Origin of the sequence: Nostoc sp. LEGE 12447, assembly GCF_015206985.1 — a bacterium.
Classification (GTDB): Bacteria; Cyanobacteriota; Cyanobacteriia; order Cyanobacteriales; family Nostocaceae; genus Nostoc.
Genome location: NZ_JADEXT010000003.1, coordinates 173,014 through 230,684 on the forward strand (window position 1 = coordinate 173,014; position 57,671 = coordinate 230,684).

Here is a 57,671-nt window from a genome sequence, read left to right on the forward strand (position 1 = left end):
TGGTAAGGGTTTTGTTTATAGATATTTAGATATCCGTAGAGTAAGGCATTTTTTCGGAGTCAGGGTTAGAGCTAACTTTAAAAGATATTACTAATCATGCTGTAGTTTGCATGACTAGGCTTATAAGAGTATAAAAACTGCCAGAAGTATTGTGAAAAAATTGGTTCTACCCTTGAAGGAGCTATGAAGTGGAGGACAATAAATCATTTTTTGGTGTGCAAAAAATATTAATAGCTTTGCTTGTCTTGAGTACCACCACGATGATGTTTATCAAGTCAAGATCATCTGAGGCCAAAAGTACAGAAAATATAAATGTAAACAAGCTACCAGCCAAAGTTGGGGCCCAACAGCAGATTGAAGAATTAAAAGCAACGATGCTTAAAATTTGGCAGCAACAAGCACAAATAAAGGGTCTTTCCTATGGTGTGCCACCAAGCTTTCAAGGAGCAATAGTTAGTGCGGCGAAACTTAGTCCCCAACAGAAAGTAATTGCTCTCACCTTTGATGATGGGCCATGGCCTGAAAGCACTGCCCAGGTACTAGATATTCTCAAACAAAATCAAATCAAAGGGACATTTTTTGTCATTGGGCAGAATGTGAAAAATTATCCAGGCTTACTGAAGCGAGAAATTGCTGAAGGTCACGTAATTGGTAATCATACTTGGCATCACTGGTATCAGTTTTTGAATCCACAAGCAGCCGCTTATGAAATTGACCATACAGCAGACCAGATTTATCAAGTGACAGGAATTAAAACAAATCTATTTCGACCACCAGGGGGAATCATGCACAATGGAGTGGCTGATTACGCTAGAAATAGCAAATATGCCATCATCCTCTGGTCATCTGACTCTATTGACTACTCACGTCCTGCTGTACCAAAGTTAATTAATAATGTGTTCAGAAGAGCCAAGCCAGGTGGAATTGTGCTGATGCATGATGGTGGTGGTAATCGCTCTAAAACTGTACAAGCTTTACCAGAAATTATTGCCAACTTTCGGAAACAGGGCTATAGCTTTGTTACTATCCCTGAACTTTTAGAAATGCAAGATAGGAGCAAAAGCTGATTACAGAACAAAAGCAAAACCATTAGGTAGGGTTGCCAATTTAGCTCACCGTTATTACAATACAAAAAAACCGTCCAAAATCAACATTGAACGGAATTTTTATGTATTAATACTTTATTTCTACCTAATTCTGTTACTGATTGTACTAATACCTACAAGCTACAAGTCAGGAGGCAAAATTACCTGATCAATTGCGTGGATTACACCGTTGCTGCCGGTGATATCTGCTTGTGTAACCTTAGCATCATTGACAGTTACACCAGTAGAAGGATCAACCTTAACGTTGATTGCGCCACCTTCAAGGCTTTTAACTTCACCAGATTTTAAATCAGTGGACAATACCTTACCAGGTACTACATGGTAAGTTAAAATCTTGAGCAATACTTCCTTGTTAGCTGGGTTTAACAATTCTTGCAAAGCATCTGCTGGCAACTTAGCAAAAGCGGCATCAGTGGGTGCAAAAATAGTTAAGTTATCTTTGCCTTGCAAAGCTCCAGTCAACCCTGCTGCTTTCAAAGCCTTGGTTAAGGTTGTAAAAGAAGCGTTTGACTCTGCCAACGCTAACAGGTTTTTGCCTCGATTGTCACTTGCCCCTGGGCCTGGTGGAGTTGTAGTAGGTTTCTCACCAGGTTGAGTTTGTGGGGTAGTACCTGGTGTGGGGGGTTTTGGTTCAATAGGTGTAGCGCTACCACCACGGTTATAAGGAGGCTCGTTGAAAATACTGGGTCTGGGATTTGTTACACTACCTTTCTGCGCTACTTGTTTGCGCTTGGTATTGCCCTTTTGTGTTTCGGAAGCAGCCTCGGTAGGTGTGTATTGAGCGTTTACTTGAAGGCGTTGACCCTTATTATAGGGAGCTTCGCTGAAAATACTGGGGTTAGGATTTAGTACCTCTTTGGCTTCAGATGGTAAAGTAATGAGAAGGCTTAAACTAGTGAATCCTGCTATGCCTGCCAACGTGGTCAGCAGTTTGCTGTTATTTGTCTTCATAAATTTTGTTTGTCTTTTTGTCCATACATTACATAAAGATTTATAACATTTTGCTATGCACAAAATCTAACCAAAGAGGGAAGTAAAATTTTTCCTCAGAAGAGTTTTTGCTAGCGAGGTAAAATATATAACCTCGGATCAATCTGATCGGTATGAAATATATCTACCACATATTTTATGTAATGAGTATATTTTCTCAGTCACACTGATAAAGAGTTAAAAAGCCTCACTTGGTGTAGCCTCAACTCTAAAAGAGTATGAAGAGCAACTAATGTAAAGAAAAATTACTTTAACTAAAGATACAATTGTAAAGTTTAAGAAGTTGACCAGTTATCAGGTATACGACATGCTGGAATTATACCAATGGGAACTATCTCAATACTCAGAGAAAGTGCGCCTAATTCTAGATTTTAAAGGACTAGATTACCGCAAAATAGAAGTTACGCCTGGGATTGGACAAGTAGAACTGTTCCGGCTGACTGGTCAGAAACAAGTCCCAGTATTAAAGGATCGTAATAAATATATTGCGGATTCTACGGAAATAGCTAAGTATTTAGACTTAGAGTATCCCGATCGCCCCATAATACCCCAAGATCCCAAAAAACGGGGTTTAACTTTATTGATAGAAGAATGGGCGGATGAATCTATAGGCATCAAAGGTAGGAAAGCGCTATTTGCAGCTGTAAGTCAAGATCAAAATTTCCGCAAGTCTTTATTACCCACCTCAACACCAGATATATTTAAAAGTCTGGTTGGAGGAGTACCTACTGACTTACTGACAGTGTTGGGTTTTGGAGTAGGTTATAGTCCAGATGTGATTCAGTCAGCGATCGCATCTTTAAAACAAGACTTGGAAGCGCTAACGTTATTATTGGCAGATAGTCCTTATTTAACTGGAGATGAGCCGACTTTAGCTGACTTAGCAGTGGCTGGCTTATCGATATTACTCAAGTTTCCCCCTGGTCCCTATTTGGATTTACCAGCTTCTATTAGAGGAAAAGGATTGCCAATCTTTTCAGAGAATATAGATTATGAACCATTCTTTACCTGGCGCGATCGCATTTACGCCCAATTCCGTAAACCATTAATTAGTACCACTTCAGCAGGGGGTGCGCCAACTTCGATTCAGATTGATTAGGGAATGGGTATTGGGCATTGGGAATGGGGCATTGGGAATTGGGTATGGGACATGGAGATTAGGGAGATTAGGGAGAATAATTAATAACTAGTGACAAATGACCAATGACTAATGACCAATGACAAATGACAAATGACTAATCAGATGAATTCGGGACAGCCATTAGGTTCGGTTATTCAAGGTTCTCTAACTGAAGGTTTAGAAGTGCGATTGCATCCTGACATTTCTGTGGAAGATATGCGGGTTGGTAAGTTTCTTGTTGTGCAAGGGATGCGATCGCGCTTTTTTTGTATGCTGACAGATGTAGCATTGGGAGCTGCTAATGCCCGAATTATTGCTAATCCCCCCAGTTGGGAAGACACTTTTTTACGGGATGTTTTAGCCGGAAGTGGTACTTATGGTACTATCAACCTCGCACCGATGTTGATGTTCACTCCCGAAGCGGAAGAATCTTTCTCCCCAACAAACGGCAAATCGGCAAATCCCTTTATCCCATCAGTAACGGGTTTAGCTTCCTTTGTGCCACAAACCAGCACGACGATGGAATTGTTGCCTGTTAAAACTATTCCTAGCCACTTTAGTCAAGTTTACGAAGCCAGTGTTGACGACTTTCGCCGCGTGTTTGGTTGGGAAGATGACCCCCAAAGGCGAAATTTTTCCATTGGGAAACCTTTGGATATGGATGTGCCCGTTTGTATCGATTTAAACCGCTTCGTGGAACGGAGTAATGGGGTTTTCGGGAAATCTGGTACTGGTAAATCCTTTCTAACTCGGCTACTTTTAGCTGGCGTTATCCGTAAAAATGCGGCAGTAAATTTGATTTTTGATATGCACTCTGAGTATGGCTGGGAAGCTGTCGCAGAAGGAAAGAACGTCAATACAGTTAAGGGATTAAAGCAACTTTTTCCAAGTAAGGTAGAAGTTTATACCCTTGACCCCGAATCGACAAAACGCCGGGGTGTGCGTGATGCTCAAGAGCTTTATTTGAGTTACGAGCAAATAGAAGTTGAAGATATTAAGTTATGTAGTCGAGATTTAGGACTATCTGACGCAGCCCTAGATAACGCCAATATTCTATATAGTGAGTTTGGCAAGTCTTGGATTGTCCAATTGCTGAACATGACTAACGAAGAAATCGAGATGTTCTGCGACGAGAAGCGGGGACACAAAGGCTCGATTATGGCATTGCAGCGCAAACTCTTGCGGATGGACAGCTTGAAGTATATGCGAGCAGTTTGCCCCCAGAATTACATTAGTAAAATTGTGCAATGTCTGGAATCTGGGAAGAATGTTGTGATAGAATTTGGTTCCCAGTCTAATATGCTCTCTTATATGTTGGTGACGAACATGATCACCCGACGTATCCACGAGCATTACGTCAAAAAAGCAGATAAATTCCTGCAAAGCAAAAACCCTTGCGATCGCCCCACTCCGTTGATGATTACCATTGAAGAGGCACACCGTTTTCTTGACCCGGCTATCGTACAAAGTACTATCTTTGGGACTATTGCCCGTGAGTTGCGGAAGTATTTTGTCACACTTTTGGTAGTTGATCAACGTCCATCAGGCATAGATAATGAAGTTATGTCCCAGATTGGAACTCGCATTACCGCTTTGCTTAATGACGAAAAAGACATTGACGCGATTTTTACGGGTGTATCTGGTGGTAGCGGACTGCGATCGGTACTGGCAAAGTTAGACTCTAAACAACAAGCTTTAATTTTGGGTCATGCCGTACCCATGCCCGTAGTAGTACGTACCCGTCCTTACGACGCAACTTTTTACGAAGAAATTGGTGAGCCAGCGTGGGAAGAAAAACCTGACGCGGAAGTATTCGCAGCTGCTGAACTCGCCAAAGCTGACCTGGGATTTTAAATAGTTATTTGTCATTGGTCATTGGTCATTGGTCATTTGTCCTACCCTACGGGAAGTCACTGATTTAATCTACATCAAGATTAATCCCTTAGCGACCAACTCCCAATTTCCAATTCGTAACATCCCTCCATTCTCACAAGAAATTAAGTTCGGTTATCCGGCTACTTTTTGGCAACAGAAGAGGGGTTTTTGGGGTCACTATAGATATAGTCAGTAATTTCAAGGAAGCCTAAATTTTTTTCCAAACGACCAATTTTGGATTATAATTGAAAGTTTTATCTTAAGATACTTTACTATCTGCCTGATTTATCGTACTATAAAACTAAGTGGAACTCATACCGACTTCGGATTTGCTAGTTACTTTCAGTAACTACCTAAAGTAAGAATTCTCAAAAATAACCAGTGTGCTAATAAGAGATTGAAAATTTAGGGAAGGTAGGGGAACCTATCTTAGGGGCTTAACGTCTTAAAAACGTCTATATCAATTGATAATTGTTTTTAGTAGCTCCTGATATTTCGTGATAGATTTACTACTTTTATCCATCCATTTTAGTAAGAAAACATACATTTTATTTACGGAGTAGAGGACAACGCACCAATGCCTACTGTCAATACCCAAACGGAAAATCTCAACACCAGATTCACGGCTGATATGGTGCGAACCTATCTGCGAGAAATTGGCCGTGTACCACTGCTAACCCGTGAACAAGAGATTGTATATGGGAAGCAGGTTCAACAAATGATGACGCTCATCGATGCCAAAGAGGTTTTGGCAAAGAAACTGCACCGCGAACCGGAGATGTCAGAGTGGGCTGACGTGGTTCAACAATCGGAAACTGAAGTACAACAAACGGTAGCGCAAGGTAAGCGAGCAAAGCAAAAAATGATCGAAGCGAATTTACGCTTAGTCGTTGCTATTGCGAAAAAATATCAAAAGCGAAATATGGAATTTCTGGATTTAATTCAGGAAGGAACACTAGGATTAGAGCGGGGTGTGGAGAAATTTGACCCAATGAGGGGTTATAAGTTCTCGACTTACGCTTACTGGTGGATTCGCCAAGCTATTACCCGTGCGATCGCTCAACAAGGACGTACTATCCGGTTGCCGATCCACATTACCGAAAAACTGAACAAAATCAAGAAAGTACAGCGTGAGTTGGCTCAAAGCTTGGGGCGATCGCCCACTCCAGCTGAAATTGCCAAAGAACTGGAACTAGAACCTGCTCAGATCCGCGAGTACCTGAACATGGCGCGTCAACCAGTTTCTTTGGATGTTAAAGTTGGCGATAACCAGGATACTGAGTTGCAAGAAATGCTCGAAGATGGCGGGCCATCACCAGAGTATTACACCAACCAGGAATTCTTACGCCAAGATTTGAACAACCTACTAGCAGAACTAACCCCGCAACAGCGAGAAGTTTTAGCTCTACGCTTTGGTTTAGAAGATGGTAACGAAATGTCATTGGCGAAAGTGGGTGAGAGATTGAATCTCAGCCGCGAACGTGTCCGCCAGTTAGAGCATCAAGCTTTGGCTCATCTGCGTCGCCGTCGCGCCAATGTCCAAGAATACGTTGCTAGTTAAAGATGGAGACGCGAAATCCCGCGTCTCTAGAGCATGATGAGCCTCCTGAATTCAGGGGGCTATTTTTTTATACTGATAGCCAGGAAAAATATTTGGATCTGAGGCTGTGTTTCTACGGCGACAAATCCGAGAAAATACTATCAGTATTTTTATTTATTAAAAAGTAAAAAACAAGGTACTACGAAATCCATATTGATTGAAAGGATTTAATTTCTGATTAACTTCACCCAACGAGATGAATCTATTGGATGAAAAATAACTCAAACTAATGTTAATTAATGTAAAGTTAATTAACATTAGTTTGTAGTAAAAGGTTTAGTCCTATTTGACGGGCTCAAGCCCTCTCTTCTCTTCTCTTCGAGAGGCTACGCCAACGAGAGGCTACGCCAACGAGACGCTGCGCGAACACTACAAACCTTTAATTGTTTACGCCGCTCTACTTCCCTTAACTGGTGGTAATCTAAGATTGTTGGGCTAGATTAAATAAAAACTTTGGTTTTTGACAGTTTTCTTTTTTGGACAATAGTAATATAAGTCGTTAACAAAGTCTTTGGCAATTAAGACTTGGTTATAGTTTAAGTAAGTTCTAAAGAACTTAGTTGATTTTTTAACAGGAGAAGTAGGGTGCTTAACAACCTTTATCAGTTCTTATCTCCCCGCCAGTGGGGAATTTCCCTAGCGGGCTTAGGCTTACTTCTCGGTTTGGGCTTTATAGGCAAGCAGACTCAAGTCGTATCGGTTACAGATTCTCCATTATCATCGGCTCAGATTCAACAAAAAACCACAACCTCCGAAAACTCCCTTTTGTCGCAGCTCAGAAAAGTTAGAGAGCAGAGAAGTCAGCTGAGAGCATCTGCTGGAGAGAGAGGGATTTTTGTACATCAGAGCGGAAAAACACTCCCTAAAACCACAGCGCTGGTTCCAGATTCTCAGGGAGCTACAAAAGGTGCAGAAGGTTTACCAAAAGTGAATTTTCCTGTCAAGGATGGGGTTTATCTCTATGGTCAATCGCCAAAATCAAACCAGCTTGGTCAAGGTTACATCATATTTCAAAAGCAGCAGGATAAGATAACTGGTGCATTGTATATGCCCCAATCAGAATTTAATTGTTTTCAAGGTACGCTCAACAAGTCAGGAGAGTTGGCGATGACGGTTAATAGTTCGTCAAATGAAGCCAGTACTCCTCGATCAAATCAGGTAGCTGCAAACAGCAAACTACCTAAAGTCAGTGAAGATGAGTTCAGCAGTTATCCTTACTCAGTGGCTCTGCAAGACTTTTATCAATTAAATTCCATCACAGCTAGCGATCGCCGCACGTTGCAAATGTGCAAATAATCGTTAAGTTAATACTCAATTCCTGGTTGCGCTTTCACGCCTTGATCGCGGAAAGGGTGCTTAATTAAGGTCATTTCGGTTACGAGGTCAGCACGCTCAATTAAACCTGCTGGTGCGCCTCTACCTGTGAGAATAACGTGCTTGTTAGCTGGTTTTTGCGCCAAACCCGCCAAAACGTCCTCTAATGGTAAGTAAGCCATTTTGAGAGCGATGTTAATTTCGTCCAACAACACCAGATGAAAGTCTGGGTTGCGAATATATTCTAATGATTTTTCCCAGGCGGCACTAGCTTTGTCAAGATCGCGATCGCGGTCTTGAGTTTCCCAAGTGAAGCCTTCACCCATTGCATGAAATTCTATTTGGTCTTCCCAATAGCTGAAAACCCTTTTTTCTGAAGGTTCCCAGCTTCCCTTGATAAATTGGACGATCGCTACTTTATAGCCGTGACCTAGCGATCGTAACACCATCCCCAAAGCCGCAGTGGTTTTACCTTTACCATTACCAGTATTTACAATAATTAACCCTTTTTCTGGTACAGCTTCTGCTATGCGCTTGTCTTGCACTTCTTTGCGTCGCTGCATTTTTTTGCGGTACTGTTCATCAGTTAGAGATGAAGACATTACCTCATCAATCAAGCGCCCAATTTCTTGATCTTGGTTTAATTCTTGTGGTGTATCGTTTTTCATTAAGCTTGTCTAGAAATAACTGTTAAAAGTGTTGGGAATGAACCAAAATCTTCTTACTTATCCAATTTCACTTAAATCACTTGATTGGAAATGTCTAGTAAGTTTTCATGTGAAATATTAATAGTATGTTAGCTTTATTAATGATTTGCAGACAAGTGGAAATATCTATGATACACAAACTGAACTTATAATTTGAGTTTACTAATACTGATTTAAATAATTTAATATGTTCATTAAAGCATTTTAACAATAAAAATTTATTATTATCTCCTTTGGTAAAATCATGAGTTAGATGCTTTAAGTGTCAGGGGTTATGATGTCTAATATCAGGAGCATTTATGGATGTTGTTGTTTCCATTTTTCCCATAAAGGCTGCGTATCCTCTGGTTGCCCATCATAGTTGAGCAATTGATCTGAAATTATCACCCATGACTGGGCGCTGCGTGTCCAAATGTTACCTACTGGGCGTAACCAACTTGTATCATCTAAGGTTCCAGCTTTGACATTAATAGTATCGGTTTTATAAGTTCGTTCATGGAACAATCGCGTTCCGCAGTCGCCACAGAATAGGTTATTTACTTCACGTCCGCTATCATTTTTCCGAGTCCAAGCTTTCGGTTTTCCCTGAACAATTACAACAGCATCTCGTAGTACTGTAAGAGACATACCAAAGGCACTAGACGATTGTTTTTGACATTCCTTGCAGTGGCATAGATAAAGGGTTAAAGGTTGGGCATGAATTTCATAACGAATCTGTCCACATTGACAACCTCCAGTATATAGAATCACAAGTTTTATCTCCTGACAATTTGTGTTGCTTTATTGTAACTAAAACTATCTCAATCTTAGAGTGGGTTTTAGTAGACACAAACAGAAGACTTGTGAACACAATTCTCTGTGATTCCTTAAATTCTCTTTATCCTTCATCTTCATCTGATTCATCATCCTCACTCCAATACTGTTGAGGGGCATTTCCGTGAACTTCTAAAATTTTTGGTTTTTTGATTTTGTTATCAGGTGGATTAATTGCTTCTAACTGCACATCAAATTTCCAGTTATCACCAAAATCATAAAGATAGGTCATTTTATCACCCGGTTCTAGAGACACATCACCAATCTGCACTTGGTCGGCAAATGGGGGTGTTTCCATATAGGCATGACCGATTTTTATGATGCGACCAAAATGGTCTTTATAACTAAACTCGTACAGGTGATCGTAATCAAAGTCAAAAGCATCAAGAATTGTCTCTGCTAACCAGCTTAATGGTTTTTTGGCTGGTATGGCAATGCGCCGCCAAGCCTTAAAAAGGGACACTTTAAAAATATAAATCCCGTCAGTAAAACCTTGCTTGGGAACAAGTAAATTATGCTCCCATTCTGGAAAAAATGGTTGAAAATGTGACTGCAACTTTCCAAAAGTTACATTGACCTCATCCTGTAATTCTGCTCGTATACCTAGTGGAAATAGTAGTTGCAACATAGCATCACCAAATGGCAAGCGTTGTAAACTAGTAATACGCCATCCTTTGCCATCTGTTGGCTTGCCATGTTTAATAGACAACAATCCAAATAACTCTAATAGGGCAATATTATGCAGACCAGGGTAATAACTAATATCGTGTTGGTGTTCATATTTAGGGAATTTTAAACCTTTATCTGGGACGCGGGGCCATAGTTGAATACATCTAAATACATTCCCAAATGAATCTTGATGTTCACCTAAAATTTCGTTATTTCCCCAAATCAACCAGGCTTCTAATAAATTGAAATAGCGTTCTGTTGGATTGAGGTTTGACCATGATTGCAAAGTTGCTGCGTCTAAAACTAAAATCTGCTTTTTCCCTTGGGATCTAATTTGGGCTATCCCAGAACTGCGTAATAACAGATATAGTCCATTAATGTAAGGGTATGATTTCTGTACGGGGCGTTTGAGTTTAGTTTCTATTGGGTGACTTAACAGAGAATTCAATTCTGATAGTACTTTCAGTGGTAGAAGATTATTAACACTACTAACTTCCACTCCATTCGGTTGTAATAAATCTATCAGAGTTTGAAAATCACGCAAAATTGTACCGGGTTGATTTTCATCAATACTGAGTTCTTGCAGGAGTTGTTGTTGTGACTCTGTTAAGGAAGGTAGTTCAGGATTGAGTGTGCGTTCTAGCCGCGCAAATAAATCTTCCATAAATCAAAATTCTCAATTCACAATTTAACCTTCTGTGTAACCTTGTGTTCTTTATACGATGACTACCGAAATTATTCTAATAAAGCTTGATCCTATAAGTGTCATAGTAGGTCTATCAAGACCGTAAGCTTAATGAGATGTGAATGATAATATTCTCATCTTCTAGTTGACAATCCCAGGAGTTTGATATGAATAGTAACACTCGTCTACAGATGATTTTAGCTGATACACCTATTGATACAGTATTACCTGCGATCGCTCAACTAAATCTACCTAACTGGTGGTTAGCCGGTGGTGCAGTCCGAAACACTGTTTGGTCTTCGATTTTTGGCAATGACTGTGGGTTAGGTATTAAAGATTTTGATATTGCATTCTTTGATATAGAGGGAAATCGTTCTCAAGAACTAGCAGCAAAGGCGACTCTCACAGAACAATTTCCTCATGACGAGTTCGATGTCAAAAATCAAGCCAGTTTTGCTCGTTGGCGGTCTGGTAGCAGACCCTATACTAGTACAGAAGATGCGATCGCAGAGTGGCTGCATACTGCTACTGCTGTCGGAGTTCGACTAAATGCACAAGGTCAATGGCAATTTTTCACTCCCTACGGATTAGATGACCTGTTTGATGGAATTATTAGACCTACACCAGCACATACTCATAATATAGATGCCCACAATAAGGCATCTGGATTCTTGCAGAAGTGTCCTAATCTGCGTTTGGCGTAAAACTTAGAGTAGCTTTTCCGTTACAAGGGAATAATCACGTTTCAATTTATAACCCTTGAATACGGAATCACAATGTTAATAATTTTCTACCACTGGGAATAATTAGAGTAGAACCCCTTTTATGACAAGACGGGGGGTAGTACTAATTTTGTAAGTTTATAGGCAAAAATCAATGCCAAATCGTACTGGATACACAATAAACTCAACTCTCCACGAAGGAATCCAAACAATTATTTATCAAACACAAATGCCAAAGACGCAACAGCGAGTTATCCTCAAGTTGCTTAAAAATCAATATCCTACTCTTGAAGCCTTTACTCGCCTGAAAAATGAGTATCAAATTCAGCAAGGTTTAGACCATCCCAACATAGTGAAATCTATTAGTCTAGAAACCTTTGATAATCGTGTTGGACTGTTGTTAGAAGACTTTGGTGGTCAATCTTTAGCGCAAATTCTTCAGACAGAAAAACTTGACTTAATTAACCATTTAAATATTGCTATTCAACTGACTAAAGCTCTAGATTATTTACATAAACATCAGATTATTCATAAAGATATCAAGCCTAGCAACATAATTGTTAACTCCCAGACAGGTATTGTTAAACTCACTGATTTTGGTATAGCCTCTCGCCTCAATAAGGAAAATCCCCAATTTAATAACCCTAACTGCGTTGAAGGCACACTTGCCTACATGTCGCCTGAACAAACGGGGAGAATGAATCGTATTCTTGATTATCGCACTGACTTTTATTCTCTCGGCGTGACTTTATATGAAATGCTCACCGAGAAAACACCATTTTTTAGTCAAGACCCCTTAGAACTAGTTTATAGCCATATTGCTGTTCAACCGATAAATCCCCAGTTATTAAATCCAACAATTCCTAACGCCATCTCAGAAATTGTGCTGAAGCTGATGGCGAAAAATGCTGAAGACAGATATCAAAGTGCTACAGGATTATTAGCAGACTTAGAGTTATGTCTTAACCAGTTAAAATTTCAGGGTATAATTACTGATTTTGTTCCAGGTCGTTTAGATGTTTTAAGCCAGTTATTAATTCCTCAAAAATTATATGGTCGTGAAAGCCAAGTTAATGAACTGTTAGCTGCATTTGAACGCGTTACATCTGGAACTAGTGAGATGATGCTAGTTTCTGGTTATTCAGGTATTGGTAAATCAGTTTTAGTTAACGAAGTTAATAAACCCATTACTCGCAGACAAGGTTACTTTATTTCTGGTAAATTTGACCAATTAAAACGAAATATACCTTATGCTTCTTTAATTCAAGCTTTTGCTTATTTAATGCGGTATTTACTGACAGAGAATAATGAAAAAATAGAAACCTGGCGTGAAAAAATATTATCAGCTTTAGGAACAAATGGTAAAGTCATTACTGACGTAATTCCAGAAGTAGAATTAATTATTGGTACACAGCCAGACGTTGCCAAAATTGGTGCAACAGAATCACAAAACCGCTTCAATCGAGTTTTTAAAGAATTTATCCAAGTTTTTACCCAAAAAGAACATCCCTTAGTCATATTTTTAGATGATTTGCAATGGGCAGACTCAGCCACATTGAATTTAATCCAACTACTTGTAACTGATAGCGACAGCAAACATCTATTGTTCATTGGTGCATATAGGGATAATGAAGTTAATGCAGCACATCCTTTAATTCAAAAAATAGAAGAAATTAAGGAGATTGGCACAGTTGTTAATAATATTGTGTTGCAACCTTTAAATTTAGATAATGTGACTCAACTAGTTGCAGAAACTTTACAAGAAGCAGATATTAACCCTGATTCTGAATACAGCACTTTTAGCGATAGAATTATCCAACTAGCTGAATTAATTTCTAATAAAACAGGTGGAAATCCATTTTTTCTCACACAACTTATTCAGGCACTTCATCAAGAAAAACTTTTGAAGTTTGACTTTATTAAGGCTCAATGGCAATGGAGTTTAAAAGATATTCAAGCAATTGGAATTACCGACAAAAATGTAGTTGAGCTAGTTGCAAGTCGAGTTGAGAAGCTACCAAAATCTACCCAAGATGTTTTAAAATTAGCAGCTTGTGTAGGTGACAGATTTAGTCTTGATGTTTTATCGATAGTTAATGAAAAATCAGCTTCTTTGACAGCTAATGATTTACACTCAGCTTTGCAAGCGGGATTAATTCTACCTTTAAGTGAAGCTTACCGTATTCCTTTAGTTTTTAATCAAGAAGAAGCGGTTAATTTAAATTTCGACACTTCACGAGTGGGTTACAAGTTCTTGCATGATAGAGTACAACAAGCAGCATATTCGCTGATTCCAGAAGAACTCAAGAAATCTACTCACTCAAAAATTGGACAATTGCTTCTACAAAATATCCCAAAGGAGGAAATAGAAGCTAATATTTTTGATATAGTTAATCAGTTGAATGTAGGTATTCTTAACCTAATAGAACAATCTGATAAAACCGAATTGGCACGATTAAACTTAATTGCAGGGCGAAAAGCTAAAGCTTCTACAGCTTATGACGCTGCACTTAAGTACTTCACAAATGGGATAGAACTTTTAAGTAGAGACTCTTGGCAAACTGAATATACCTTAACTTTATGTTTATATGAAGGAGCCTCAGAAGCAGCCTATCTGGGCGGTAATTTTGAGCAGATGCAGCAATGGGCTGAGGTGGTTCAGCAAGAAGCCAAAATCCTTCTAGATAAAGTGAAAGTCTATGAAGTACAGATTATCGCTTCTATCATTCAAAGCAAACAACTGGAAGCCATTCAGATAGCAGTATCAATTCTAAAATTGTTAGGAATAAGTTTTCCAGATGAACCGACATCAACTGATATTCAGCAGGGGATGGATGATATTGCTGTTTCTTTGAAAGGTAAAGCCATTGCAGATTTAATTAACTTACCATTAATGTCTGATCCGAACAAGATTGCAGCCATGAAAATCTTAATGGGAGTTCTCCCTGCGGCTTTTCAAACTGCTCCTGTAATGATGCCAATTATTGTCTGTAAAATGGTCAATTTGTCCTTAAACTATGGGAATACGGCTGTATCTGGGTATGGTTATAGTCTTTATGGCTTACTTCTTTGTGGAGTTCAAGGAGAAATTAATTCTGGCTATGAATTTGGTAAATTAGCTTCTAGTTTGGTGGCACAATTTAATGCTGAAGAACTCAAAGCTAAGATTCTAACAGTTGTTAGCGCTCATGTTATGCACTGGAAAGAGCATGTTAGGGAGACATTAACATCATCAATGTCTGGATATGCTAGTGGTCTAGAAACCGGAGATTTAGAATATGCTGGTTATTGTGGTTACATTTATCCTTATCATTCCTTTTGGTTGGGTAAGGAACTTTGGGTTTTAGAAAAGGAATTAATAGCTTACTGTGAATCGCTGAAAAAAATCAATCAGCAAGTAGCTTTAACTTGGAATTTAGTATATCTACAAACAGTTTTGAATTTGAAAGGAAATTACGAAAATGTAGATTGTTTAATTGGAGAAGCCTACGATGAGCAAAGTATGCTGCCAATTCATCAGCAAGTAAATGATCTTTACACAATTAATCATTTATTTGTCAATAAACTAATGCTCGCTTACATATTTGGAGAGTATTTTAAAGCTGTAGAAAATGCTGCGATCGCAGAAAAATCTTTAGGTGGTGTTACAGGATTGTTTGTTGTTCCACTGTTCTATTTCTACGATTCTTTAGCACACTTGGCTATATACCATACTGCTAAAGAGTCGGAGAGGCAAGCTATTCTAGAAAAAGTCCAAGCTAATCAGCAAAAAATGGAACTCTGGGCTACTCATGCTCCGACGAATCACTTACATAGATTTTATCTCGTGGAGGCAGAACGGTGTCGGATTTTAGGCCAAAAGCTGGAAGCAATGGACTACTATGAAAATTCTATTGCCAAATCTCAAGAGAATGGTTTTCTTCAAGAAGAAGCTTTAGCTTATGAGTTAGCAGGAAAATTTTATCAATCTCTAGGTAAAGAGTTAATTCATCAAACCTATATAACTAAAGCTTATTATGCTTGTATTCGTTGGGGTGCGATCGCTAAAGTTAAATACTTGGAATCAAAATATACTTTTCTAGTAGGACAAACTACTACTGTAGAAACTACTACTTCCAAAATAGATACAATTCACCTCACCACTACCACAACTACTAATAGTAGTAGCTTAAGCGATTTTTTAGACTTTAATACATTCATCAAGTTTTCGCAAGCGATTACCAATGAAATTGTTTTAGAGAATTTGTTGAGCAAGCTCATCAAAATTTTATTAGAAAATGCTGCCGCACAAAAAGCAGTACTACTCCTACTTAAAGATAATCAACTATATATCGAAGCTTCTGGAAATGCTACCGTCAATGTAGTGACAGTTTTACCCTCTATTACTGTTGAAAACTATCAGGATTTACCGCTCTCTGTGATTAATTACGTTTTTCGCACTCAGCAATATCTTGTGTTGAATGATGCAATAACTACAGAACCGTTTAACCTTGATATTTATATTCAGAAATATAAAATAAAATCAATTTTTTGCTTGCCAATAATTTACCAATCACAGCTTACAGGGATTATTTATTTAGAAAATCACTTGTCATCAGGTGCTTTTGTTCCAGAAAGAATAGAAATATTAAAAGTCTTGGTTTCTCAAATGGCTATTGCCATACAAAATGCCCGTTTGTACACAAGAGAACAAGACAAATCTAGAGAATTAGAACAGTCAATCAAAGATTTACAAGAGGCACAACTACAACTTATTCAAAGTGAAAAAATGTCTTCTTTGGGAAATTTGGTTGCAGGTGTAGCACATGAAATCAACAATCCAGTTGGGTTTATTACAGGTAGTATTGCCCAAGCAAAAGATACTGTTAATGATTTAATAGGCTATCTGCAACTATACCGAGAAAAGTTCCCGAATCCTGGTGCTGAGATTGAAGAAAAAGCCGAAGAAATAGATATAAATTTTCTACTAGAAGATTTACCCAAAATGATTGATGGTATGACGGTAGGAACACAGCGCATTCGCAATATTAGTACTTCTCTCCGTACTTTTTCACGCGCTGATACTACCTCTAAAGTATTAGCTAATATCCACGAAGGTATTGATAGTACTTTGTTGATTTTACAGCATCGTTTGAAAGCCGATCATAACCGTCCAGCGATTCAAGTCATTAAGGAGTATGGAAATATTCCATTAGTGAAATGTTATTTAGGACAATTGAATCAGGTATTTATGAATATTATTGCAAATGCAATTGATGCTTTAGAAGAAGCAAATATCGGCCGTAGTTTTATGGAAGTTCAAGAAAGCTATCCAAATATTATTACTATTTTAACTAAGATAGAAGAGAATAATAATCTGATAATTAAGATTCAAGATAACGCTAAAGGAATGTCAGAAGAAGTTAAAGCTTGTATCTTTGAAAATCTATTTACAACCAAATGCGTAGGAAAAGGTACAGGATTAGGATTATCTATTAGTCGCCAAATTATAATAGAAAATCATGGTGGAAGTTTGATTTGTGAATCAGTTTTGGGACAAGGAACAAAATTTATAATTTCTATTCCCGTTCTGGGATAATAATCTCTCATGATAGAGATAGATTAGCAAAGCTATAGCAACTGATACTCGAATTATTTGATAATTCGGGTATTTTGTTTGTCAGGAATAATTCATTACATCCTATTTTTAAAGCTTGCTAAAGTAAAGATTATTTTGCTGTTAAAAACTATGCGGATGGTAACATTATTACTTAACCAAATCAATATAAAATTGGTCTAATTTGGCACTTAAAACTTTACGTAATGCCTGCTATCATAATAACTAATTGTATACATCAAATCTTGTACTATCTTTCTCATTTACTAACTGATATAAAAATAAACTCTAACTAAATATACAAGAACTTTAGTCTAGTTTTTATCAGCTAAAATATCAGTCGTAAATTGAGTTGAGAAGAAGTTATAAGATGCGAAAATTGTAAAAATTAAGGTGGTTATCCTGTGGAAAGAAGAAGAGAAGGTGGGCGAATAGTTCCAAAGGCCATCTCGTTTTTGTTCAATCAGATTACATTGATTGTCCTTGCAGTTATTCTTGTGCTGTTTATTGGAGGTAGGTTTGAATTAGCAAGTGCAACTCAACCTAACGCAGAATTAGAAATTCAAAAACTAACATCCTGTTACGCACTGGGAACTGATGCCATTGGTAGAGGAAATCTCCTTGAGGGAAAAAATATTTATCGGGATTGTTTTACTCAAGATTCAGTCCTGACTGCCATTTTTCCTGATGGGACAACTCAAACAAATTATGGGACAGATGCTTGGGCAGATTTTGTCTATTCAGTATTCCAAGGAAATGGTTATACAGCTACCCAACATTTGATGGGTACGATCAATATTTCAATTGAGAATAATAAAGCAATGATGACCTCTTATCTCCATGCGACTCACAAGCGTTCGGAAACTAGCATTGATGTTGCCAATGGCACCTATGAAGATCAAGTTGTCAACATAAATGGGCGCTGGAAAATTCGTAAACGTACTCTCAAACTCATCGATTTCTTGAATCTTAGTTCACCGACAGTTGATTCCTCAAATGCTAATGCCCGAAGCAGTAATTCCTCAGCTAACTTTGTAAGACCAAAAATGTCTGGTTTCAATAAATAATCTTTCACAGCGATAAGGCAAAAATAAAAAGTAAAAAGTACTCTGTACTTTTTACTTTTTATTCTGTTTAATGTATGAGTAAAGAAGTTCGCGTAGGCGTAGCCCGTCGTAGACATCGCTCCGAGGATTTACAATTAAACATGGACTATTATCACCACTTCCATTACTTACAATAACGACAGTAATACCAGCTTTTGGACAAACTCCCAAACAACTGGTACTAACTACCCGAAATTCACCCCATAATCCCTCAATTTTTAAACGAGATTTTAACCAATTCTCTAAGTCTTCGGAAGCTGTTGAGCCTGATTGCTCGTTTGCACATTGCGAACACACAAGCACCAAACCAGACTCCCATCGAGGAGGAACGCTGGGAATAGAAATAGAAGTGTCTAAAGGGCGAGAATTTATTAAGGGCGATGTCTGCTGAGAAGTAGATGCAAAACTTTTAAAGATACGTTGCAATAATTTCTTAATACGGTAGATCAGTTTTTTCATGGACGATCCTATTTATTTCTCTGAACAACTTAAAAACACCTCTCCCTAATTTTGCTACGTAAAACCGCCCCTTTTCGAGACGAGAGGGATAGAGTTGAACTTGAATTAAAGGCTGAAAGAGGTTTGTTGAACAGGATAGTGTAATTTTCCCGTTTAGTCTGTTCTAATAGATCATCTAGTTCCAACAAGAATCAGCGTTTCTGAGCAATTTGCTGTAAGTATGCAATTAGCTGTTCTCCGGCGGTGTCGATGTGTCGTTTTAACAACCTGACAGCAGCTTTTGTATCCTGCTTTTGACAAGCATCTAAGAGTTGATAGTGTTCTTTTTGCGATCGCTCTTGGTAATCCATCTGCGCTAATTGTACGCGAACATAGCGATCGCAATTAATGTGTAAAGTCTTAATCATCGCCAGCAATCGGGGACGTTCAGCAGTGGCGTACAGCGTCGCATGAAATTCCCAGTTGAGTTTTGCCAACATACCTGCATCAGTTGCTTGATTTGTCGCTTCCAAAATCACAGCAGCTTTTTCTATATCTGTTTCCCCAAACTTGGGTATTGCTAATTGCATCGCTTTAACTTCTAAGGCGCTACGAATTTCACAAATTTCTTGCGCCTCTTGTGCTGTCAACACCGATACGATCGCACCACGATTTAGATGCAGTGTCACCAATCCTTCTGCTTCTAGCTGCTTGAGCGCTTCACGCACGGGAATACGACTAACACCAAACTGAGTGGCGATTTCATCCTGTCTCAGAGATTGTCCTTCTTGAAAAATGCCGCGCAGAATCGCTTCCCGCAAAGCATCGGCAATTAAATCTGGGGTACTGCGTTGTTGCAGCACATTGGCTGCTAAGTCATTTAAGTTCATGTTGAATATTGTATACAAAATACAAAAGATTGTATACAATATCCAAAGTAAGTTTTTTAAACATCCCTTCAATACCACGGGAGACATTTATGAGCATCGCATCTCAACCAGACCGAGTTATCATCTTCGACACCACGCTACGGGATGGCGAACAGTCACCGGGCGCAACCCTCAATGTAGAAGAAAAGCTGGCGATCGCTCATCAACTAGCTCTCCTTGGTGTCGATGTGATTGAAGCAGGTTTTGCCGTTGCTAGTCCTGGAGATTTTCAAGCTGTCAAAACCATTGCTGAACAAGTTGGAATACCTGGTGGGCCAATCATTTGCAGTTTAGCTAGAGCCATTCGCCAGGATATTCACGCCGCCGCCGAAGCCTTGAAGGGAGCAGAGCGTCCGAGAATCCACACGATGATTTCTACCTCTGATATTCACCTGAAATATCAATTGAAAAAGTCTCGCAGCGAAGTATTAGCGATCGCATCAGAAATGATTGCATACACCAAGTCGTTTGTAGACGATGTAGAATTTTCACCAATGGATGCTAGCCGCACTGAGCCAGAGTTTCTGTATCAAGTTTTGGAGGCGGCGATCGCAGCAGGTGCAACTACAATCAATATTCCTGATACCGTTGGTTACTGTACACCCAAGGAAATCGGAAATCTGATTCAAGGAATTCGAGACCATGTTCCTAATATTGATGGGGTAATTCTTTCCATTCACACTCAAAATGATTTAGGTTTGGCGACAGCTAACGCTTTGGCAGCTATTGAATATGGTGTGCGTCAGGTGGAGTGTACCATTAATGGCATTGGGGAACGAGCAGGCAATGCAGCATTGGAAGAGATTGTGATGGCGTTGCAGGTTCGCAAACCATTTTTCAACCCTTACTTTGGTCGTCCGGTTGATGCCGATACACCCCTGACTAATATTAAGACTCAGGAGATTTATAAAACCTCATCCTTAGTTTCCCAATTAACTGGGATGTTGATTCAGCCCAATAAAGCGATCGTGGGAGCAAACGCTTTCGCCCATGAGTCTGGTATTCACCAAGATGGGATTATCAAGCACCGCGAAACTTATGAAATTATGGAAGCTGCTGCAATCGGTTTGCCAGAAAATCGCATTGTTTTGGGCAAGCACTCTGGAAGGAATGCTTTTCGTACCAGGCTCAAAGAATTGGGTTTTGAATTGAACGAAGCGGATTTGAATAAAGCCTTTAATCGGTTCAAAGAAGTCGCTGATAAGAAAAAAGAAATCTCAGATTGGGATTTAGAAGCGATCGTTCGAGATGAAACGCAGATTCAAGTAGAAAGTGGCTTCCAAATCGAACACGTTCAGGTAATTTGTGGTGACTGCACTTGTCCAACTGCAACTATTACAATTGTTACCCCCGATGGCAAAATCCTCACAGATGCGAGTGTCGGCACTGGCCCAGTGGATGCGGTGTATCAAGTAATTAATCGATTGGTGCAGATTCCCAATCAACTGATTGAGTTTTCCGTCCAATCTGTGACTGGAGGAATTGATGCACTAGGAACTGTGACAGTTCGCTTGAAACATCAAGAGCGGATATTCTCTGGACAAGCATCTGATACAGATATCGTGGTAGCCGCAGCTTACGCTCATATCAACGCCCTAAATCGTCTTTATCGTTATTTGCAAACAGAGAGATCCCATTTCCATGAAATAAACTCTGCTGTTGTGTCTGGGTAGATTCAGATGCGTTGCTGAATACATGTATGAATCATGTAGAGACGTAAAATTTTACGTCTCTACAAGGGTTTTGGTTGCACCACTAAGGTGACTCAAACACGCCCATTTGCCCTAGCCTAATCGTGAGTATTTCCATATCGCTGAAGGCTTTGCGCCCCCACTAAATTCTTCCTTGGCAAAAAACTTGACATCAAAAAGCTTTAATAGTATGTTTGTACCATTAAAGCACTTAATTGTTGCATAAAACTTTAACACTCCCGATTGCGCCAACAGGAGAGCAAAATTAATGAGGCTATCTAAGGTAGACTTGAGCGGTTTAGTAGCGATCGCTCACTCTGATGGATATTTGCAGTTGTTGCTAGATCGAGGTGACGAACTAGAGTTTTTGGAAATTCCGGCACCGATACAAGCTTATGAAGGATTGCAAGAACTGAACGAGGCAATCGCCCAAACGCCTGCACTACCCTTTGAAGAAGAACCAATAGCTATGCTACCAGTTAGCTCATCAATGGCGATCGCTGTAGGATACGATCGCGACGAACAAATTTTGCAAGTTGAGTTTCAAAGTGGATCTGTTTACCAGTACTTAGGCGTAGACGAGGATACCTGGGAAGATTTACACGCCTCTGATTCAGTTGGCAGCTTTTTCAATCAAGAGATTAAAGGCAGATATGACTGCGATCGTCTAGATAATGCAGATTATACTATTGACTAATAACTGCGTGTAGGGTTTTCAATTGTTACGCGATCCAGCATACACAGAGCCCCTATCGCTTCTCCTCCTGGTGTTAGCAAAGGTACGCCTGCATAAAATCTCACAACAAGTCCAGCACCAATGACTATAGGATTCGTAGCAAATCTTTCATTAGTTAAGGTTTCGGGAATAATTAAAACTTCGCCACTTTCCATACAAATCGCCCCGAATCCTGTTTAAATAACTAAGCAAGCATCTAACTTGATGGCTTTAATTATACTAGTATGCCTTAAGAGGGATGAGTCATAGTTTTGGTAAATTTAAGTAAATATTAGAAGATTTATACCCTGATAATTTTGGATAAATAAAATTACTTAGCTAAAAAATTCTTGTTGTTACCCAAAGCATTAACAAGATCATACACCAGTGGTATTTTCTTCAGAGACAATAGAGAAAGCCCACATAATCAAACGCAGTTATGACGACTACACTTGTTTCTGCTGTTAAACCAAAAGCCGAAGATAGTTTTGCCATTAGCTTTGCACCATTGTCTCTTGAAGAAATCTATGCCAAGTCTGACGATCCAGCCAACGGTGCTGTGGTTCTGATGAGTGGCGTAGTTCGCAATCAAACTGATGGTAAACCTGTAATTGCTCTAGAGTATCAAGCTTATGAACCTATGGCATTGCGGATATTTTATCAAATTGCTGCTGATATTCGCTTATCTACGTCTGATGTAAATCGGGTAGTGATTCATCATCGCACCGGACGTTTGCAAGTTGGAGAAATCAGCGTTTTAGTAGCAGTGGGTTGTCCTCATCGGAGTGAGGCATTTGAAGCTTGCCAGTATGCTATTGATACCCTCAAACACAATGCACCTATATGGAAGAAAGAACATTGGGAAGATGGTTCTAGTTGCTGGGTAAGTATCGGTGCTTGCGAACAGTTAGCAGAAAATTGTTCTTAGACCAATTCTATGTAAGGCTGCGCTTTATTCACGTAGGGGCAATTCATGAATTGCCCCTACAGTCTATAGTTTTACATCAGTGTTTATATTCGCAAAACAACAATTTTTGTTGCATTTGTTTACAAAAACTACATTCCTCTATTGAGGTTTGTAAATAATTTGTATTTCCCCAAGGAATATTCCTTTAGACTGATCTTTAACTGAAAAATGTGGGAATAAACACAAATGCATTCGTTAAATATATTTTGTCACGAATTTGTAGTTGCTGTTTCCTTTGTAGCTTGCATTGTTGGACTGGTATTACTGTTGGACAGTAAGCAACAAAAAAGTGACGTGGAAGAAACAGAAGTGATTCTGTTTAGAATGAGCTTTACTTACTGGCTAGTTTACTGTGTAGCTTTTGGCATAGAAAAAATAATTTTACCCGAATGGGGATCTGTAGTTATGACTTTGAAAATAACTACCGCTCTGTCATATTTCTTAACTTTTTCGTGTATTGTTAGTCTGCCACTACACAAATTTGCAGTCCACCGTGTTGAAGAATAGACATTGGGCGTGGGGAACGATCAAGATTTCATTGCGATCGCTAATGCCGTTTCCAGTTCTGACTGCGCCAAAGGAGTTAAAATAAACACTTCTTGTACCGTCTTCCCCTGCCGTGCAATTACTTTATAGCCGCCGCGAATCGGTACTGAGATACGCAGTTGCATTTTTGGACAATGACCTCTTGCCCGCCCAATCACTCCCGGCGTTACCGTTTGGATGCCATCCTGCTGACAAAGACGTTCTAAAATTGGGATAAGACCAGAAAGGTGTGTCGAGTGATTCCAAACTAGTCTGGCAGCTTTTTGTGAAGCCGCCCGGAGCGAATCTGCGGTGGGTTTGCCCATAATAATTAAGCTGCTTCTAGAGGTGCCATTGTCAAACCTGCTCGGCGCAGCTGCTGGTGATAAAGTTCCGCAGGTTCTTGAGGGCCGACCCAAACGATCGCTTGACCTTCATAGTGTACCTGATTAGTCAGATCCCACGCGCGATCGCCACTCATTCCCGGAATATATTTCATCAAACATTCAGCCACATGTTGGAATGTATTAAAATCATCATTTAATACAATCACTTTGTAATTCGGATAAGTCTTACGGGTAACTTGACTAGACCGTTCAGGAGTTATAGTTGGTGCCGTGGTCATCCCGTAAACATCTGCTGAAAGGTTCGTAACCATATAACAATTGGTCAATAAGATTTTACAAAACTACAAGTAACTAGTTTAGTACATTGTCATTTGTCCTTTGTTTTAACAAATGACCAATGACAAATGACCAATGACTATCTACCGCCAATTATCCCAGTTTTCGTTAAAAATGGATGTATCAGGGAAAGCGGTGGGGTTGCCATTTTGTTGTAAAAGCCGTTTGAGAGCTTCGAGTTGTGGCTCTTGTTTGGGTAAGTTATCGACTAGTTGGTAGGGTGCGATCGCATTTTTGATCGCAAAGCTAGCAACAGTTCCCGCAGCTGCGCCAGACGACCATTCAAAAGAATGAACTCGATAGGCAGCAGCAGCAATATGACTAGTAGCAATGCTTTTGCCTCCTACGAGCAAATTATCAATTTTCTGGGGAATCATAGCTCTCAGAGCAATTTGGAAGGGATAAGCAAGGCCCGCACCACGCCTTTCACCTGGACGTTCTTTGTTACCAGGGGCTTCTGGGGGACTATTGACCATACAAGGATGGAAATCTATAGCATAGTGACCAATACCCACAGCATCGGGGAAGATGGTAGAACGAGTCCGTCGCATTGCTTTGTCTGGTGGGACTTTACCATCAATTACTGATATTGCTTCCAAACCTGCAACTGCTGCTCGTAGCCTCCGATACATATCTTCTGGCAGAGTCTTGGAGTAATACTGATCATTATAATCTCGGCGAGAAATATCAATTTCCCAAATACCAAAGCCACCAGGTTGTCCCCAACTGGGGCGGCCAATGATGCGCCGTCCTTCGCGCATATAGGGATATTTCGATAAGCCATGCACTGTTCCCATCGGGGAATTTAACCCAGAAACAAAGCGGTTATTGGTTTGCTGCTGCTTTACACCTTCTCCCAGTTGGGAATCTGTAGTCCCAGCTACTAACCAATAATAAAATGAGAGGGCATTTTCCTCAGCTTTGCGGAGGGTTTCTGTCCGCAGTCCTCCCATCCAGCCTCCTGGTTGTAACTGCCCAGTTCCTTGTAACTGTTGGCGACTGTAAACTAGGTTATCCTTGGCTGTTCCGGGGCGGTAGTCGTTACCCCAAGTCCAGTTTTGCATAGAGATATCCCCTGGTGTCGCAGCAGTAAAACTTACACCTCCAAATTTTGCTGGTTTCCCTTTGTTTGGACTCCAAATGCGACGATAAGTGAAAACTAAATCAAAGTTAGCCAGTCGGGTTAATTCATAGCTAAAATATGGCGCATATTGTAAATAGAAGGGGGGCATTGTCTGCGGTTGCGGTTCCTTAGTTGCCTCCATTGCAAAGGTGTAGGTAAATCCTTGGGGACAATAAGGATCGTTATTTGTGCTGGAAGAAGAGGGTTCTAGGTAAGAACGGGCATCAATACCTAATCGATAGGGAACATCAGCAAGGGCAATAATTTCTCCAGTTTCGCTGGCATCGACGACGTACCATTTCGGAGCATCCCCTTTCGCTTCCTTGGGGAGAAAACGGAGAATAGTTTTAGTAAATCGAGAAGAGTTTTCGTAACTATAAGAATCTTCAATACTTTGAGATAAAGTAAAGGTATTGAGAGGTGGTGCGCCTTTTGGTGGTTGATGTTGGATAGCGATCGCACTATTAATTATTTTGCCATCAGCAGCAATTTCCAAATCCTTAATTACCGTGTTGGGAAACCATTGCAACTTCCCTTTTCCCTGCTTTTCGGCATCTTTGAGCATATCGACCAAAATGGCGTGAGCATCGCGGGGAAGAAAGCAGGAGTCACTGACCCAACAGTCACCGGGGTTAAGTTTACCGTATTTGCGCCCAATGCGGTTTCGCAATTCTAGGTAGCCGCGAGAATAGAATTTGAGAGCCCGTTGGGTTGGGCGTTCATCTAACGCAGATGTCCCTTGAGAAGAAATTTGTCCTCCCAGCCAGTCAGTAATTTCCGTCAGACAAACCGTTCGTCCTGCTAGCAAACCTTCGTAAGCTGTGGCGACACCAGATAGTCCACCACCCACAACTAAAATCTCGCAGTTCACACTTTTATCTGGGGTTCTTGGTAATGTAGCGATCGCCTTTGACGTTGGCGCTGCGTTCGCGGGATCAAATGTAACTAAGGTAGATATTAAATTGAAACCGATCAGCGATGTCAAGCTATAAGCTACTTTTTGTCTGTGCTTCATGGTTAAAAAACCGCTCCAAATCCTGTGTCACCTTGTAGAAGGTAGCATCCAGGAAATGTTCATCACAAGTTTATAATAGTAAATATATTTAAATATAAGTTTTATACCTAAAATACTCAGTATGTCGGCTCAATGTACCTTGAAGTTATTAAAACTCAGTTAACAGTGCTGATTGCTGAGTACTTTTTCCTCATATCTAACACAACGACATACACAACTATAGGATTCATATTTGATTTCTGAAAACATTCAGTACAATTCACAGAGGCTCCTTAACTGTTGCCTCTTGTCTGCTAATACGGTTCGGTTAAGAGCAAAAAATAAAAATATGTAGGTTGGGTTGAGGGACGAAACCCAACATTTTGTAGGGTTTGTAGGGTTTCACTTTCCTACGGTACGCTACGCGAACGTTCAACTCAACCTACAAATATTTTTAAGAATAACTAATAATGTTTAGCTGAAACTGTGCTGATTTGATCTCTTTTTCTGAAATTAAAAACTGCTCTTGCTAAAAGTAGACAAGAGCAGTTTTTAATCGCAAAGCCCAAAACAAGAATTTAGGCATCTTCAAGTTCAAATTGAGCCACCGTAACAGCATTAAAAGCGAATGCTAAAACTAGTGGCATCGGCGACTGAAACCAAAAGGTAAAAAGAACAGCTATGATTGTGCCAATCACTGCGGACATCGACCACAATCTTTCTTCAAAAGTCAATCCCTTCTCAGCTTTAATTCCTCTGAGAACATTAACTGGGATTGGTTCTGGCATTACCCCACCCGGAGGAAAAGCCCAGAAGTTGTTACGTCGCTCAACAAATAAATCTGTCCAGCCATTTTCTTGGCACCATGCCTCAATCCATTGAAGTGAGTAATGATTCATCATCGGGTTTGGGAGTTCGGTTTGTAGAAGTTGTGTACTCGGTGAATGTAAACTCTTAGAGATTCCTGAAGAACTAACTAATCGCTATAAAATTAACGCTAATTATCCAATTTTTAAGCTTTGTTAAGCACTGGGAACGCTTATAATTGCGCTCAAACCTTACTTTCACTAATTAAAAGATTAGCAGTTGATGGCGGCTGTTTAATTTAAAAGACAATAAACTTTACTTGGAAAGTTGTAAGTCAAGAATTGTAAATAAGTTGGTGAGTATTACTGCTTAATAAAATCCTTTATATCCTGAAATTCAAATCTAGAAATTAATAATTGTGAACAAATCAACAAGTGTTAGGCATCGTCTGTTGTAGATATTTTTTATCTAGCAAAAATATTCCTTGAGAGTTAGAGATTTCAAATTTTATCATCATTAAGAGTGATATTATGCTCCCCCTTCGATGTTTTGTTAAAGCTTGCTTGATGTGACAAGTAATTTATACTCAATCATTGCGATCGCTATTTTATAATTATTATCCTGCTTTAGTGCGAACGCTCCTAGATTGCCTTTCTCTACCCAAAGTCGGAGGCATAATTTTGCTCAAGGTGAGGAGCTTATGCCCTTTTTGCGTTACAAAATATTAAGCAAGGGAAATACACATCCCCCAAATCCAGTAGCAAGGCTGCGAGTCTCAATTAGAATCAGCCAGTCTTGCTAATATTCAAATGCGGTAAGCTTAAATGCAGCGATTAGACACCAAATTGACTCTCGATATGTTTTGGCGGCAAGGGTTGGCGTTCCTTCTCGGAATTATTATCTGGTGCGTGGCTGACCCCGCACTGGCAGTAGACTGGACTCATCCACTGTCATTTAGTAACGCAGAGTTGTCAAGACGTGATTTTTCTGGTGACAGTTTGCAAGCTGCGGAGTTTTCTAACGCCAATATGGAACTGGCTAACTTTTCAAACGCTGATTTGCGGGGAGCAGTCATGAGTGCTTCAGTGATGACAAAAGCAAATCTCCACGGAGCTGATTTAACGAATGCAATGGTCGATCAGGTAAACTTGACTAAGGCCGATTTGAGTGATGCAGTTTTCAAAGAAGCTCTTTTGCTCCGTGCCATCTTTAATGATGTGAATATAGACGGTGCAGATTTTACAGATGCAATTTTGGATCGGGCACAAATCAAAGAACTGTGTCAAAAAGCCAGTGGTGTGAATTCCAAAACAGGTGTGCAAACTCGTGAATCTCTAGGATGTCAATGAAACGTGTTGGTGTAATTGGTGGTGGACAACTTGCCTGGATGATGGCGGATGCAGCAGAGAAGCTAGGAGTAGAATTAGTAGTACAAACTCCAAGCGTTCACGACCCGGCCGTGTCAATCGCTCAGGAAACTCTCTTCGCGCCAGTTGATGATGCAAGTGCTACGAAAATATTAGCTCAAAAATGTGATGTCATCACCTTTGAAAATGAATTTGTTAACTTGCAAGCTTTATCTGTTTTAGCACAGCAAGGCGTTTGTTTCCGTCCCAGCTTAAAAGCTTTAGCTCCACTTTTAGATAAATATCATCAGCGTTGCTACTTACGCGATTTGGGTTTACCAGTTCCTCAATTTTTCGCCCTTGACGAGGTGGAACATCTCCAATCAAAAATAGAATATTTAGGTTTTCCAGCAGTCCTCAAAGCTCGCCGCCACGGTTATGATGGTCAGGGTACTTTCATAATTCAAGATTTTGGTACTTTAGAGCAAAAGCTAAGTTATGATACTGTAACAAAACCTTTAAATGAATCATTTTTCTTGTTAGAAGAATTTGTCCCTTTTGAAAGAGAACTAGCAATAATTGCAGCGCGTTCTGTGGAGGGAGAAATTGTAGCTTACCCAGTAGTGGAAACCCAACAAGAACAACAAGTCTGTCGGCGGGTAATTGCGCCTGCTGATATTACACCCAATCAAGTAGCAGAAATAGAAGCGATCGCACATACTCTATTAAATAGCTTAGAAGTAGTAGGAATCTTTGGAATTGAGCTATTTCTCAAGGCTGATGGCAAAGTACTGGTAAATGAAATAGCGCCTCGTACCCACAATTCTGGGCATTTTTCTATTGATGCTTGTGAAACTTCTCAGTTTGAGCAACACCTCAGAGCAGTTTGTGGTTTACCTTTAGGGAATCCAGCTTTGCAGTGTGCTGGTGCTGTGATGGTCAACCTGCTGGGGTATGAAAATTCTCACAGCGACTACCAAAGCCAGCGTCAACAAATAGCGCAGATTCCCCAGGCGCACGTTCACTGGTATGGGAAGACAGAATCACGTCCTGGGCGGAAGTTGGGACATGTTACGGTTTTGCTGGATAATCAGAATAGAGAATCGGCAAGTGCCATCGCCCACACTATAGAATCTATCTGGTATCCCAGGTAAATTAAGCAGAAACTTTCGATGTTGAACACACAACATCTTTTGAAAAGCTATAATGAGTGAGTTGCACTACGACGTTGGTGACTGCCATCAAGTTTTTTGATCTATGCCTTTAATGACAAGGGAGTCAACTGTTCTCGTGGCAGTATACCGGGCATGTACCCGGAAACTTTAAACGAGGAATTTAGGTTCCCACCTGGATAAACCCAGGTCATAAACTTAGGTAAAACGGCGTCGCGGTGAACTTAAAATTATTAGCTTCCAAAATCAGTTAGAATTTGGGAGCTTTAATTATTTAAATGATTATTACTTGTAGTAAAAATCAGAAATCCTAAACTAACGTGATGTCAAGTTTAGTTGATTACTAAACTTGAATAATCCCACTCCACTTGTAGAGACATAGAACTGCTATGTCTCTACATTCTTTTTTAGAGATGTATTTTTAACATCTGCTGCCAGGTTGTTCAATACAATGAGTGATCGATTCCTTTCCCATCATAAAATTAATTCCTTCTCCCATCTCAAAATGAGTGAACTGATAGTAAATATTGCCATGTTTTTGGGAAAACTAAATAGTGAAGTCTCAAGAATTAAGCCGTATGGTCAGCATTCCCGGATATCACGTTAGCAAAGAACTCTACAATGGTTCTCGAACCTTGGTTTATCGTGCTAATCGAGAAAATGACCAAAAATCTGTGGTGATTAAGCTGATGAAAACTGTTTATCCCAGTTTCATTGAATTGATACAGTTTCGGAACCAGTTTACCATCGCCAAAAACTTAAATCTACCTGGAATCATTCAAACATACAGCCTGGAACCCTATCAGAATGGCTATGCGTTAGTGATGGAAGACTTTGGGGGAATTTCTCTCAAAGATTATTTGACCTCTGTAGAGACACGATATATCGCGTCTCTACAAGAGTTTTTACAAGTAGCGATCGCACTGTGCAATACATTAGATATTTTAATTCGCCATCGGGTCATTCACAAAGATATTAAACCCGCCAATATTTTAATCAATCCACAAACTAAAGAAGTTAAGTTAATAGACTTTAGTATTGCATCTCTGTTGCCACGGGAAACTCAAATTTTGATGAGTCCTAATGTGCTAGAAGGAACACTTGGCTATTTATCACCAGAGCAAACTGGACGAATGAATCGGGGGATTGATTACCGTACTGATTTTTATTCTCTGGGTGTAACTTTTTACGAATTACTAACAGGGCAATTACCATTTCAATCACACGATCCGATGGAATTGCTACATTGTCATATTGCCAAACTTCCGCTTTTAGTACATGAGATTAATCCGCAAATTGCGCCTGTACTCTCATCCATTGTGAATAAACTGATGGCGAAAAATGCTGAAGACCGCTATCAGAGCGCATTTGGGCTGAAATATGATTTAGAAAATTGTTTACGTCAGCTAAAAGAAACGGGGGAAATTGCAAGTTTTCCAATTGCTCAACGGGATGTGTGCGATCGCTTTATTATTCCAGAAAAACTCTATGGTCGTGAGCCTGAAGTTGAAACTCTTCTCAAAGCCTTTGACCGCGTTACCAACAATCAGACGGAACTAATGTTAGTGGCTGGTTTTTCTGGTATTGGTAAAACTGCTTTAGTTAACGAGGTTCACAAACCCATTGTCCGACAACGGGGTTACTTTATAAAAGGCAAATTTGACCAATTTAATCGTAATATTCCTTTCTCGGCTTTTGTGCAGGCATTTCGAGACTTAATGGGACAATTGCTCAGTGAAAGTGATACTCAATTGTCAACTTGGAAAAGTGAAATTTTACAAGTGCTGGGCGATCAGGGGCAAGTTATTCTTGAAGTAATTCCAGAACTCGAACAAATTATTGGTCAACAACTACCTGCAACTGAACTTTCACCAAGTGCAGCACAAAATCGCTTTAATTTACTCTTTCAAAAATTCATTCAGGTATTCACCACAAAAGAACATCCACTAGTAATTTTCCTTGATGATTTGCAGTGGGCTGATTCTGCATCACTCAAATTGATGCAGTTGTTGATGAGCGAATCAGGAAGTGGAGCTTTACTTTTAATTGGAGCTTATCGAGATAATGAAGTATCTACCGCTCATCCGTTAATGTTGACTTTAGCAGATATTCGCAAAGCCAATGCTACGATTCATACTATTGCTTTAGCTCCGTTAAATAAAGCTAGTTTAAATCAATTGATGGTTGATACCTTTAGTTGTTCAAGTGAAATTGCCCAACCCCTAACGCAACTCGTCTATCAAAAAACTCAAGGGAATCCATTTTTTGCAACGCAATTTCTCAAAGCATTATATGAAGATGGACTGATTACTTTTAATTTTGCTCAAAGTTACTGGCAATGTGATATTGCTGCTGTGAAAGCACTTGCTCTTACCGATGATGTGGTAGAGTTCGTAGCGCTACAGTTGCAGAAGTTGCCAGCAGCAACGCAAAATGTGTTGAAATTAGCTGCGTGTATTGGCAACTCTTTTGATTTGCTAACCTTAGCAATTGTTTCTGAACAATCGGAAATTGAAACAGCAGCATCTTTATGGAAAGCTTTGCAAGAAGGGTTAGTTTTACCTACTAGCGAAGTTTATAAATTCTTTCAAGATAGTGGGCATGATTGTAACTCAAATCCTCTAAATTCCAATTTACAAGTCCCTATCTACAAATTTTTACACGATCGCGTGCAGCAAGCTGCCTATTCGCTAATTCCAGATAAAGAGAAACAATTTACCCATCTTAAAATTGGCCAATTACTCTTGCAAAATACCTCTGAGTCTCAGCAAGAGGAGCGAATTTTTGAGATTGTCAGTCAGTTGAATTGTGGAATAGCGCTAATCACCCAGCCAAATGAACGTCAACAATTAGCTCAGTTAAATTTGAATGCTGGTCGAAAAGCGAAAGAAGCTACTGCTTATGGTGCAGCAATTCATTATCTCAAGTCGGGAATGCAATTGCTGACAATTAATAGTTGGGAAATTGCATACGAACTGACTCGAAGTTTATACGAAGAAGCTGCCGAAGCTACCTTTCTCAACAATGAATTTGAGCAGATGGAATCTCTTATCCAGGTCGTCATGGAAGAAACAACCACCTTACTGGATAGGGTGAAAGTTTATGAAGTGCAACTCCAAGCCGATCAGGTGCGGAATCAATCATTCAAAGCGATCGCAATTGGGCGTGAACTTCTCGCTCAACTTGGGGTAACATTACCTGAATCAGTAACACCTCCAGACATTCAGCAATCTGTAGTTAACACGCTCTCCAGCTTGGCTGGCAGAAGTATTGAGGGCTTAATTGATTTGCCATTGATGAATGATCCCAAAGCTTTGGTTGCTTTGCGGATTATGACTAGCATCGCTCCCGCCATCCATCAGGCTGCGCCTTATCTGTTCCCAATTATTGCCTGCGAAGAGGTGAATTTATCTCTTAAATACGGCAATGCACCACTTTCTGCACCAGGGTATGCAGATTTTGGAATTGTACTTAATATTTGTAACCAACTCGAGTCAGGCTCAGAATTTGGCCAGCTAGCTTTAATGCTTGTAGATAGATTTCAAGCAAAATCTGTTCAAAGCATGACTCTATTTAAGGTGAGTGCATTGAATCAATTTAATAAACAACATGTTCGCACCTCAATTAGTTTATTACAGGAATCGCATAGTCTTGGATTAGAAACAGGCGATTTTTTTCATGTGCTGGCATCGATGATTTTCAAGCTATTCTATGTCTATTTAAGTGGCACAGAAGTTTTGGAAGTCTTGCTAGCAGATATCAAAGCTTACGAGTCTAATTTTGCCCAAAATCAGCGCTTATTAAATTGGTCGAATATAATCTGTCAAAGCATTAACAATTTAACCGAATCTAGCGATAATCCAGAGCGCTTCATTGGTGAAGATTATCAAGATGAACAAATATTATCTGCGCTCATTAAAGAAAATGACGAATTAACACTTCATGTATTTTTCCTAAGTAAATTAACACTAAATTATTTGTTTGAGAATTTTCCGGCGGCAGTTGAAAATGGAAATCAGGGAGAGCAATACCTCAACGGTGGCGCAGGAATGCTATCTGTGCCTGTTTTCTACTACTACGATTCTTTATCTCGGCTTGCTGTCTATCTAACGGCGGAACCATCTCAACAAGAACAATTACTCTTAAAGGTTGGCGAAAATCAGGAAAAATTGCAGTTTCGAGCCAAATTTGCACCGATGAATTTCCAGCACAAATTTGATTTGGTGGAAGCAGAACGCCATCGGGTTCTGGGCGAAAAAATGGCAGCAATGGAACTGTACGATCGCGCCATAACTCTAGCGAAAGAAAACGAATATATCCAAGAAGAAGCTTTGAGCAATGAGCTAGCTGCCAAGTTCTACCTAAACTGGGGCAAACAAAAAATCGCCCAAGTTTATATGCAAGAAGCTTATTACTGTTATGCTCGTTGGGGCGCTAAAACCAAAACTGAGGATTTAGAAAAACGCTATCCTCAACTTCTGGCTCCCATCTTACAAGGGCAGCATCATCACTTACAACTGAGTTCAACCATTGATGGCTCGTCATTCCCACATCAAACCATCCACACAAATCTTTCTAGCAGCAGTATTTCTGAAGCCCTCGATTTTGCCACCATCTTTAAAGCCGCACAATTTCTCTCCAGTGAAATTCAATTAGAGCAATTGCTCGCTACTCTTTTGCAAGTGGTAATGGAAAATGCTGGAGCGAAAAAAGCTGCCCTACTTGTACTCGAACAGGGCAACTTAGTGGTTAAAGCTGTAGCCACCATCAATGAAGGGGTGACTCTAGTATCTGTACCATTGTCAAGCAGTCAAAACATTCCGATCGCATTGGTAAACTATGTCAAACACAGCTTAAAAACTGTGGTGCTGGATAATACAACAGTAAAAAATGATTTTATTACTGACCAATATTTGATGCAGCAACAACCCAAAAGTGTGTTGTGTACGCCGATTTTGCGTCATGGCCAATTAATCGGGTTACTATATCTGGAAAATAAGTTGACGATTGGCGCATTTACAAGCGATCGCACCGAAATTATCCAACTGCTATGCGCTCAAGCCGCTATCTCTTTAGAAAATGCCCGTCTTTATCAAGAATCTCAAAATTATGCTCATCAACTAGAGCGATCGCTACAAGAACTAGAGCATACCCAACTACAAATGGTGCAAAATGAAAAAATGGCAACCTTAGGTAATTTGGTTGCTGGGGTGGCACATGAAATTAATAATCCCATTGGATTTTTGAAAGGCAGCCTTAACAATGCCGAAGAGTATATTCAAGACTTACTCGCCCATATCCAATGCTACCAACAACATCATCCCACTTCTGCGATCGCAGTCATTGAGCATGGCGAAGAAATTGACCTAGAATTCTTGACTCAAGACTTACCAAAGCTCGTAAACTCAATGAAGGTGGCAAGCGAACGGATTAAAGACATTAGCATTAGTCTTCGCACTTTCTCCAGAGCCGATACAACCGAAAAAGTTGCTTGTAATCTCCATGAAGGGATTGAGAGTACGCTGTTAATTTTGAAGTATCGCCTCAAAGCTAACGAAAAACGTCCAGCAATTGAAGTTATCACCGAATACGGTAAATTACCACTAGTGAAGTGCTTTTTAGGACAATTAAATCAAGTATTTATGAACATCCTCGCTAATGCAATTGATGCCTTAGATACATCCAGTGAGGGGCTTTCTTTTGCCCAAGCGCAAGCTAACCATCACCAAATACTGATTAACACCGAAGTATCCACTGACCACAAGGTGACAATTCGCATCAAAGATAACGGTCAGGGGATGCCAGAGGAGATTAGAGCAAGGATCTTTGACCACCTGTTTACAACAAAAGAGGTTGGAAAGGGAACAGGATTAGGATTAGCGATCGCTCGTCAAATTGTCGAGGAAACCCATAATGGGCGGTTGAGGTGCAATTCTGTGCTTGGTGAAGGAACAGAATTTGTCATTGAAATTCCGGTGTTTTAACTACAGTGTTTTGCAAGTACATGAGGTACATCCCCCTCCCCAACCCTGCTCTTGGTAAAGGGCTACGGTGTACACACAAGTCGGAAATAGTAGTCTGTCAAGGAATTAAATTCTTTGTAGAGACGGCGATTTATCGCGTCTCTGTAATATTGCGATTTTCCTCTCAATGCATAACGCTTTTAATTTTTCGGTAATCTGGAGGACAGTAATAGCACAATTTTACTAAATCTGTATAACTTGATTCTAAATGAGGTATCGTTCAGAGTTAAGATTACACAATTGCGTTGAATTGTGGTTAAAGCTACAAAAATTGTTAAAACAACTAACTAATACCGTATTTCCAGCCTCAGTCTTCCGACTAGAGAGTGGTTTAACTTTTATTCATCAAGAGATTCCCACTACTCCTGTAGTTGTGGCTGATGTTTGGGTGCGTGCTGGAGCAAGCCTAGAGCCAAAACCGTGGTTTGGGATGGCGCACTTTTTAGAACACATGATTTTTAAAGGTACGGCAACACTTCCCCCTGGAATGTTCGATTCCAAAGTTGAAAACCGGGGCGGCGTAAGTAATGCGGCGACAAGTTATGATTATGCTAATTATTCACTCACCACAGCGGCCCCTTATTTAAAGGATACTTTGCCCTATTTGGGCGAATTACTGCTCAATGCGGCAATTCCAGAAGACGAATTTAGCCGCGAGCGGGACGTGGTGCTAGAGGAAATTCGCTCTTGTCAGGACGATTCCGACTGGATAGGATTTCAAGCTCTGATTCAAAGCATCTATCCACATCACCCTTACGGGCGTTCGGTGTTAGGTACCGAGCAAGAGCTGATGCAGCAGTCTCCAGAAGCAATGCGCTGTTTTCATCACGCCCACTATCAGCCGGAAAATATGACAGTGGTAATTGCTGGGGGTATAGCCCAGCAACCAGCTTGGGAATTAGTAAATCGTTCATTTAGTGATTTTGCCGAACGCTCGAATTGTCCGCAGTTTGAGAAAGTCACAAAGCCAGCGATAACAGGAATTCACCGTCAAGAACTGTGTTTACCACGCATAGAGCAAGCACGATTGTTGATGGCCTGGTTGGTACCAGGAGTAGAAGAAATTCGCACTAGCTATGGTCTAGATTTATTGTCCGTGTTATTGGCAGAAGGGCGAACTTCGCGTTTAGTGCGTGATTTGCGAGAAGATTTACAATTGGTACAAGGAATTCATAGTAGTTTTTCTCTACAACGGGAATCAAGTTTATTTACAATTACTGCCTGGTTGGAACCAGAAAATCTGGAAGAAGTTGAGTCTTTAATTTGCGCTCATTTGGATAATTTGCAGACTGAAGGAATTAGCGAACAAGAACTTGCTCGTACACGCAGGTTGCTATGTAATGAGTATGCGTTTTCTACCGAAACACCAAATCAACTGACAGGGCTTTATGGATATTACAATACCATCGCCCAAGCTGAATTAGCTGTGACATATCCCCAGCAGATTCAGTCTTTTGATGCTCAAGAACTACAAAAATTAGCTAAACAATATCTCTCACCGCAGAACTATGCGGTTACTGTACTTAAACCCTGTTAGTGATTTGGGAATTGGGAATAGAGCATGGGGCATTGGGCAAATGACAAAGGACAAATGACAAATGACAAATGACAAAGGACAAATGACAACCTTGCTGCAAAAATCACCTATCCATCGCACCGTATTGAATAATGGCATTGTCGTGCTGGCGGCAGAAAACCCTGCTGCGGATATTATTGCAGCACGAATCTTTGTGCGTGCCGGTAGTTGTAACGAAAACCGGGAGCAAGCAGGGTTGGCGCATTTGCTATCAGCAGTGATGACAAAGGGATGCGATGGACTTTCTAGCTTAGAAATTGCTGAAAAAGTCGAGTCTGTAGGAGCAAGTTTGAGTGCGGATGCTGGCACTGATTATTTTTTGCTATCTTTCAAGACGGTAACATCAGATTTTGCGGAAATTTTAGCATTGGCAGCGCGGATTTTGCGATCGCCTACTTTTCCTGAAACTCAAGTGGAACTAGAACGGCGTTTAGCACTCCAAGATATTCGTTCGCAAAAAGAGCAACCTTTCAATGTCGCCTTTGAACAAATGCGGCAGGTAATGTACCAAAATCATCCCTACTCGATGTCAGTGCTGGGAGATGAAACCAGTATGAGCAGCTTAACTCGTGCGGATTTGGTAGAGTATCATCAAACTTATTTCCGTCCAGATAATGTAGTAATTAGTATTGCTGGTAGAGTCACACCCACAGATGCAACAGCGTTGGTGGAAGAAGTTTTTACTGATTGGCAAGCGCCAGCCCAAGCACTGCCAATACTGAATTTACCTGAAATTAAAGTGGAACCGCAGGTAAAGGTTAAGCCAGTACAGACACAACAATCAATCGTGATGCTCGGTTATTTGGGAACATCGGTAAGTTCTGTTGACTACGCCGCCCTGAAGTTGCTGTGTACCTACTTGGGAAATGGGCTTTCTAGTCGCTTGTTTGTCGAATTGCGCGAAAAACGTGGTTTAGCTTACGAAGTATCCGCCTTTTACTCCACAAGGCTATTTCCAGCCTCATTTGTAGTTTACATGGGTACAGCACCGGAGAATACCAGCATTGCCCTAGAGGGACTGCGTACAGAAGTAGATTTATTGTCTACCGCCGAAGTCTCTGAAAGCGCCCTGCAAGCTGCGAAAAATAAGATTCTGGGGCAGTACGCCTTGGGTAAACAAACAAACGGGCAAATTGCTCAGATATATGGCTGGTATGAAATTTTGGGCTTAGGAATTGATTTTGACACCAAATTTCAAGAATTGATTGCGGCTGTGAGTGCCAAAGATGCGATCGCTGCCGCCAGTAAGTATTTAAAATCACCTTATTTGTCTTTAGTTGGTCAAGAAGAAGCAATTAACCGAGCGATCGCGTAAATAGCCCGTCCGAGACATCGTAAATAGAGCAGCTGTTTTTTAGACCAAGCGGCTGTACCATTAGCATGAGAATATTCTGGGAGTAAATTCCATGCAAAGCAGCCTGACAGCAAGTATTTTGAGTTACTTAAAATTACTAGACCCCACTGTAAATCGCTGTGGAATGGAAAAACGGCAAAAAAGTTGGTGGACAAAGAGGTCTAAATCTTTCTCAGCCATTGAAATACTCTTGTTATCCGCAATGCCTCTGCTTATTGCCTCAACACCTTTAATATCAATAGCAGCGCCACAAAAAATTGCCCAAATAAATCCTGGAGATAGCATCAGCCGCCCTAACCTCAAAGTTGGTAGCCAAGGCGAACGCGTATCTGAACTTCAGGCAGCTCTGAAACTTTTGGGTTTTTACTCTGGTGCAGTAGATGGTATTTATAGTGAGAATACAGCCAGTGCTGTTGCCCGTTTTAAACAAGCAGCTGGCTTGAATCCAGATGGCGTTGTTGATGCCAGCACTTGGCAAAGACTTTTCCCTAATCAACCAGTAGCAGCATCAACTATCCCTTCATCCCAGCCAAGATTTAACTCAGCTACGAATTTTCCTGTTCCAACCCAGGCTAGCAGCCTCACCAACGTTGCAAATCCTAACCCCAACCCCCCAAGACAAGCTGTAACACAAGTTGCGACTAGCCCTGAGCCAAGACCTACTACCCCAAAAAAAGCTGCAACACAAGTTGCAACTAGCTCTGAGCCAAGACCTGCTACCCCAAAAAAAGCTACAACACAAGTTGCGACTAGCCCTGAGCCAAGACCTGCTACCCCAAGAAAAGGTACAACTTCAAACACACAAAAAATGCCAAATCGTACTACATCCACTGCTAGAACTCAGTCAGCTACACGGACTGGGCAAACTACTCGAACTCAGAAAAACACAACTACTCAGCGAACTCCTGGTATTCAATACACCTCTGAAGGATTGCCAATTTTACGTATAGGATTACGTGGTTCTGAAGTTGTTAAGTTGCAACAACAACTGAAAAAGCTTGGTTTCTTGAAAGGCGATGCCGATGGAGACTTTGGTGAGACAACCGAGGCTGCTGTGCAAGCAGCACAAAAGCGCTATGGTTTAGAAGCTGACGGTGTAGTTGGCGGCTCTACCTGGGAGGTTCTTTTGCGGCGTTAGTCTGACTAGGGAGCATAGCCAGCGGCTCTTTTGCCTGTGCGGGCAAGATGCTCCGAAGTTCTGATAACTTATTTCTTTTTTGGAAGTCCCCAAAGTACAGAGGTTTTTCAACTTTAATAAACCTCTGTAGCAATATTGTTCAGTTACGCAAAGGAAGAGCAGGAATAAATGCTTAACTGAACTGTATTGACCTCTGTAGGGGTTTTGCGCTTCACAGCATTTTTTATCAAAACAGAATTCAGGAGTCAGAATATCCAACTGAATTCTGACTCCTGAATTCTTCTTTATGAATTTAATCCGGTACATCCTGCAATACGATAAAGATACACCGATTAGAAATATCTCTCTATGCCAGGACAGAAAAATTACATTACTTTTGGGCTGACAAAAGATAATGGCAACTTTATGAGTCAAGCAGAAAGACACCTGATAGTGTTACAAATCACAGCTGGCAACAGTGAAATTAATTAAACTTACTGCTAATTCCTCTAAAAAAACTTATGCAACACTTTTTATTAACTTGGCTCGGTACTGCGGTGGCGTTATTTCTTACTGCTAATATCGTTCCGGGATTCTTTATCAAGAATTTTGTGGTTGCCTTAGTTGCTGCCCTGGTTATTGGTCTGGTTAACGCATTTATTAGACCAATTTTGCAAATTTTGACCTTTCCGATTACCTTACTCACCTTTGGTTTATTTACATTGGTTATCAATGCTTTAACACTTTGGTTGGCAAGTGCCTTAACCCCTGGTTCTGGTTTTGAGATTCAGGGTTTTTTACCTGCTTTGTTAGGTTCAATCGTGCTAGCTATTGTTTCTAGCATAATTAACTATTTGTTGAGAGTTGTTGACTAGAAAAATTAGTTAATTTTTGTAATACTCATAATATTTGAGGCTTGGGCAACAGCTAACGTTACAGCTCCTGGTTGCCCTTGTAGCTGGAAAATTTGTTTAGGAACTAACAACGTCACTCCCAATGCTTCTGTGCTGGTAAAGGGGGGAGCAGTCAACAACGAGGCTTGAGTCGCTGCAAGAATAGCAGCTGCCTCTGCTACGCTAGGTGTACCTATTTTGTGGTCAGTAATTGTGGCAGGGTTGGGGACACAGACAGAGCAAAGAATTTCCGCAGAAAAGGTTTTTAGAGGCAGATTGCGTAGGTGGCAAAGTTCTACTAAACCAACTTCCAAGGCTTTAGTGTCAATGGTGGCAATCCCTGCGATCGCACTTTGAAAAAGTTGATTTTCTCGAAAGGCTTCTTCAATAGCCCAATCAATCAACTGCCGTGAGGTTCCCCGCTTACAACCGATTCCTACCCAGAAAACCTGTTGCACTTGGTGTATTTCCTTAATTCAATTCTTCAAGATTTGGTGTTGGCTTATAGGAAGCGATCACACTTTGGCGATCGCTTCCCCCAATTATCGAAAAACGCAAACTTTCCCTACACTAAATATCCCGTTTTTCAAGTAGAAGCTTTCACCGCCACTTCTGCTTGGGAGTGCAATAACAAACCGTATTCCAAGCCCTCCACCACCGCTTGATAGGAAGCCTCCAAAATATTGGTGGAAACCCCTACAGTCGTCCAGCGTTGACGACCATTGCCTGATTCTACTAACACACGGGTTTTTGCCGCAGTGCCCGTATGTCCGTTGAGAATCCGCACTTTGTAATCCGTCAAATCAAAGGTTGCTATTTGGGGATAAAAGTTCACCAAAGCCTTGCGTAAAGCTGCATCTAAGGCAGCAACGGGGCCATTACCTTCTGCCGCCTCCAGAATATTTTTGCCGTCAACAGCGATTTTGACTGTAGCTAGGGCGTTACTAGTTTCTTTCCCCTCAATCAAGTCACAGTGGACTTGAAAACCTTTGACTTCAAAAAACTTCTGGCGACCTCCCAAAGCTTCGTGCATCAGTAGTGCAAAACTGGCCTCTGCTGCTTCAAATTGAAATCCTTCACTCTCCAAATCTTTGAGACGTTGGAGAATTTGCTTGGCTTCTGCCTTAAGCTTTTCGAGGTCAATCCCAAAACTGCGGGCTTTGGCTAGAACATTACTGAGTCCAGACTGTTCAGAAATCACAATGCGGCGATGATTCCCGACTTGTTCCGGCTGAATGTGTTCGTAAGTCAGGGGATTACGTTCTACTGCTGATACATGAATACCGCCCTTGTGAGCAAAAGCCGAAAGTCCCACAAAGGGAGCGTGTTCATCTGGCGCGAGGTTGACGACTTCACTAACAAAACGACTAGCTTCTGTAAGTTGTGTTAGCTGGTCTTCTGTGATACAACTGTAACCCAGCTTCAGTTGTAAATTGGGAATTAACGAACAGAGGTTAGCATTACCGCAACGTTCACCGTAACCATTAATTGTGCCCTGTACCATCTTTGCCCCTGCCATTACGGCGGCTATTGCGTTAGCAACCGCCATTTCTGAATCGTTATGAGTATGAATTCCAATTTGAGGAATTGGGGATTGGGGATTAGGGATTGGGGATTGGGAAGAGTCTTTCCCCATTCCCCATTTCCCATTCCCCATTGCCCATTCCCCAGTCATCCTTACCACATCTTGCACAATTTGGCTAATTTCATGAGGTAAAGTGCCGCCATTGGTATCACAGAGGACTAGCCATTCAGCACCAGATGCGATCGCAGCCTCTAATGTTTGTAAAGCATAATCTGGATTGTGCTTGTAACCATCAAACCAATGTTCGGCATCGTAGATAATGCGACGACCTTGAGAACGGAGGTACTCAATGGTGTCACGAATCATCGCCAAATTTTCTTCTAATGTCGTTTTGAGGCTAGTTGTGACATGTAAATCCCAAGACTTACCAAAAATCGTTACCCAGCGAGTTCCCGCAGCCAAAATATCCTGTAGCATCGGTTCGGTTGCGGCAGTGGAGTTAGGCCGTCGAGTCGAACAAAAAGCCACAATTTCAGCAAGTTTTAGCGGATCTTCTTGGAGTTGCCAGAAAAATTGTACATCCTTGGGATTAGCACCAGGCCAACCGCCTTCAATGAAGGGAACTCCCAGTTGATCGAGTCTCTTGGCAATGCGTAACTTATCTTCTATCGATACAGATAGCCCCTCGCGCTGAGTGCCATCCCGTAATGTAGTGTCATAGAGCCAAAGTTGAGGTGAGGAATTTGTGGTCATAAAACTGGGACCGACGAGACAACTTTCGAGGCAATGTGTCAATATACAACAAAAAGCCAGTTTGGCAATTTAAAAATGCCTAAAGTACTAGCTGAAGGTAAAACAATTCAGTGCGTAAGCGGAAGCAATCTCCGAACAATTTTGCTGCAAAATGGTATTCACCTCTACAATGACGGTGCTAAGGTAATAAACTGTCGGGGCATTGGCAGTTGCGGAACCTGTGCGGTTAAGGTAGAGGGCGAAGTATCAGCAGCGAATTGGCGCGATCGAGCCCGGCGTTCGCTTCCTCCCCATTCTCCTACAACAGACTTGCGTTTAGCCTGCCAAACTCAGGTTTTAGGCGATGTGAAAGTGACAAAGTTTGATGGATTTTGGGGACAAGGTTCTCGAATAGTGTGGACACCAAAAGGTTAAAAAGGAGTAAGACAAGATGGGTAGATGGACACCCCTAATTTTAATGGCTGGAGGTTTGGCCATTCTGCTTGGTACATTACTAGGCATTAATTTTCCTATGGGCGTGCAAAGTGCTAACGCTCCCAGTGGTAAAGCAGCAAAAGTTCTGCCAGCTAATATCAATGTTAATAGCAGTGCTGGCAGCAAAAATGAAGAAACTGCAACGGAAGGAAACGAAACAACCGAAACAACCGAAACAAACGAAAACAGACGTAGTATTGTAGCCCCAAGACCTGACAACAGAAGCAGCGTTGCTCAGAACCCTTCTGATGACTCAACATCACCTGCTGACAGTACAACAGACGGCAGTACAGATAGTTCCGAAAACACGCCATCCAGCGATGTCAATCAAGGCAACGAACCAATTCGCGCCTTGTGGTAACGATATATCCGTCTTTAGTTACGAGTTATAAGTTATAAGTTATGAGTTAATTAGTTATGAGTTATTAGTTATGTACTAATGATAAATGGCTAATGATAAATGACTAATGACTAATGACTAGTGAGATCGTAATTATTGGTGGCGGCGTTATTGGTTTAGCGATCGCTATTGAACTAAAAATGCGCGGGACAAACGTCACCGTGCTTTGTCGTGACTTTCAAGCTGCCGCTACCCACGCCGCCGCCGGGATGTTAGCACCAGACGCGGAAAACATCACTAATGAGGCAATGCGTTCATTGTGTTGGCGATCGCGTGCTTTATATCCCGACTGGACAACTAAACTAGAAGAAATAACTGGTTTAAATACTGGCTACCGTGCCTGTGGTATTCTCGCACCCGTCTTTGAAGAGGCGGGGGGGCAGGGGAGCAGGGAGCAGGGAGCAGGGAGCAGGGGGAAGGGGGAAAATTTCTCTCCTCTGTACCCTTCCCACTGCCCCCCTGCCTCATCCCCGGCTTACTGGTTAAATAAAGAGGCAATTCATCAATATCAGCCAGGATTGGGAGCAGAGGTAGTTGGTGGCTGGTGGTATCCTGAAGATGCACAAGTTGATAATAAGGCTTTAGCTCAAGTATTGCGGACGGCGGCTGAGTGTGTTGGTGTTGAACTCAAAGACGGTATTACAGTAGAAGCATTTTTACAGCAGCAAGGACAAGTGGTTGGCGTGCAAACCAATGTTGGGATAATTCGCGCCGCGCACTATGTTTTAGCTTCAGGTGCTTGGTCAAATGAGTTATTGCCGCTACCTGTGCTACCCAGAAAAGGACAAATGCTGAGTGTACGGCTACCAGAATTTGCGCCGGAAGTGCCCTTAAAGCGGATTTTGTTTGGGCAGAATATTTACATCGTACCAAGACGCGATCGCCTGATTATCGGGGCAACAAGCGAAGACGTTGGCTTCACCCCCAACAACACCCCAGACGGCATTCAAAAATTATTACAAGCTGCCATCCGGCTGTATCCTCAATTAAGGCATTATCCCATCCAAGAGTTCTGGTGGGGATTTCGCCCAGCCACCCCCGATGAGTTACCCATCCTTGGTACTAGCCACTGTCAAAATTTAACCCTTGCTACAGGTCATTACCGTAACGGAATTCTACTTACACCCATAACAGCCACATTGATTGCCGATTTAATCTTAGAACAAAAGCCCGATCCTCTACTTGCTCATTTTCACTATTCGCGCTTTCAATCTCAGCCATCTACCCCCACTCCAATGCTGACTCACTCTGCCAACTTCTCAAACGGGAATCGTCCTGCTATATCCTCCCTCCCAGTTCAAGACTCGCCGCTAATTATTGCTGGCAAAACCTTTCAATCCCGCTTAATGACGGGAACCGGTAAGTATCGCAGCATCGAAGAAATGCAGCAAAGCGTCGCCGCCAGTGATTGCCAGATTGTCACCGTGGCTGTACGACGGGTACAAACCAAGGCTCCCGGACATGAAGGTTTAGCCGAAGCTTTGGATTGGACAAAAATTTGGATGTTGCCCAATACCGCAGGTTGCCAAACTGCTGAAGAAGCGATTCGGGTGGCGCGTTTGGGGCGAGAAATGGCGAAATTGTTAGGGCAGGAAGATAATAACTTTGTCAAGTTAGAAGTGATACCTGACCTTAAGTATTTACTCCCAGACCCAATTGGGACGCTGCAAGCCGCAGAACAACTAGTTAAAGAAGGTTTTGCAGTATTGCCTTATATTAACGCTGACCCCATGTTAGCCAAGCGTTTAGAAGAAGTAGGCTGCGCGACGGTAATGCCGTTGGCATCGCCCATTGGTTCTGGACAAGGATTAAAAACAACCGCCAATATCCAAATCATCATCGAAAATGCGAATGTGCCAGTGGTGGTAGATGCTGGTATTGGTTCACCCTCAGAAGCTTCTCAAGCAATGGAATTGGGAGCAGATGCTTTATTGATTAATAGTGCGATCGCTCTTTCTCGAAACCCAGCAGCAATGGCTCGTGCCATGAATTTAGCAACAGTCGCCGGTCGTTTAGCATACCTTGCTGGCAGGATGCCGATTAAAGATTACGCCAGTCCTAGTTCACCTCTCACCGGGACAATTACTAATTAGGGAATGGGGAATGGGGAATGGGGAATGGGGAATGGGGAATGGGGAGAGGAGTTTTTCCCCTCAGCAAGAGCAGCACCCCGCCCCTCTGCCTCTTTTCAATGCCCAATACCCAATACTTCTCGGTTAAGGGGAAAAGGGGAAAGGGAAAAGGGAAAGAAAAAACCTTTACCCCTTACCCTTTACCCTTTACCCCAAACCCGATTCCGAGTTAAAAATGCTTAACTGAGAAGTATTGCCCAATTCCCAATAATGTAACGATTTGTCTAGCAGTTTCAGAGCGGATTTAGCATTTATGTAACATTAAATGAAGTATCAAGATAAAGGAATTAATTCATGCCCTATACCAATGAAGAAGGCGGCCTTCTAAATAATTTTGCCCGGGAACCAAAGATTTATCAAGCAGAACCTCCAACACAAGGGCAAAAACGAACTTATCTCATACTAGGAATTGCCGCTACAGCTTTGGTTGTCGGCTTGATTCTAGTCGCCTTCTTCGTTTCTAAGAGCAGTTAATCATAAAATATTTTCAGAAAACTTAATCTTCTTTATCGTTTTTCAGGTTCCGATTTTAAGAGGGGCCTGCTTTTTTATTTTTTGTTAAAATTGAACTAGCCATTTAAAGTATATAATTATACTTTTTATGACTGTTAGAATTGAAGGCTAAATTTATTCTGAACAGCACAACATCCAATACGGTTTGGTTAAAGGGGAAAGGGACTCATGTTTTGAATACATCCTTTCCCCTTTACCCCTTACCCTTTACCCAGACCACAAGGAAAGTGAAAAATGCTTATCCGAACCGTATTGACACAACATCTACTTAAAAATAATTTTTATCACAGCAGTTTGCAAATAAGTGAGCTATAAAATATAGAACTCAAAATCGCATATCAAAAATTTCTGCTTCCTACCTCCAGCCTCCAAACCCGTAGCTTTGTACTTCATACAAAAGAAAACTGCTGTATGACTTTAGCCCATTTAGATATACCCAAAACGTTGATATGTACTATGTTTTGGCTTTTTAGCCGCTATGAGCGTGAATGATACTGCACACAACAATAATTCTACTTTGAATCGGCAAGTATACCACCGCCTGAAACTTGCCCTCAGCCTTGGCTTACGACGACAACTTTTTTTAGCAGTATGTGATGATTTACACCTAAGAAATCAAGTAGCAGCCCGCTTGCATTCTACATTGGCTTATCCTGTTGGACAGGTGCTATATCAGTCATCAAATGCCCAAGAAAATAGCACTCCAGCTTATCCGCGATTAGTCACATTGCGTTTAAATTTAAACGAACCCAATCCCATAGTTCAGATAAATCAATGGTTAGCTAATTATCCACCACCAATTGTTGGAGCATCAAAAGATACCCCTGGAAGACCTTTTCCAGTACCAGCATTTCAGATTGTCGGCGTGGAACATCTCACCAAGGAAACAGTAGCAACACAGCGTTTATTTTTACACTATCTCCGCTTAAGTGAGCAATATTTTTCTACACAAGAATCCAGTCGATTTCTAGAATCTAACTTGCTGTTGTGGATACCGCGTCCTTGGTTATCTGCCATTAAGCAATCAGCACCACAATTTTGGCGTTGCCGGACTGGTGTATTTGTGTTTGCTGGAGAACCCACACCCGCGACTCAAAATGCAGGCTATCCAGAACGTTTTTCACCTTCCAGAAACTTGGATTTAGGGAATATTGAGCAGTCGGTTTTAGATAAATCAGTTAACCAAGCAGAACTCAAAACCACAACTTCTGAGTTCAAGTTTGAGAATAATTCCGGTTTCCCAGCAAAGATACAAGGGAATGGCATACACAAAACCCCGGAATCTACTAATAGGTCTGGTAGTAGTAAAAATAATCAATCGCTGTTGTCTTTATCTTATGTAAGTAGTGAGTTAACAGAGCTAGTACTCGCAACAATTAACGCAAGTAGTGATAAAAATACTGAAAATTATTTACAACCGCAGCAGATTTTGTTGGAGATTGAAGAATTACACGAAAAGCAAGCTTCAGGGGATGTACTGGCAGAAGCTTATCATCGCTTGGGCACTTTATACCGCCTTCGCATTGAGCAAGGAGAGTCAACCCTAGAAAACCTGATGGTGGCAATTATTGCCTATCAGGAGGCTATTAGCTATGACGAAAGCTCACCACAACTTCCAGATATCTTGAATGATTTGGGTACACTCTACTGGATGCTATACCGTACACCACCCAATTCTGAGGAGGGACAAACTTATATAGAGCAGGCAATAGAATTTTATCAGTTGGCGTTAAAGATGATTTCACCGCATACGCATCGGGAAACTTACGCTCGTGTGCAAAATAATTTGGGGACGGCTTATGGTGATTTAGCTCGTTTTTCTTACCCATCTGAAAATTGGCAGCAGGCAATATTAGCTTACAACGAAGCACTCAGCTACCGTACAGCCGATATGGATTCATTAAAGTATGCAGCTTGCCAGAATAATTTGGGTACTGCTTACTGGCATCTAGGGCAATACAACCAACCGATTGTGCATTTAAAGAAAGCGATCGCAGCTTACAACGAAGCACTCGTATACTACAACCCCGAAGAGGAACCGCTCAAGTATGGCATGATTCAAAACAACATCGGCACTGCCTGTTGGAATCTGGCACAATATGAGCAACCTGCCCAAAATCTCCTACTAGCTATTAATGTCTATAGCAAAGCTCTTAAGTATCGCACTCCAGCTAATGTTCCCAGCGCCTGCGCCGCTACACAAAATAATCTAGGTACTGCCTACTGGCACTTAGCCAACCTTTCTCAGACAACTAAAGAGGCACGTCAAAAGTATTTGCAACTATGTATCAGCGCTTATGAAGAGGCTATAGCTTTGGCTCACTCACTTAGCGGTACTCCTTTAAGCTTTGATTTGCTTGCCTCTTATAATAACTTGGCACTAGCACATTATCAGCTAGTAATAGATAAGTCGTTTAATGGTGACAAAGCAACACATTCTCAACACTTAGAAGTAGCTTTAGACTACCATTTGCAAGCCTTAAACGGATTAAGCAAACAATCAGAGGCTTATCAAACAACCTTCACTTATGTGGTGAAAACTATTCGTGCTTTTCATAATGAATTAGGGATACAGGGACAAACTCTAGCTTTGTCTAAAGTTCCTAGTCAGTTGTTACCAGAGATTTTGTCAAAGTTATAAGGTATTGAGGATTAACTTGATAATTACTCAGAGTATCAATTAAGGTTTTCTGGCCAAGTAGATGTTCTCACTTTTTCGGGTATCTCTATTTCATAACTTTTGTGGATAATAAAAAATTAAAACCCGCCAGCGCGGGTTTTGTTCGTATGGTTCTGTGACTATCAGCACCATAGGTAAATCATTCGTTAAGAAAACGAAAATATTTCTTAATTCCGAGGAAATCAATTTAGAATGGAAGTAAGAGTTCGCAGTTAGCCCATCGCCTCTATATTAAGGGCTTAGATGTGTGGACACAAGTAATAAAACAATACTTAGGAACAAAATGATACTCGTTTACGTCGCATAAATGTCTTGCCTCTGATTTGATTAACGCACATTAGCAGGATACTAATTCAGAGTTGCGATCGCACAGACTCCCATAATCATAAGTGCTTTTATCTTCGGAATACGCTTATAGACAGGTTTAAAAACAGTCAGAAACAAACTCAGTAAATCACCGTCATTAAATACATCACATACACAAAGGACAACCCTCTTATGGCTCGCTCACATCAATGGAAATCTAGAACTGCTGCACTAATGGCAATAGCCGTTACCGCAAGCGTCGCTAGCCCCCTATTAAGCTTGGCTCCTGCCAATGCACAATATAGAATTGGGCAAGACAGAAATACTCAATATGGAAACGTTACCATTCCTTCTGGGGTTGCTTTTCCTGTCACCTACGAGAAAGAGACTATTACTATTGCTCCTGGGGAAAGTAAATCTATAACCTTGAGAATAGCCAATGACATTATCGACAGAAATAGAAATGTCTTAATTCCTGCTGGAACTAAAGTAAATGGGCGGCTAGAATCTGTTGACTTAGATAATTATTCAAGAAATACAGATGATAACCAAGGAAAAGGCGTGCGGTTTGTCGCTCAAGAATTAGAATTTTCTAATGGTCAGCGTCAGTCGATTAATGCAACTTCTCGGACATACACCACAACTCAAAAAGTTTCACAAGGGCCTAGCACTGGTCAGGTTTTAACTGATGCAGCTATTGGTGGAGGTGCTGGTCTTTTAGGTTCACTAATTACTGGTAACAACAGAATTGATGATTTAAAACCTGTTATTGGTGCGGCTGCGGGTGCAGGTGCGAGTGTCCTATTGCGGAAAAAAGAAGCAAATTTGTTTGTCATCAGACCCGCACAAGATTTAAGGCTCACACTGAATTCTAATTTGAATTTAGTACCACGCTCACGCTACTAGATTTAACTGTATTCAAGTCGTGACTTTAATCACCCCTTATAGGCGATCGCCACTTTAACTAGAGTGTGCGATCGCCTTCATTTTTGTACCTAAAAAATTCTATTTAACAGCAACTATCATATCTCTATATCGTCTTCATCACCATCGATATTTATTGGAATACTTATTGAAGTATGCTATTGAAGGAAAGAGATAGGAAAGTCATCTCTATCTAAAAGAGTATTCAAAATTACCTAATATCCTGATATTTTTCTCAAGTAGTGTATAAAAGAGCATTTTATTATGGTAAATAAAGGTTTCATTTTAAGCACATCTCTTGTAATTCCCGTGGTGTTAATTCTTTTGACTCAGGGAGAAAAGATAAAAGTATCTTTAGTTGAAAACGCCCCTCAGATATCCACTAACAACGAAATTAGCCTATCCAGCAACAAGCTAATTAGCGCGAATTCAACACCGAAAATATACTATGTTAGTGGTAATGGAAACGACAAAAATAGCGGACTTTCTACTTCATCCGCATTTAGGACAATTCAGAAAGCAGCGGACCTTACCAACCCTGGTGATACAGTATTGATTATGAATGGAGTCTACAAAAATGTAGCCAAAGCTTTGAGTGTAGTAAGTATTAAACGTTCTGGAACTGCAAATGCATGGATTAGGTATAAAGCATATCCTGGACATTTACCAAAAATTCAGCACAATACATGGAACGGTGTTCTGATTTCAAGTGGAGCTTCATATATTGAGATCAACGGACTGGAGGTTATAGGGAATAATGCCAATATAACTCTTGATTATGCAATGAGTCAGAAGACTAACAAACTAAACCCACTCACAAATGGAAACTGCATCAACATTGACGGACGAACCAGTGGTCATGTTCATCATATCCGTATTCTGAATAATAAAGTGCATGACTGTGGAGGAGCAGGTATTTCAGCGATTCAATCAGATTATGTGACAGTAGACAATAACGTAGTTTTCAATAATGCCTGGTATAGTGTTTATGGTTGTAGTGGTATTTCAATGTTGAGTAATTGGAATTCTGACAAAAACCAGGGATACAAAATGTTTGTTACCAACAACAAGGCTTACAACAATCGTATGTACATCCCTTGGATTGCAGTTGGAAAGATCACAGATGGGAATGGTATTATTATTGATACTACAAGAAACGATCAGAATAACTCAAAATTGGGTGCATATCAAGGACGCACTTTAGTTAAAAACAATCTGACATTTAATAATGGTGGCTCAGGTATTCATACATTTTTAAGCGATCATGTTGATATTGTAAATAACACTGCTATTTTAAATAATCAAAGTCCGGAAATTAAAGATGGGCAAATATTTGCTAATGTATCATCGGATGTCAGGATTTTAAACAATATTTTATATGCTTTCCCTGGCAAAGATATTAATAGTAACAATAAAAATAAAAACGTTGTTTATGATTACAATATATACTTGAATGCTTCTAAAATAAGTGTTAAGGGAACTCACGATATTGTTGCAGATTCACAGGTTTTAAAAAAATATCCTACTCTCGAAAAAATATCTAATGATTGGAAATTGCGGCTAGATAAACAAAATCCACCAACACGGATTTATGTAGAGTCTAACTCCGCAGGTTTTGTTTGTGAGTCAGTAACTTATAGTTTACAAGGGAAACCAATCCAAGCAGGATGCTCCCCGCTATCTTTAGCTCAAATTGCTTTTTCTGATGTTTCATCTAACTATTGGGCAGCACAATTTATTCAACAATTGTCACAGCGAGGCGTAATTGCTGGATTTCCTGATGGTAGGTTCCGCCCTGAAGAACCGGTAACACGCGCTCAATTTGCTGCTATGGTCAACAAAGCTTTCCCTAAATCACAGCAGAGGCAGGCGACCAATTTTGCTGACGTGCCTAGTAACTATTGGGCATACAGTGCGATTGAGCAAGCTTATACCATTGGTTTTTTATCTGGATATCCCAATAATCGTTTTCAACCTAACCAGGCTATTCCCCGCCAGCAGGTTTTAGTTTCCCTCGCCAACGGTCTGGGATATACTTCTGGTGGCAATACCGAAAAAACTCTGAAATATTTTAACGATGCCTCTAACATCGCTAACTATGCCCGTAGCCCGATCGCAGCTGCAACCCAAAAGCAAATTGTGGTGAACTATCCTAATGTGAAATCCCTGAATCCAACCGCAACCGCTACTCGCGCCCAGGTAGCAGCTTTTATCTACCAAGCACTGGTTAGTTCTAACCAAGCCTCAGCAATTAACTCCCCTTATGTCGTGTCAAACTTCAGCAATTAACTGCCTAATCAACAATTATCCATGTCTATAATCATTGCTGGAGAACGTAGTGGGGTGGGCAAGACAACAGTCACGCTTACCCTTTTAGCATCTTTACGTCGTCGCGATCGCTTGGTGCAATCTTTCAAGGTAGGCCCAGACTACATCGATCCGATGTTTCATCAACACGTAACTGGTCGTCCTTGTCGCAACTTAGACCCAGTGTTGACTTCAGAAACCTACGTTCAGCAATGTTTTGCCCGTCATAGTCAACTGACTGAATATTCCCTAGTAGAAGGGGTAATGGGATTATTTGATGGAATTTCGCCATTGGTCAATAGTCATTTGTCATTTGCAGAAGACAAAGGACTAATGACTAATGACAAAGGACAAATTAATGATTTTGCAAGTACGGCACACATTGCACGGCTTTTAGATTTACCCGTGGTGTTGGTGATTGATTGCAGTCGCTTGTCTGGTTCTGTCGCTGCGATCGCTCACGGCTACCAATCTATTGACCCCCGAATTAAAATAGCTGGGGTAGTATTAAACCGCGTAGGAAGCGATCGCCACCTCTCTCTCCTCAAAGATGCCCTAAAGCCCTTAGAATTACCTATTCTTGGCGTGCTGCGCCGTCAAGATAACATCACAATTCCTGATCGCCATTTGGGTTTAGTACCCACAGCAGAACTTCCCGAACTCAATGCTTTAATTGATCGCCTCGCCGATTTAGGAGATACTTGCTTCGATTGGCAAAACTTATTGCCCCTGTTCAAATCACAACCTCTCCCTCCTCCCCCTAATCTGCCTCATTTTCCCTCCTCCATCAGAATTGCAGTTGCCCGCGATCGCGCTTTTAATTTTTATTACCAAGACAATCTCGATTTGCTGCAACAACTTGGTGCAGAACTGGTTTTTTGGAGTCCGTTAAAAGATGCTGCAATACCAAAAGATGTCCAGGGAATGTATTTTGGCGGAGGTTTCCCAGAAGTTTTTGCCCAGCAACTAGCAGAAAATACCAGCGTTCGTGATGGAGTGAAAACAGCAATTCTGGAAGGAATGCCTGCGATCGCTGAATGCGGAGGATTAATGTATTTATGTGAGCAAATTATCGATTTTGAGGGTAAATCTTGGGCGATGACGGGAGTTTTACCAACATCTGCTGTCATGGGTGGGCGTTTAACTTTGGGCTATCGTCGTGCAGTAGCTTTGCAAGATAATCTGTTAGTGAAGGCAGGTACAGCTGTTCACGGACATGAATTTCATCGTTCCCATTTAACCTTAACTCCCACTAAGCCCCTATTTGAAACTTCTCGCTACGATTGTGATGAAAATATGGGATGCGAGGGATGGGGTTTTCCTGCAAATGTTCATGCTTCTTATGTGCATTTGCATTGGGGAGAAAGTAGAGAAATTCCCGAACAGTTTCTTAAAGAATGTAGAACTTATACCATTTCTTTGTGAGGTTGCGCTAAACCCTTTTAACTTCTTTCTTTGTGTCCTTTGCGTCCTACCCTGCGGGAAGCCGCTCCGCGTCTATGCGGTTCGTTATTCTCTCTTGCACTTAAATATGATTTAGCGCATCTTCAGACAACGTGAGTTCGACGGAGTGAATTGACTGTGGTAGGAGGTTTTGGGTTTAATTCAACGTGAGTTCGATAAATTCATATCGTCATTTAACTTACGAATCAGACGGGATAACTCACGAATGATATTCACCGCAATTTCAGGAGTTTCTTCGATCGCATCATACAATTGCTCTTGCGTCAGTTCCAAAAATTCGCAAGGTTCCAAAGTTGTTGCAGTGGCAGAACGAGGTTGAGTATCAAATACTGCCATCTCACCAAAATATTTTCCCTGTTCCACCTCTGCAAGCATTTTATTGCCGATGTGAACCTTAACCCGACCTGACACGACAATATAAAGCGATCGCCCTTCTTCTCCTTGGCGAAAGATGGTGTAATTAGCTGGAAATGACAGTTCGTTCATCACTGAAGTGAGCCGCACAATAAAATCATCCCGCAATTCCTTAAAAATCGGGACTCGCCGGACAAATAATAAACGGTCAACACTGGTTAGCATAATTACAAGTTAAACATAAAACATTACTGTAAATTTTAAACCTGAAGGCAGAGCGCAATTAGTCATATTAACCGATGTTTAACGCTAGCCGCCAAGAATATCTCAAACTTTAGTCTGTCTTTGATAGAGGAGGCAGGAGGGGGAAAGGAGCAGGGGGAAATGACTTCTTCATCCTGCCGTGAAACGAAGGGGGGAACATGAGTCTGAGTCCTGCTACCTTGCCTCTTGTTCAATAGGAGCGATGCCTACGGCGGTAAACTACGCTCTTAAACTTCTCAGATAGTAACTCAGTATGAAGCTTAACCAACTGCCAGTCTAGGGGAAAGTAGTTTTGTTAAAAACCTTGCCAGCCCCGCTAAAGCAACACCTATAAAACAGACTGTTTATCAATCACCTTTATTTATCGTTTTAAAAAACAAGAGTATTTGCTCTTATATGGTTGCAAGCCATAATATTGACTTCATGAGCTCCCAAGGTACCTTGCTGAGGAAAAAATCACCAATTTGATTAGAGGCAATCGCTTCTAAAAACCGGGAAACTGGCTGATGACTAGCGAACCTCAATCGGTTGTCGTTAGGTAAAACAGTCACAAAATCTCCTTATCTGCCCTCACAGCGAAGAGCAGAGAAAGACTAGAACAAACAGCATTGAATATCGTGAGCAACAATTATGAGTTGGCTAATTAGTACATTATTTATTGGGATATCTGTCGCTTTTGCAACTACCTTTGACGACAATTTATATTTGACAGCTTTTTTTGGAAAAGTCAATCGCAGCTTTCGTCCAAAGCATATTATTATCGGTGAATTTCTGGGATTTACTACCTTAGTGTGCGCTAGTCTCCCTGGTTTCTTCGGTGGTCTTGTGATTCCTAGCACCTGGATTGGATTACTAGGTTTGCTTCCCATTGCTATTGGTATCAGTAATTTCATCAGTCGAGAAGAGGAAGGAGAGACAGTGCAAGCTGTGTCGGTTGAGTTAAACTCTCCTGTCAAATCTGAACGCCAGAATAAATCATTATTAGCAACCATCCGCGATCCTCAAACCTACCGCGTTTCTGCTGTCACCATTGCCAATGGAGGAAACAACATTGGGATCTATGTACCGTTGTTTGCTAGTAGCAATCTTCCAAGTTTGAGTGTGATTTTGTGTGTTTGTTATTTCAGTATTGGGGCGTGGTGTTTACTCTCTTACAACCTGACTCGTAATCCTCTGATGACCCCCATTTTAACCCGCTTCGGCCGGAAAGTCTTCCCATTTGTCTTAATTTACCTGGGACTCTCTATCTTAATTAAAAGTGAATCATATCGACTGTTACCTAGTCTGGCAATGCTTTCTAATTAGGAATTACACCCGAACTGAAAACTTGTTACTTGGGAATGCGATTTCTACGATGGTCACTGAGCTTTGTTGAAATGCGGGCTACGCCTACGGAGATGGGTGCTATTCCCTAACACAACCAAACTAATCACCTGATCGTTTCCCATCCACAAAGATTTTTTAATCACTTAAATTTATCAATTAGAATCAAAATAATATTTGATGTTATCAATCAATTTATCTAAAGTGAGAATAAAGCACATTATTGATGGCTCTTATAAAAGCAAACCCACTACTACGAATAATCACAGAAAGGAACTCATGAATCAATCAAATTCTAAAAAATTAACTCGGTGGATAGTAACAGTAGTATTTCTGGTACTTGTAGCAGGATTTTCGCTCCTTGACCAGCAAGCAGTTAAAGCTCAAACATTAACAACATCCATACCTACTGAGTCTGAATTAGCTCCAGTCACATCTCCGGTTACATCGCCAATGGAGTCTGAACTAGCTCCAGTCATACCTCCGGTTACATCGCCAATGGAATCTGTAACTTCCCCAGTTATACCTCCAGTTGTGTCTGTAGCAACAAATGTTAGACATTTATTACAAACCAATGAATGTGTCGGATGTAACCTAACTGGAGCAATGCTTAAGGATGCAAACCTGCAAGCGGCAAATTTGGAGGGTGCTAACTTACAAAATGCAGACTTAGAAAGGGCTAACCTACAGCAAACAAACTTAAAAGGGGCAAACTTTCAAGGAGCAGATTTAGGTAAGGTAAACCTTTTGGGAGCAAACCTGTTAGGAGCAAACCTATTTGATGCAGACTTAGAAAAAGCCAACCTGTTGGGAGCAAATCTGCAAATGGCTAACCTACAGGGCGCAGACTTGGAAAAGACAAATCTCACAAATGCAAACATCCAGGGGGTTAACCTGATGGGGGTTGATTTGGAAGGTGCTATCAGACCTGAAGGATTCACTGTTCAGTAATTAAACTGAAGTTCTGAGTAAATTTAATAAAAACCCTCAAAAGCCTGATTCAGTAATGAATACAGGCTTTTATTTTTAAAGATTTGTACTCATATAATTGTCGGAATTTGCGATCGCCACAATAGTAGATAAAGGCACGTCAGCAAAATACTGTTGCTGAAATTGTTCTTCTCGGACAGTAGCTAAAAATCGTGCCACTGCTTCATCAGCAAGGTTTTCTGCTCTATCACTCGGATGCCAAGTAATTTGTAAATAATTGTCTTGTCGTTTGACTGTGAATCCTAAATGTTTTAAAGCTTTAATTCCTACAAGTAAAGTTTGGTCGCTGATGCCGATTTTCTCTAAAAGTTGGACGCGGGTAACTGGTTGATTTGTGCGGCTGAGGTATTTGGCAATTCCGACAAGAGTCAGCCAAATTTGATTGGGTGGTTGGTGTTTGGGTTTAGACCAAGCGATCGCTAATTGTTGTTGATTGGAAAGCGTAGATGCGGAGCGGCTTATCGCTAAACATCGCCGCAACCATAGGCGTAAATTATCCCAACTCGTGGGACAATCTTCAAGAATCAACGCTAAGTCTTGAGTTGTGTTAGCCCTAGCCTGTGAATATTCCTGATTCCGTAAGTCTAAGATGAGTGGTGAGTGTTG

The 57,671-nt window shown here is 40.8% G+C and carries 44 protein-coding genes, 1 other RNA gene and 1 pseudogene (1 of these 46 running past the window's edge); 31 read left to right on the forward strand and 15 right to left on the reverse strand.

Going from position 1 to position 57,671, the window contains the following annotated elements; translation table 11 throughout:
• Window positions 1-188 precede the first annotated feature (188 nt).
• Window positions 189-1,067 carry a polysaccharide deacetylase family protein gene (locus IQ274_RS05395; RefSeq protein WP_163927541.1) on the forward strand — a complete coding sequence of 293 codons (879 nt, stop codon included), beginning with the start codon at window positions 189-191 and terminating at the stop codon, window positions 1,065-1,067.
• 159 nt (window positions 1,068-1,226) lie between these two features.
• Here the strand turns inward: IQ274_RS05395 and IQ274_RS05400 are convergent, their stop codons facing one another.
• A complete protein-coding gene (locus tag IQ274_RS05400) occupies window positions 1,227-2,057 on the reverse strand; it encodes a fasciclin domain-containing protein (protein WP_163927540.1) in 831 nt (276 codons plus the stop codon).
• A 346-nt stretch (window positions 2,058-2,403) separates the two neighbouring features.
• On the opposite strand from IQ274_RS05400, the gene IQ274_RS05405 reads away from it, so the two are divergent.
• From IQ274_RS05405 to IQ274_RS05420, 4 genes are all read left to right on the forward strand, one after another.
• On the forward strand, window positions 2,404-3,195 hold the full coding sequence (locus tag IQ274_RS05405; RefSeq protein WP_163927539.1) for a glutathione S-transferase family protein: 792 nt from the start codon (window positions 2,404-2,406) through the stop codon (window positions 3,193-3,195).
• Between the two features lie 144 nt (window positions 3,196-3,339).
• The gene (locus IQ274_RS05410; RefSeq protein WP_114081999.1) at window positions 3,340-5,070 is read left to right on the forward strand and encodes a helicase HerA domain-containing protein; all 1,731 of its coding nucleotides are present in this window, start codon (window positions 3,340-3,342) and stop codon (window positions 5,068-5,070) included.
• Between the two features lie 598 nt (window positions 5,071-5,668).
• Window positions 5,669-6,652, forward strand: coding sequence for an RNA polymerase sigma factor, RpoD/SigA family (locus IQ274_RS05415; RefSeq protein WP_163927538.1), 984 nt, complete (start codon window positions 5,669-5,671; stop codon window positions 6,650-6,652).
• Between the two features lie 624 nt (window positions 6,653-7,276).
• Window positions 7,277-7,987, forward strand: coding sequence for a hypothetical protein (locus IQ274_RS05420; protein ID WP_194141642.1), 711 nt, complete (start codon window positions 7,277-7,279; stop codon window positions 7,985-7,987).
• Between the two features lie 8 nt (window positions 7,988-7,995).
• Here IQ274_RS05420 and cobO read toward each other — a convergent pair whose 3' ends face one another.
• The 3 genes from cobO to IQ274_RS05435 form a co-directional block, all read right to left on the reverse strand.
• Window positions 7,996-8,673, reverse strand: coding sequence for a cob(I)yrinic acid a,c-diamide adenosyltransferase (gene cobO, locus IQ274_RS05425; protein WP_012410434.1), 678 nt, complete (start codon window positions 8,671-8,673; stop codon window positions 7,996-7,998).
• 336 nt (window positions 8,674-9,009) lie between these two features.
• On the reverse strand, window positions 9,010-9,462 hold the full coding sequence (locus IQ274_RS05430; protein WP_194141643.1) for a GFA family protein: 453 nt from the start codon (window positions 9,460-9,462) through the stop codon (window positions 9,010-9,012).
• A gap of 127 nt (window positions 9,463-9,589) precedes the next feature.
• Entirely contained in the window at window positions 9,590-10,858 is a 1,269-nt protein-coding gene (locus tag IQ274_RS05435; protein WP_194141644.1) for a plasmid pRiA4b ORF-3 family protein, read from the reverse strand.
• A gap of 188 nt (window positions 10,859-11,046) precedes the next feature.
• Between IQ274_RS05435 and IQ274_RS05440 the strand changes: the two genes are divergently transcribed.
• From IQ274_RS05440 to IQ274_RS05450, 3 genes are all read left to right on the forward strand, one after another.
• Window positions 11,047-11,583, forward strand: a complete 537-nt coding sequence (locus tag IQ274_RS05440) for a nucleotidyltransferase family protein (protein WP_194141645.1) — start codon at window positions 11,047-11,049, stop codon at window positions 11,581-11,583.
• Window positions 11,584-11,755: 172 nt separating this feature from the next.
• A complete protein-coding gene (locus tag IQ274_RS05445; RefSeq protein WP_194141646.1) occupies window positions 11,756-17,179 on the forward strand; it encodes an ATP-binding sensor histidine kinase in 5,424 nt (1,807 codons plus the stop codon).
• Between the two features lie 422 nt (window positions 17,180-17,601).
• A complete protein-coding gene (locus IQ274_RS05450) occupies window positions 17,602-18,264 on the forward strand; it encodes a nuclear transport factor 2 family protein (protein ID WP_194141647.1) in 663 nt (220 codons plus the stop codon).
• A gap of 51 nt (window positions 18,265-18,315) precedes the next feature.
• On the opposite strand, the gene IQ274_RS05455 is transcribed toward IQ274_RS05450, so the two are convergent.
• On the reverse strand, window positions 18,316-18,762 hold the full coding sequence (locus IQ274_RS05455; protein ID WP_194141648.1) for a (2Fe-2S) ferredoxin domain-containing protein: 447 nt from the start codon (window positions 18,760-18,762) through the stop codon (window positions 18,316-18,318).
• 191 nt (window positions 18,763-18,953) lie between these two features.
• On the reverse strand, window positions 18,954-19,631 hold the full coding sequence (locus IQ274_RS05460) for a GntR family transcriptional regulator (protein ID WP_194141649.1): 678 nt from the start codon (window positions 19,629-19,631) through the stop codon (window positions 18,954-18,956).
• An 89-nt stretch (window positions 19,632-19,720) separates the two neighbouring features.
• Between IQ274_RS05460 and IQ274_RS05465 the strand changes: the two genes are divergently transcribed.
• Both IQ274_RS05465 and IQ274_RS05470 read left to right on the forward strand, forming a co-directional pair.
• Window positions 19,721-21,343 carry a 2-isopropylmalate synthase gene (locus tag IQ274_RS05465; RefSeq protein ID WP_194141650.1) on the forward strand — a complete coding sequence of 541 codons (1,623 nt, stop codon included), beginning with the start codon at window positions 19,721-19,723 and terminating at the stop codon, window positions 21,341-21,343.
• 286 nt (window positions 21,344-21,629) lie between these two features.
• On the forward strand, window positions 21,630-22,058 hold the full coding sequence (locus tag IQ274_RS05470) for a KTSC domain-containing protein (protein ID WP_163927529.1): 429 nt from the start codon (window positions 21,630-21,632) through the stop codon (window positions 22,056-22,058).
• Here the strand turns inward: IQ274_RS05470 and IQ274_RS05475 are convergent.
• Window positions 22,055-22,252, reverse strand: coding sequence for a GAF domain-containing protein (locus IQ274_RS05475; protein ID WP_163927528.1), 198 nt, complete (start codon window positions 22,250-22,252; stop codon window positions 22,055-22,057). The genes IQ274_RS05470 and IQ274_RS05475 overlap by 4 nt on opposite strands.
• Window positions 22,253-22,515: 263 nt before the next feature.
• Between IQ274_RS05475 and IQ274_RS05480 the strand changes: the two genes are divergently transcribed.
• Window positions 22,516-23,004 carry a molybdenum cofactor biosynthesis protein MoaE gene (locus tag IQ274_RS05480; RefSeq protein ID WP_163927527.1) on the forward strand — a complete coding sequence of 163 codons (489 nt, stop codon included), beginning with the start codon at window positions 22,516-22,518 and terminating at the stop codon, window positions 23,002-23,004.
• A gap of 225 nt (window positions 23,005-23,229) precedes the next feature.
• A complete protein-coding gene (locus IQ274_RS05485) occupies window positions 23,230-23,550 on the forward strand; it encodes a hypothetical protein (protein WP_163927526.1) in 321 nt (106 codons plus the stop codon).
• A gap of 20 nt (window positions 23,551-23,570) precedes the next feature.
• Here the strand turns inward: IQ274_RS05485 and IQ274_RS05490 are convergent, their stop codons facing one another.
• The 4 genes from IQ274_RS05490 to IQ274_RS05505 form a co-directional block, all read right to left on the reverse strand.
• Window positions 23,571-23,894 (reverse strand): DUF2103 domain-containing protein, encoded by a 324-nt coding sequence (locus tag IQ274_RS05490; RefSeq protein WP_194141651.1) that lies wholly within the window; start codon window positions 23,892-23,894, stop codon window positions 23,571-23,573.
• 5 nt (window positions 23,895-23,899) lie between these two features.
• The gene (gene clpS, locus IQ274_RS05495) at window positions 23,900-24,226 is read right to left on the reverse strand and encodes an ATP-dependent Clp protease adapter ClpS (protein ID WP_114081844.1); all 327 of its coding nucleotides are present in this window, start codon (window positions 24,224-24,226) and stop codon (window positions 23,900-23,902) included.
• A gap of 108 nt (window positions 24,227-24,334) precedes the next feature.
• Window positions 24,335-26,389, reverse strand: coding sequence for an FAD-dependent oxidoreductase (locus tag IQ274_RS05500; RefSeq protein WP_194141652.1), 2,055 nt, complete (start codon window positions 26,387-26,389; stop codon window positions 24,335-24,337).
• 557 nt (window positions 26,390-26,946) lie between these two features.
• The gene (locus IQ274_RS05505; RefSeq protein ID WP_012410419.1) at window positions 26,947-27,270 is read right to left on the reverse strand and encodes a hypothetical protein; all 324 of its coding nucleotides are present in this window, start codon (window positions 27,268-27,270) and stop codon (window positions 26,947-26,949) included.
• A gap of 762 nt (window positions 27,271-28,032) precedes the next feature.
• Between IQ274_RS05505 and IQ274_RS05510 the strand changes: the two genes are divergently transcribed.
• From IQ274_RS05510 to IQ274_RS05545, 9 genes are all read left to right on the forward strand, one after another.
• The gene (locus IQ274_RS05510; protein WP_194141768.1) at window positions 28,033-28,524 is read left to right on the forward strand and encodes a pentapeptide repeat-containing protein; all 492 of its coding nucleotides are present in this window, start codon (window positions 28,033-28,035) and stop codon (window positions 28,522-28,524) included.
• Complete coding sequence (locus IQ274_RS05515; protein WP_194141767.1) at window positions 28,521-29,675, forward strand: 5-(carboxyamino)imidazole ribonucleotide synthase; 1,155 nt, start codon at window positions 28,521-28,523, stop codon at window positions 29,673-29,675. The genes IQ274_RS05510 and IQ274_RS05515 overlap by 4 nt, the downstream gene beginning before the upstream one ends.
• A gap of 60 nt (window positions 29,676-29,735) precedes the next feature.
• Window positions 29,736-29,919, forward strand: a non-coding RNA gene (gene ssrS, locus IQ274_RS05520) — 6S RNA.
• Between the two features lie 352 nt (window positions 29,920-30,271).
• Window positions 30,272-35,677 carry an ATP-binding sensor histidine kinase gene (locus IQ274_RS05525; protein ID WP_194141769.1) on the forward strand — a complete coding sequence of 1,802 codons (5,406 nt, stop codon included), beginning with the start codon at window positions 30,272-30,274 and terminating at the stop codon, window positions 35,675-35,677.
• Window positions 35,678-35,924: 247 nt separating this feature from the next.
• On the forward strand, window positions 35,925-37,253 hold the full coding sequence (locus tag IQ274_RS05530) for a M16 family metallopeptidase (protein ID WP_228058045.1): 1,329 nt from the start codon (window positions 35,925-35,927) through the stop codon (window positions 37,251-37,253).
• An 82-nt stretch (window positions 37,254-37,335) separates the two neighbouring features.
• The gene (locus IQ274_RS05535; protein WP_194141770.1) at window positions 37,336-38,607 is read left to right on the forward strand and encodes a M16 family metallopeptidase; all 1,272 of its coding nucleotides are present in this window, start codon (window positions 37,336-37,338) and stop codon (window positions 38,605-38,607) included.
• A gap of 91 nt (window positions 38,608-38,698) precedes the next feature.
• Window positions 38,699-39,784, forward strand: coding sequence for a peptidoglycan-binding domain-containing protein (locus tag IQ274_RS05540; RefSeq protein ID WP_228058046.1), 1,086 nt, complete (start codon window positions 38,699-38,701; stop codon window positions 39,782-39,784).
• 348 nt (window positions 39,785-40,132) lie between these two features.
• Window positions 40,133-40,255: a hypothetical protein gene (locus tag IQ274_RS37240; RefSeq protein ID WP_265578516.1), complete on the forward strand. Its 123-nt coding sequence runs from the start codon at window positions 40,133-40,135 to the stop codon at window positions 40,253-40,255.
• A 29-nt stretch (window positions 40,256-40,284) separates the two neighbouring features.
• Window positions 40,285-40,638: a phage holin family protein gene (locus IQ274_RS05545; RefSeq protein WP_163927521.1), complete on the forward strand. Its 354-nt coding sequence runs from the start codon at window positions 40,285-40,287 to the stop codon at window positions 40,636-40,638.
• Window positions 40,639-40,643: 5 nt separating this feature from the next.
• Here IQ274_RS05545 and IQ274_RS05550 read toward each other — a convergent pair whose 3' ends face one another.
• On the reverse strand, window positions 40,644-41,114 hold the full coding sequence (locus tag IQ274_RS05550; protein WP_163927520.1) for a cobalamin biosynthesis protein: 471 nt from the start codon (window positions 41,112-41,114) through the stop codon (window positions 40,644-40,646).
• 128 nt (window positions 41,115-41,242) lie between these two features.
• On the reverse strand, window positions 41,243-42,934 hold the full coding sequence (cimA, locus tag IQ274_RS05555; RefSeq protein WP_194141653.1) for a citramalate synthase: 1,692 nt from the start codon (window positions 42,932-42,934) through the stop codon (window positions 41,243-41,245).
• Between the two features lie 75 nt (window positions 42,935-43,009).
• On the opposite strand from cimA, the gene IQ274_RS05560 reads away from it, so the two are divergent.
• The 8 genes and pseudogenes from IQ274_RS05560 to IQ274_RS05595 all read left to right on the forward strand — a co-directional run bounded on the left by IQ274_RS05560 (window position 43,010) and on the right by IQ274_RS05595 (window position 54,095).
• Window positions 43,010-43,348 (forward strand): 2Fe-2S iron-sulfur cluster-binding protein, encoded by a 339-nt coding sequence (locus tag IQ274_RS05560; protein ID WP_163927518.1) that lies wholly within the window; start codon window positions 43,010-43,012, stop codon window positions 43,346-43,348.
• A gap of 16 nt (window positions 43,349-43,364) precedes the next feature.
• Window positions 43,365-43,769 (forward strand): hypothetical protein, encoded by a 405-nt coding sequence (locus tag IQ274_RS05565; protein ID WP_163927517.1) that lies wholly within the window; start codon window positions 43,365-43,367, stop codon window positions 43,767-43,769.
• 113 nt (window positions 43,770-43,882) lie between these two features.
• On the forward strand, window positions 43,883-45,901 hold the full coding sequence (gene thiO / locus IQ274_RS05570) for a glycine oxidase ThiO (RefSeq protein ID WP_194141654.1): 2,019 nt from the start codon (window positions 43,883-43,885) through the stop codon (window positions 45,899-45,901).
• Between the two features lie 333 nt (window positions 45,902-46,234).
• Window positions 46,235-46,414 carry a photosystem II assembly protein Psb34 gene (gene psb34, locus IQ274_RS05575; RefSeq protein WP_163927515.1) on the forward strand — a complete coding sequence of 60 codons (180 nt, stop codon included), beginning with the start codon at window positions 46,235-46,237 and terminating at the stop codon, window positions 46,412-46,414.
• A 517-nt stretch (window positions 46,415-46,931) separates the two neighbouring features.
• On the forward strand, window positions 46,932-49,094 hold the full coding sequence (locus IQ274_RS05580; protein WP_194141655.1) for a tetratricopeptide repeat protein: 2,163 nt from the start codon (window positions 46,932-46,934) through the stop codon (window positions 49,092-49,094).
• 537 nt (window positions 49,095-49,631) lie between these two features.
• A complete protein-coding gene (locus IQ274_RS05585) occupies window positions 49,632-50,345 on the forward strand; it encodes a conjugal transfer protein TrbI (protein WP_163936458.1) in 714 nt (237 codons plus the stop codon).
• Between the two features lie 1,674 nt (window positions 50,346-52,019).
• Window positions 52,020-52,637, forward strand: a pseudogene (locus IQ274_RS05590) (S-layer homology domain-containing protein); the annotation flags it as partial.
• 36 nt (window positions 52,638-52,673) lie between these two features.
• Window positions 52,674-54,095: a cobyrinate a,c-diamide synthase gene (locus IQ274_RS05595; protein ID WP_194141656.1), complete on the forward strand. Its 1,422-nt coding sequence runs from the start codon at window positions 52,674-52,676 to the stop codon at window positions 54,093-54,095.
• Between the two features lie 180 nt (window positions 54,096-54,275).
• Here the strand turns inward: IQ274_RS05595 and IQ274_RS05600 are convergent, their stop codons facing one another.
• Window positions 54,276-54,713 carry a cyclic nucleotide-binding domain-containing protein gene (locus tag IQ274_RS05600; RefSeq protein WP_114081859.1) on the reverse strand — a complete coding sequence of 146 codons (438 nt, stop codon included), beginning with the start codon at window positions 54,711-54,713 and terminating at the stop codon, window positions 54,276-54,278.
• Between the two features lie 669 nt (window positions 54,714-55,382).
• Between IQ274_RS05600 and IQ274_RS05605 the strand changes: the two genes are divergently transcribed.
• Window positions 55,383-56,057, forward strand: coding sequence for a cadmium resistance transporter (locus tag IQ274_RS05605; RefSeq protein WP_163936463.1), 675 nt, complete (start codon window positions 55,383-55,385; stop codon window positions 56,055-56,057).
• Between the two features lie 297 nt (window positions 56,058-56,354).
• Window positions 56,355-57,026, forward strand: a complete 672-nt coding sequence (locus tag IQ274_RS05610) for a pentapeptide repeat-containing protein (RefSeq protein ID WP_163936468.1) — start codon at window positions 56,355-56,357, stop codon at window positions 57,024-57,026.
• A 75-nt stretch (window positions 57,027-57,101) separates the two neighbouring features.
• On the opposite strand, the gene IQ274_RS05615 is transcribed toward IQ274_RS05610, so the two are convergent.
• Window positions 57,102-57,671, reverse strand: partial view of a single-stranded-DNA-specific exonuclease RecJ gene (locus IQ274_RS05615; RefSeq protein WP_194141657.1) — the 3' portion only. 1,857 nt of this gene lie beyond the right edge of the window; only the last 570 of its 2,427 coding nucleotides appear in the window; its start codon lies beyond the right edge, outside the window; its stop codon occupies window positions 57,102-57,104.

What these genes read in the sequence shown, in the direction of transcription:
- IQ274_RS05455 (WP_194141648.1), bottom strand. Translation starts at nt 18,762, where the DNA reads ATGAAAAAACTGATCTACCGTATTAAGAAATTATTGCAACGTATCTTT.
- IQ274_RS05525 (WP_194141769.1), top strand. Translation starts at nt 30,272, where the DNA reads ATGGTCAGCATTCCCGGATATCACGTTAGCAAAGAACTCTACAATGGT.
- psb34 (WP_163927515.1), top strand. Translation starts at nt 46,235, where the DNA reads ATGCCCTATACCAATGAAGAAGGCGGCCTTCTAAATAATTTTGCCCGG.
- IQ274_RS05460 (WP_194141649.1), bottom strand. Translation starts at nt 19,631, where the DNA reads ATGAACTTAAATGACTTAGCAGCCAATGTGCTGCAACAACGCAGTACC.
- IQ274_RS05605 (WP_163936463.1), top strand. Translation starts at nt 55,383, where the DNA reads ATGAGTTGGCTAATTAGTACATTATTTATTGGGATATCTGTCGCTTTT.
- IQ274_RS05560 (WP_163927518.1), top strand. Translation starts at nt 43,010, where the DNA reads ATGCCTAAAGTACTAGCTGAAGGTAAAACAATTCAGTGCGTAAGCGGA.
- IQ274_RS05515 (WP_194141767.1), top strand. Translation starts at nt 28,521, where the DNA reads ATGAAACGTGTTGGTGTAATTGGTGGTGGACAACTTGCCTGGATGATG.
- IQ274_RS05600 (WP_114081859.1), bottom strand. Translation starts at nt 54,713, where the DNA reads ATGCTAACCAGTGTTGACCGTTTATTATTTGTCCGGCGAGTCCCGATT.
- IQ274_RS05505 (WP_012410419.1), bottom strand. Translation starts at nt 27,270, where the DNA reads ATGATGAATCATTACTCACTTCAATGGATTGAGGCATGGTGCCAAGAA.
- IQ274_RS05410 (WP_114081999.1), top strand. Translation starts at nt 3,340, where the DNA reads ATGAATTCGGGACAGCCATTAGGTTCGGTTATTCAAGGTTCTCTAACT.
- IQ274_RS05400 (WP_163927540.1), bottom strand. Translation starts at nt 2,057, where the DNA reads ATGAAGACAAATAACAGCAAACTGCTGACCACGTTGGCAGGCATAGCA.
- IQ274_RS05500 (WP_194141652.1), bottom strand. Translation starts at nt 26,389, where the DNA reads ATGAAGCACAGACAAAAAGTAGCTTATAGCTTGACATCGCTGATCGGT.
- IQ274_RS05510 (WP_194141768.1), top strand. Translation starts at nt 28,033, where the DNA reads ATGTTTTGGCGGCAAGGGTTGGCGTTCCTTCTCGGAATTATTATCTGG.
- IQ274_RS05530 (WP_228058045.1), top strand. Translation starts at nt 35,925, where the DNA reads ATGAGGTATCGTTCAGAGTTAAGATTACACAATTGCGTTGAATTGTGG.
- cobO (WP_012410434.1), bottom strand. Translation starts at nt 8,673, where the DNA reads ATGAAAAACGATACACCACAAGAATTAAACCAAGATCAAGAAATTGGG.
- IQ274_RS05475 (WP_163927528.1), bottom strand. Translation starts at nt 22,252, where the DNA reads ATGGAAAGTGGCGAAGTTTTAATTATTCCCGAAACCTTAACTAATGAA.
- IQ274_RS05445 (WP_194141646.1), top strand. Translation starts at nt 11,756, where the DNA reads ATGCCAAATCGTACTGGATACACAATAAACTCAACTCTCCACGAAGGA.
- IQ274_RS05480 (WP_163927527.1), top strand. Translation starts at nt 22,516, where the DNA reads ATGACGACTACACTTGTTTCTGCTGTTAAACCAAAAGCCGAAGATAGT.
- IQ274_RS05490 (WP_194141651.1), bottom strand. Translation starts at nt 23,894, where the DNA reads ATGGGCAAACCCACCGCAGATTCGCTCCGGGCGGCTTCACAAAAAGCT.
- IQ274_RS05440 (WP_194141645.1), top strand. Translation starts at nt 11,047, where the DNA reads ATGAATAGTAACACTCGTCTACAGATGATTTTAGCTGATACACCTATT.
- cimA (WP_194141653.1), bottom strand. Translation starts at nt 42,934, where the DNA reads ATGACCACAAATTCCTCACCTCAACTTTGGCTCTATGACACTACATTA.
- IQ274_RS37240 (WP_265578516.1), top strand. Translation starts at nt 40,133, where the DNA reads ATGCCAGGACAGAAAAATTACATTACTTTTGGGCTGACAAAAGATAAT.
- IQ274_RS05415 (WP_163927538.1), top strand. Translation starts at nt 5,669, where the DNA reads ATGCCTACTGTCAATACCCAAACGGAAAATCTCAACACCAGATTCACG.
- IQ274_RS05595 (WP_194141656.1), top strand. Translation starts at nt 52,674, where the DNA reads ATGTCTATAATCATTGCTGGAGAACGTAGTGGGGTGGGCAAGACAACA.
- clpS (WP_114081844.1), bottom strand. Translation starts at nt 24,226, where the DNA reads ATGGTTACGAACCTTTCAGCAGATGTTTACGGGATGACCACGGCACCA.
- IQ274_RS05540 (WP_228058046.1), top strand. Translation starts at nt 38,699, where the DNA reads ATGCAAAGCAGCCTGACAGCAAGTATTTTGAGTTACTTAAAATTACTA.
- thiO (WP_194141654.1), top strand. Translation starts at nt 43,883, where the DNA reads ATGACTAGTGAGATCGTAATTATTGGTGGCGGCGTTATTGGTTTAGCG.
- IQ274_RS05435 (WP_194141644.1), bottom strand. Translation starts at nt 10,858, where the DNA reads ATGGAAGATTTATTTGCGCGGCTAGAACGCACACTCAATCCTGAACTA.
- IQ274_RS05485 (WP_163927526.1), top strand. Translation starts at nt 23,230, where the DNA reads ATGCATTCGTTAAATATATTTTGTCACGAATTTGTAGTTGCTGTTTCC.
- IQ274_RS05610 (WP_163936468.1), top strand. Translation starts at nt 56,355, where the DNA reads ATGAATCAATCAAATTCTAAAAAATTAACTCGGTGGATAGTAACAGTA.
- IQ274_RS05470 (WP_163927529.1), top strand. Translation starts at nt 21,630, where the DNA reads ATGAGGCTATCTAAGGTAGACTTGAGCGGTTTAGTAGCGATCGCTCAC.
- IQ274_RS05535 (WP_194141770.1), top strand. Translation starts at nt 37,336, where the DNA reads ATGACAACCTTGCTGCAAAAATCACCTATCCATCGCACCGTATTGAAT.
- IQ274_RS05585 (WP_163936458.1), top strand. Translation starts at nt 49,632, where the DNA reads ATGGCTCGCTCACATCAATGGAAATCTAGAACTGCTGCACTAATGGCA.
- IQ274_RS05465 (WP_194141650.1), top strand. Translation starts at nt 19,721, where the DNA reads ATGAGCATCGCATCTCAACCAGACCGAGTTATCATCTTCGACACCACG.
- IQ274_RS05405 (WP_163927539.1), top strand. Translation starts at nt 2,404, where the DNA reads ATGCTGGAATTATACCAATGGGAACTATCTCAATACTCAGAGAAAGTG.
- IQ274_RS05580 (WP_194141655.1), top strand. Translation starts at nt 46,932, where the DNA reads ATGAGCGTGAATGATACTGCACACAACAATAATTCTACTTTGAATCGG.
- IQ274_RS05565 (WP_163927517.1), top strand. Translation starts at nt 43,365, where the DNA reads ATGGGTAGATGGACACCCCTAATTTTAATGGCTGGAGGTTTGGCCATT.
- IQ274_RS05545 (WP_163927521.1), top strand. Translation starts at nt 40,285, where the DNA reads ATGCAACACTTTTTATTAACTTGGCTCGGTACTGCGGTGGCGTTATTT.